57 protein-coding genes (1 of these 57 only partly in view) are annotated in these 57671 nt (G+C 45.2%); 24 read left to right on the plus strand and 33 right to left on the minus strand.

Translation table 11 applies throughout. The annotated features are described in order from the left end of the window. Positions 1–90 precede the first annotated feature (90 nt). Together fadE and NDJ01_RS06050 are read left to right on the plus strand one after the other, a co-directional pair. Positions 91–2535 carry an acyl-CoA dehydrogenase FadE gene (gene fadE / locus NDJ01_RS06045; protein WP_258586435.1) on the plus strand — a complete coding sequence of 815 codons (2445 nt, stop codon included), beginning with the start codon at positions 91–93 and terminating at the stop codon, positions 2533–2535. Between the two features lie 210 nt (positions 2536–2745). Then, positions 2746–4521, plus strand: a complete 1776-nt coding sequence (locus NDJ01_RS06050) for a SulP family inorganic anion transporter (protein WP_164666264.1) — start codon at positions 2746–2748, stop codon at positions 4519–4521. A 73-nt stretch (positions 4522–4594) separates the two neighbouring features. On the opposite strand, the gene NDJ01_RS06055 is transcribed toward NDJ01_RS06050, so the two are convergent. From NDJ01_RS06055 to dnaQ, 5 genes are all read right to left on the minus strand, one after another. After that, positions 4595–5005 carry a GNAT family N-acetyltransferase gene (locus NDJ01_RS06055; protein WP_258586436.1) on the minus strand — a complete coding sequence of 137 codons (411 nt, stop codon included), beginning with the start codon at positions 5003–5005 and terminating at the stop codon, positions 4595–4597. 83 nt (positions 5006–5088) lie between these two features. Next, positions 5089–5481 (minus strand): DUF1353 domain-containing protein, encoded by a 393-nt coding sequence (locus NDJ01_RS06060; protein WP_065645518.1) that lies wholly within the window; start codon positions 5479–5481, stop codon positions 5089–5091. A 51-nt stretch (positions 5482–5532) separates the two neighbouring features. Next, the gene (locus NDJ01_RS06065; protein ID WP_065645517.1) at positions 5533–6090 is read right to left on the minus strand and encodes a hypothetical protein; all 558 of its coding nucleotides are present in this window, start codon (positions 6088–6090) and stop codon (positions 5533–5535) included. 204 nt (positions 6091–6294) lie between these two features. Then, a complete protein-coding gene (locus NDJ01_RS06070; RefSeq protein ID WP_085344101.1) occupies positions 6295–7545 on the minus strand; it encodes a TIGR03503 family protein in 1251 nt (416 codons plus the stop codon). 8 nt (positions 7546–7553) lie between these two features. Next, the gene (gene dnaQ, locus NDJ01_RS06075) at positions 7554–8276 is read right to left on the minus strand and encodes a DNA polymerase III subunit epsilon (protein WP_005380385.1); all 723 of its coding nucleotides are present in this window, start codon (positions 8274–8276) and stop codon (positions 7554–7556) included. A 59-nt stretch (positions 8277–8335) separates the two neighbouring features. Here dnaQ and rnhA point away from each other — a divergent pair, with 59 nt between their 5' ends. Then, positions 8336–8800: a ribonuclease HI gene (rnhA, locus tag NDJ01_RS06080; RefSeq protein ID WP_012841509.1), complete on the plus strand. Its 465-nt coding sequence runs from the start codon at positions 8336–8338 to the stop codon at positions 8798–8800. Here rnhA and NDJ01_RS06085 read toward each other — a convergent pair. Beyond that, complete coding sequence (locus tag NDJ01_RS06085; RefSeq protein WP_012841508.1) at positions 8797–9543, minus strand: class I SAM-dependent methyltransferase; 747 nt, start codon at positions 9541–9543, stop codon at positions 8797–8799. The two genes, rnhA and NDJ01_RS06085, sit on opposite strands and share 4 nt — an antisense overlap. Positions 9544–9580: 37 nt before the next feature. On the opposite strand from NDJ01_RS06085, the gene gloB reads away from it, so the two are divergent. From gloB to NDJ01_RS06100, 3 genes are all read left to right on the plus strand, one after another. Beyond that, positions 9581–10339, plus strand: a complete 759-nt coding sequence (gloB, locus tag NDJ01_RS06090; RefSeq protein WP_006741673.1) for a hydroxyacylglutathione hydrolase — start codon at positions 9581–9583, stop codon at positions 10337–10339. A 255-nt stretch (positions 10340–10594) separates the two neighbouring features. Then, positions 10595–12178: a LysM peptidoglycan-binding domain-containing protein gene (locus NDJ01_RS06095; RefSeq protein ID WP_225462201.1), complete on the plus strand. Its 1584-nt coding sequence runs from the start codon at positions 10595–10597 to the stop codon at positions 12176–12178. Beyond that, positions 12175–12861 carry a YIP1 family protein gene (locus tag NDJ01_RS06100; protein ID WP_046875508.1) on the plus strand — a complete coding sequence of 229 codons (687 nt, stop codon included), beginning with the start codon at positions 12175–12177 and terminating at the stop codon, positions 12859–12861. Before NDJ01_RS06095 ends, NDJ01_RS06100 begins: the two co-directional genes overlap by 4 nt. Position 12862: 1 nt before the next feature. Here the strand turns inward: NDJ01_RS06100 and NDJ01_RS06105 are convergent, their stop codons facing one another. From NDJ01_RS06105 to rpsB, 21 genes are all read right to left on the minus strand, one after another. Next, positions 12863–13708: an endonuclease/exonuclease/phosphatase family protein gene (locus NDJ01_RS06105; protein WP_006741670.1), complete on the minus strand. Its 846-nt coding sequence runs from the start codon at positions 13706–13708 to the stop codon at positions 12863–12865. 139 nt (positions 13709–13847) lie between these two features. After that, entirely contained in the window at positions 13848–14186 is a 339-nt protein-coding gene (gene glnB / locus NDJ01_RS06110) for a nitrogen regulatory protein P-II (protein WP_005436810.1), read from the minus strand. 187 nt (positions 14187–14373) lie between these two features. Further along, entirely contained in the window at positions 14374–14688 is a 315-nt protein-coding gene (locus tag NDJ01_RS06115; protein ID WP_012841507.1) for a cytochrome c, read from the minus strand. Positions 14689–14758: 70 nt separating this feature from the next. Further along, on the minus strand, positions 14759–16069 hold the full coding sequence (gene tilS / locus NDJ01_RS06120) for a tRNA lysidine(34) synthetase TilS (protein ID WP_256964346.1): 1311 nt from the start codon (positions 16067–16069) through the stop codon (positions 14759–14761). A gap of 106 nt (positions 16070–16175) precedes the next feature. Then, positions 16176–17135 carry an acetyl-CoA carboxylase carboxyl transferase subunit alpha gene (gene accA / locus NDJ01_RS06125; protein ID WP_005380365.1) on the minus strand — a complete coding sequence of 320 codons (960 nt, stop codon included), beginning with the start codon at positions 17133–17135 and terminating at the stop codon, positions 16176–16178. 46 nt (positions 17136–17181) lie between these two features. Next, positions 17182–20661: a DNA polymerase III subunit alpha gene (gene dnaE / locus NDJ01_RS06130; protein WP_006741668.1), complete on the minus strand. Its 3480-nt coding sequence runs from the start codon at positions 20659–20661 to the stop codon at positions 17182–17184. 81 nt (positions 20662–20742) lie between these two features. After that, entirely contained in the window at positions 20743–21378 is a 636-nt protein-coding gene (gene rnhB / locus NDJ01_RS06135; protein ID WP_005380361.1) for a ribonuclease HII, read from the minus strand. 9 nt (positions 21379–21387) lie between these two features. Beyond that, positions 21388–22527 (minus strand): lipid-A-disaccharide synthase, encoded by a 1140-nt coding sequence (lpxB, locus tag NDJ01_RS06140; protein ID WP_047008877.1) that lies wholly within the window; start codon positions 22525–22527, stop codon positions 21388–21390. 119 nt (positions 22528–22646) lie between these two features. Continuing rightward, on the minus strand, positions 22647–23435 hold the full coding sequence (lpxA, locus tag NDJ01_RS06145) for an acyl-ACP--UDP-N-acetylglucosamine O-acyltransferase (RefSeq protein ID WP_005380357.1): 789 nt from the start codon (positions 23433–23435) through the stop codon (positions 22647–22649). 1 nt (position 23436) lies between these two features. Continuing rightward, complete coding sequence (fabZ, locus tag NDJ01_RS06150) at positions 23437–23889, minus strand: 3-hydroxyacyl-ACP dehydratase FabZ (RefSeq protein WP_005380349.1); 453 nt, start codon at positions 23887–23889, stop codon at positions 23437–23439. A gap of 232 nt (positions 23890–24121) precedes the next feature. Next, the gene (gene lpxD, locus NDJ01_RS06155; protein ID WP_065645509.1) at positions 24122–25153 is read right to left on the minus strand and encodes a UDP-3-O-(3-hydroxymyristoyl)glucosamine N-acyltransferase; all 1032 of its coding nucleotides are present in this window, start codon (positions 25151–25153) and stop codon (positions 24122–24124) included. A 6-nt stretch (positions 25154–25159) separates the two neighbouring features. Next, complete coding sequence (locus NDJ01_RS06160) at positions 25160–25669, minus strand: OmpH family outer membrane protein (protein ID WP_005391804.1); 510 nt, start codon at positions 25667–25669, stop codon at positions 25160–25162. A 13-nt stretch (positions 25670–25682) separates the two neighbouring features. Next, positions 25683–28097, minus strand: a complete 2415-nt coding sequence (gene bamA / locus NDJ01_RS06165) for an outer membrane protein assembly factor BamA (RefSeq protein WP_047008880.1) — start codon at positions 28095–28097, stop codon at positions 25683–25685. Positions 28098–28141: 44 nt separating this feature from the next. Next, positions 28142–29500, minus strand: coding sequence for a sigma E protease regulator RseP (rseP, locus tag NDJ01_RS06170; protein ID WP_258586437.1), 1359 nt, complete (start codon positions 29498–29500; stop codon positions 28142–28144). Continuing rightward, entirely contained in the window at positions 29500–30705 is a 1206-nt protein-coding gene (ispC, locus tag NDJ01_RS06175; RefSeq protein WP_258586438.1) for a 1-deoxy-D-xylulose-5-phosphate reductoisomerase, read from the minus strand. The genes rseP and ispC overlap by 1 nt, the downstream gene beginning before the upstream one ends. Positions 30706–30755: 50 nt before the next feature. Next, positions 30756–31598, minus strand: coding sequence for a phosphatidate cytidylyltransferase (locus NDJ01_RS06180; protein WP_048625888.1), 843 nt, complete (start codon positions 31596–31598; stop codon positions 30756–30758). 12 nt (positions 31599–31610) lie between these two features. Then, positions 31611–32366 carry an isoprenyl transferase gene (locus NDJ01_RS06185; RefSeq protein WP_258586439.1) on the minus strand — a complete coding sequence of 252 codons (756 nt, stop codon included), beginning with the start codon at positions 32364–32366 and terminating at the stop codon, positions 31611–31613. Positions 32367–32462: 96 nt separating this feature from the next. Beyond that, complete coding sequence (frr, locus tag NDJ01_RS06190; RefSeq protein ID WP_005380330.1) at positions 32463–33020, minus strand: ribosome recycling factor; 558 nt, start codon at positions 33018–33020, stop codon at positions 32463–32465. A gap of 99 nt (positions 33021–33119) precedes the next feature. Then, complete coding sequence (gene pyrH / locus NDJ01_RS06195; protein WP_005380329.1) at positions 33120–33845, minus strand: UMP kinase; 726 nt, start codon at positions 33843–33845, stop codon at positions 33120–33122. 147 nt (positions 33846–33992) lie between these two features. Beyond that, positions 33993–34838, minus strand: coding sequence for a translation elongation factor Ts (gene tsf / locus NDJ01_RS06200; protein ID WP_012841502.1), 846 nt, complete (start codon positions 34836–34838; stop codon positions 33993–33995). Between the two features lie 132 nt (positions 34839–34970). Further along, positions 34971–35699 (minus strand): 30S ribosomal protein S2, encoded by a 729-nt coding sequence (rpsB, locus tag NDJ01_RS06205; protein WP_012841501.1) that lies wholly within the window; start codon positions 35697–35699, stop codon positions 34971–34973. Positions 35700–36083: 384 nt separating this feature from the next. On the opposite strand from rpsB, the gene map reads away from it, so the two are divergent. The 3 genes from map to NDJ01_RS06220 all read left to right on the plus strand — a co-directional run bounded on the left by map (position 36084) and on the right by NDJ01_RS06220 (position 40221). After that, the gene (gene map / locus NDJ01_RS06210; protein WP_258586440.1) at positions 36084–36962 is read left to right on the plus strand and encodes a type I methionyl aminopeptidase; all 879 of its coding nucleotides are present in this window, start codon (positions 36084–36086) and stop codon (positions 36960–36962) included. A gap of 108 nt (positions 36963–37070) precedes the next feature. Then, positions 37071–39695 carry a bifunctional uridylyltransferase/uridylyl-removing protein GlnD gene (glnD, locus tag NDJ01_RS06215; protein WP_258586441.1) on the plus strand — a complete coding sequence of 875 codons (2625 nt, stop codon included), beginning with the start codon at positions 37071–37073 and terminating at the stop codon, positions 39693–39695. A 142-nt stretch (positions 39696–39837) separates the two neighbouring features. Then, on the plus strand, positions 39838–40221 hold the full coding sequence (locus NDJ01_RS06220) for a DUF3461 family protein (RefSeq protein WP_005380322.1): 384 nt from the start codon (positions 39838–39840) through the stop codon (positions 40219–40221). 91 nt (positions 40222–40312) lie between these two features. On the opposite strand, the gene truC is transcribed toward NDJ01_RS06220, so the two are convergent. Both truC and NDJ01_RS06230 read right to left on the minus strand, forming a co-directional pair. Then, positions 40313–41083 carry a tRNA pseudouridine(65) synthase TruC gene (truC, locus tag NDJ01_RS06225; RefSeq protein WP_046874970.1) on the minus strand — a complete coding sequence of 257 codons (771 nt, stop codon included), beginning with the start codon at positions 41081–41083 and terminating at the stop codon, positions 40313–40315. A gap of 4 nt (positions 41084–41087) precedes the next feature. Then, positions 41088–41402 (minus strand): YqcC family protein, encoded by a 315-nt coding sequence (locus NDJ01_RS06230; protein ID WP_005391784.1) that lies wholly within the window; start codon positions 41400–41402, stop codon positions 41088–41090. 76 nt (positions 41403–41478) lie between these two features. Here NDJ01_RS06230 and NDJ01_RS06235 point away from each other — a divergent pair, with 76 nt between their 5' ends. Both NDJ01_RS06235 and NDJ01_RS06240 read left to right on the plus strand, forming a co-directional pair. After that, positions 41479–42516: a DUF3549 family protein gene (locus tag NDJ01_RS06235; RefSeq protein ID WP_258586442.1), complete on the plus strand. Its 1038-nt coding sequence runs from the start codon at positions 41479–41481 to the stop codon at positions 42514–42516. Positions 42517–42529: 13 nt separating this feature from the next. After that, entirely contained in the window at positions 42530–42829 is a 300-nt protein-coding gene (locus NDJ01_RS06240; protein WP_012841498.1) for a DUF3301 domain-containing protein, read from the plus strand. On the opposite strand, the gene NDJ01_RS06245 is transcribed toward NDJ01_RS06240, so the two are convergent. Then, the gene (locus tag NDJ01_RS06245; RefSeq protein WP_080936742.1) at positions 42789–43274 is read right to left on the minus strand and encodes a GNAT family N-acetyltransferase; all 486 of its coding nucleotides are present in this window, start codon (positions 43272–43274) and stop codon (positions 42789–42791) included. The two genes, NDJ01_RS06240 and NDJ01_RS06245, sit on opposite strands and share 41 nt — an antisense overlap. A 934-nt stretch (positions 43275–44208) precedes the next feature. Between NDJ01_RS06245 and NDJ01_RS06250 the strand changes: the two genes are divergently transcribed. From NDJ01_RS06250 to NDJ01_RS06285, 8 genes are all read left to right on the plus strand, one after another. Beyond that, positions 44209–44502, plus strand: a complete 294-nt coding sequence (locus NDJ01_RS06250) for a hypothetical protein (protein ID WP_012841496.1) — start codon at positions 44209–44211, stop codon at positions 44500–44502. Next, positions 44499–44948, plus strand: coding sequence for a YaiI/YqxD family protein (locus NDJ01_RS06255; protein WP_005380310.1), 450 nt, complete (start codon positions 44499–44501; stop codon positions 44946–44948). Before NDJ01_RS06250 ends, NDJ01_RS06255 begins: the two co-directional genes overlap by 4 nt. 194 nt (positions 44949–45142) lie before the next feature. Beyond that, on the plus strand, positions 45143–46132 hold the full coding sequence (locus tag NDJ01_RS06260) for a ketoacyl-ACP synthase III (protein WP_006742535.1): 990 nt from the start codon (positions 45143–45145) through the stop codon (positions 46130–46132). After that, the gene (locus tag NDJ01_RS06265) at positions 46129–47115 is read left to right on the plus strand and encodes an NAD(P)-dependent oxidoreductase (protein WP_193446977.1); all 987 of its coding nucleotides are present in this window, start codon (positions 46129–46131) and stop codon (positions 47113–47115) included. Before NDJ01_RS06260 ends, NDJ01_RS06265 begins: the two co-directional genes overlap by 4 nt. After that, positions 47084–47947 carry an MBL fold metallo-hydrolase gene (locus NDJ01_RS06270; RefSeq protein WP_258586443.1) on the plus strand — a complete coding sequence of 288 codons (864 nt, stop codon included), beginning with the start codon at positions 47084–47086 and terminating at the stop codon, positions 47945–47947. Before NDJ01_RS06265 ends, NDJ01_RS06270 begins: the two co-directional genes overlap by 32 nt. Next, complete coding sequence (locus NDJ01_RS06275) at positions 47935–49203, plus strand: F390 synthetase-related protein (RefSeq protein WP_258586444.1); 1269 nt, start codon at positions 47935–47937, stop codon at positions 49201–49203. Before NDJ01_RS06270 ends, NDJ01_RS06275 begins: the two co-directional genes overlap by 13 nt. Beyond that, positions 49191–50303 (plus strand): ATP-grasp domain-containing protein, encoded by a 1113-nt coding sequence (locus tag NDJ01_RS06280; protein WP_258586445.1) that lies wholly within the window; start codon positions 49191–49193, stop codon positions 50301–50303. The genes NDJ01_RS06275 and NDJ01_RS06280 overlap by 13 nt, the downstream gene beginning before the upstream one ends. Beyond that, positions 50300–51373, plus strand: coding sequence for a hypothetical protein (locus NDJ01_RS06285; protein WP_258586446.1), 1074 nt, complete (start codon positions 50300–50302; stop codon positions 51371–51373). The genes NDJ01_RS06280 and NDJ01_RS06285 overlap by 4 nt, the downstream gene beginning before the upstream one ends. Positions 51374–51479: 106 nt before the next feature. On the opposite strand, the gene NDJ01_RS06290 is transcribed toward NDJ01_RS06285, so the two are convergent. From NDJ01_RS06290 to NDJ01_RS06300, 3 genes are all read right to left on the minus strand, one after another. Continuing rightward, positions 51480–53066 (minus strand): AbgT family transporter, encoded by a 1587-nt coding sequence (locus tag NDJ01_RS06290; protein ID WP_006742541.1) that lies wholly within the window; start codon positions 53064–53066, stop codon positions 51480–51482. Between the two features lie 230 nt (positions 53067–53296). Further along, a complete protein-coding gene (gene ykgO / locus NDJ01_RS06295; RefSeq protein ID WP_074191703.1) occupies positions 53297–53422 on the minus strand; it encodes a type B 50S ribosomal protein L36 in 126 nt (41 codons plus the stop codon). Between the two features lie 3 nt (positions 53423–53425). Further along, entirely contained in the window at positions 53426–53686 is a 261-nt protein-coding gene (locus NDJ01_RS06300; protein WP_012841491.1) for a type B 50S ribosomal protein L31, read from the minus strand. A gap of 123 nt (positions 53687–53809) precedes the next feature. Between NDJ01_RS06300 and tsaA the strand changes: the two genes are divergently transcribed. From tsaA to NDJ01_RS06325, 5 genes are all read left to right on the plus strand, one after another. After that, complete coding sequence (gene tsaA / locus NDJ01_RS06305) at positions 53810–54505, plus strand: tRNA (N6-threonylcarbamoyladenosine(37)-N6)-methyltransferase TrmO (RefSeq protein ID WP_161445137.1); 696 nt, start codon at positions 53810–53812, stop codon at positions 54503–54505. 111 nt (positions 54506–54616) lie between these two features. After that, entirely contained in the window at positions 54617–56332 is a 1716-nt protein-coding gene (locus NDJ01_RS06310) for a proline--tRNA ligase (RefSeq protein WP_046874977.1), read from the plus strand. 176 nt (positions 56333–56508) lie between these two features. Then, a complete protein-coding gene (locus tag NDJ01_RS06315) occupies positions 56509–57177 on the plus strand; it encodes a tellurite resistance TerB family protein (RefSeq protein ID WP_258586447.1) in 669 nt (222 codons plus the stop codon). Between the two features lie 111 nt (positions 57178–57288). Next, positions 57289–57495 (plus strand): YaeP family protein, encoded by a 207-nt coding sequence (locus NDJ01_RS06320; protein WP_005391765.1) that lies wholly within the window; start codon positions 57289–57291, stop codon positions 57493–57495. Continuing rightward, positions 57495–57671, plus strand: the 5' portion of a protein-coding gene (locus NDJ01_RS06325; RefSeq protein ID WP_012841490.1) for a DUF4250 domain-containing protein. 15 nt of this gene lie beyond the right edge of the window; 177 of the gene's 192 nt are visible here — the first part of the coding sequence; it begins with the start codon at positions 57495–57497; the stop codon falls past the right edge of the window. Before NDJ01_RS06320 ends, NDJ01_RS06325 begins: the two co-directional genes overlap by 1 nt.

Genomic DNA, 57671 nt, shown 5'->3' on the forward strand with positions numbered 1-57671 from the left:
ATATTTTGATTACACTTAAACCAACTGGTTAGACCTCTTACCTAACATACAGACGTACAACACTTATAAAGTCTGAAAAGGAAAATACATATGGACATCTTGCTCTCAATCATCACGATGACGGTCGTGCTAGGCATTACGCTCTACCACCGCATGTCTCTCGTGAAATCTATTAGTTTACTCACAGCAGCTATGTTAGCGCTCACAGTAATAGGCGCGGTTGGCGTTACTGGTTGGGCTATTTACGTTCTTGCTGCCGCTGTATTCGCGGTTCCTGGCGTACGTCAGTCTTTGATAAGCCGCAAAGCATTAGCGCTTTTCAAGAAAGTGCTGCCAGCTATGTCTCAAACCGAAAAAGAAGCGTTAGACGCAGGTACCGTCTGGTGGGAAGCCGAGCTATTTAAAGGCAAACCAGAGTGGCAAAAGCTTCACGCAATTCAAGCACCTAAATTAAGTGCAGAAGAACAAGCCTTTTTAGACGGTCCAGTGAATGAAGTGTGTGCCATGGTGAGCGATTTCCAAGTGACTCACGAACTCGCGGACTTACCGCCAGAAGTATGGCAATACCTGAAAGATCACAAATTCTTTGCCATGATCATTAAGAAAAAGTACGGTGGTCTTGAGTTCTCAGCATACGCGCAATCACTAGTACTACAAAAACTAACGGGTGTTTCTGGCGTTCTATCGTCTACCGTTGGTGTTCCTAACTCTTTGGGTCCTGGTGAGCTACTGCAACACTACGGTACTGAAGATCAGAAAAACCATTACTTACCGCGCCTAGCTGAAGGTAAGGAAATCCCTTGTTTCGCCCTAACAAGTCCAGAAGCGGGCTCTGACGCTGGATCTATTCCAGATTACGGTGTGGTCTGTAAAGGCGAATGGGAAGGAAAAGAAGTACTGGGTATGCGCCTGACTTGGAACAAGCGCTACATCACCCTAGCGCCAGTCGCAACGGTACTAGGCTTAGCATTTAAACTTCGCGATCCTGAAGGTTTGCTAGGCGACAAAGAAGATCTTGGCATCACTTGTGCGCTTATCCCAACTGATGTCAAAGGTGTTGAGATTGGTAACCGACACTTCCCGCTCAATGTACCATTCCAAAATGGTCCAACGCGCGGTAAAGACATCTTTGTTCCTATCGATTTCATTATCGGTGGTGAAAAAATGGCGGGCCAAGGTTGGCGTATGCTGGTTGAGTGTTTGTCGGTTGGACGTGGTATCACACTACCTTCAAACTCAACAGGTGGTATCAAAACTGCCGCAATGGCCACAGGTGCTTACTCACGCATTCGTCGCCAGTTCAAACAGCCAATCGGTCACATGGAAGGCGTAGAAGAGCCATTGGCACGTCTAGGTGGTAACGCCTACGTAATGGACGCGGCAAGCAACTTAACCGTGGCAGGTATCGACCTAGGTGAAAAGCCTTCGGTTATCTCAGCTATCGTGAAGTACCACTGTACGCACCGTGGACAACAAAGCATCATCGACGCAATGGACATCGTAGGCGGTAAAGGGATCTGTATGGGACCTTCGAACTTCCTAGCGCGTGGTTACCAAGGTGCGCCAATCGCGGTAACGGTTGAGGGTGCAAACATCCTAACTCGTTCAATGATCATCTTTGGTCAAGGTGCGATTCGCTGTCACCCTTACGTTCTTGAAGAAATGGACGCAGCGTACTCTGATGCCAGTGACTCTGTAGAGAAGTTTGATAAAGCGCTTGCTGGTCACGTGAGCTTTACAATGAGTAACCTCGTGCGCAGTATCTGGTTTGGTTTAAGTGACGGTCTGGGTTCTTCATCACCAACCAAAGATGCGACAAAACGTTACTACCAACAATTGAACCGTTACAGTGCAAACCTTGCTCTGCTATCGGATATCTCAATGGCAGTGCTAGGTGGCTCTTTGAAGCGTAAAGAGCGTCTATCAGCGCGTCTTGGTGACATTCTAAGCCAGCTATATTTGAGCTCTGCGACGTTGAAACGTTTTGAGCAAGATGGCCGCCCAGTCGAAGATTTACCATTAGTACACTGGGGTCTACAAGACAGTTTGAAACAAGCGGAAGTGGCGGTAGACGAATTCTTAGCAAACTTCCCGAACAAAGTGATTGGTCGTGCACTGCGCGTGTTAATCATGCCATTCGGTCGTGTACGCAAAGCGCCAAGTGATAAGCTAGACAGCAAAGTGGCGCGCATTCTACAAACGCCAAGTGCAACGCGTTCACGCATTGGTCGAGGTCAGTACCTAGAGCCAACAGAACACAACGCAGCAGGTAAGATTGAGCTTGCGCTGTCAGTCATTCTTCAAGCAGAGCCAGTGTTCGACAAAGTATGTAAAGCGCAAGGCAAACGTCGTCCATTCCTACGTTTGGATATGATTGCTCAAGAAGGGCTAGAGCAAGGCTTTATCACGCAAGAAGAAGCCGACCTACTAAGAGAAGCTGAACAGCATCGTCTGGATACAATCAACGTTGACGACTTCGAGCCGGAATTGCTCGCCGCAAAGCCGCTATACCCTCAGATGGATAGCGTTGCCTAACTCTCTAATCTGAAACCATAAAACGGGAGTGACAACTCCCGTTTTTTATTGCTACCAGAATAGCGTTCATAACACCTCACACCACGAAGAACCTCTGCGCAAGCGCAATAAAATCCACGCACTCCGACCCTTCCCCCGATTTCCAGTGATAACTAACTCACAGACGTTCCAAGCAAGCGGTGTATACTTTTAAGTAACTCACTCACATATATGGTAAATCCGTTGGCTAAAATATTATTCGCACAGTGGTTCCCTGGGCTTGTTCAGCTTAAGCATTATCAAAAAGAATGGTTTGTTAACGACTTTAGAGCCGCCTTTTCTGTTGTCGCGGTTGCCCTGCCAGTTGCCATAGCTTATGCACAGCTAACCGGTGTATCTGCAATTGTCGGTCTGTACTCGTGTGTACTGCCAATGTTGGTATACGCCATGATGGGCACATCTCGACAACTCATTGTCGGACCTGATGCAGCAACCTGTGCAGTGATTGCCGCCGTTGTTACGCCGCTTGCCGCGGGTGATCCTACAAAACATTGGCAGTTAGTCATGACCATGACAGCGATGACTGGTATTTGGTGTGTACTGGCCAGTCGTTTCAAGTTAGGGGTGTTTGCAGACTTCCTTTCTCGCCCGATTCTTTTGGGTCTACTCAACGGTGTCGCTCTCACAATTATCGTTGGTCAGTTTGCCAAAGTGGTCGGTTTGAAATACGAACAACGTTATTTGCTGGAACGCTTATGGGAGGCTCCACAACGATTAACCGAGCTTCATTGGCCTACCGTAACTCTGAGTATCGTGACGGTTGTCGTTTATTTACTCACCAAACGCTACCGACCAACTTGGCCTGCTGCCATGCTGGCGATACTCGTGACTACAGCGTCAGTTTGGTTTTTCCATTTACAAGAGATGGGCGTATCCGTAGTTGGGCTCACTCAAGGTGGTTTCCCTCAGTTTCAAACGCCGGAGTTTGAGCTAGGTGAAGTTCGTGAGCTAGTGGTCCCGGCGCTCAACCTTGCGATTGTCAGCTTTGTTAGCATGATGCTCACCGCGCGCAGTTTCGCCGCTAAAAACGGTTATGATATTGATGCAAATAAAGAGTTTCAGGCGTTGGGCTTTGCCAACATTGCCTCAGCGTTTTCGCAAGGTTTCGCGATAAGCGGCGCTGACTCACGCACAGCGGTAAATGATGCCAATGGCGGTAAATCTCAATTAGTTTCGATTGTCGCCGCAATCACCATTGCCATTATTGCGGTATTTATTTATGAGCCTTTACAGTTTATTCCCATCGCATCACTTGGTGTCGTGTTGATCATCGCATCCTTGTCTCTGCTCGATCTCAAAGCCATTTGGAAATTAAAATCTCGTGACACAGATGCGTTCTATCTAGCAATCATCACTTTTATTTCTGTTTTGATCGTAGGCGTAATACCGGGGATCACTTTAGCGGTACTGCTAGGGCTGTTTCAATTTTTACGTATTGTCATGCGACCGAGTGATCAGCTACTTGGCTTGGATGAAAAAGGCACCATCCGGACCATCGACGACTCAGGAAAAGCTTCGCCTATTCCTGGAATGGTGATTTACCGCTTTAACTCGCCACTGACTTACTTCAACGCACCTTACTTTAAACGCCGAGTGTTAGAGCAAGTAGAACATCACAAAGACGCAAGTTGCGTTGTCATCGACGCCGTATCGAGCTTTACTCACTTAGATCTCAGTGTGATGGCAACACTGTCAGATATTCACAATACTTTAAAAAAGAGAGGCGTACGCTTAATCCTCGCAGGAAGGAAACGACGCTTACGTCAATGGTGTGAGCTTACTGGTATCAGCACCAGTGAAGGAGGTATCTTACTGCGAGCCGATATGTACCTTGCCATTAAACTTAGTGGCTGTTACATCAGTGCTGTGGGTGAGGGACAAATTCCTACTGTTCAAAAAGAGCCTGATTTAGAGCAGCCACCCAAACCAATTCCAGAAGTGGCTTAAATGGAAATTTAATATAGAAAACAGGAGATTAAACTCCTGTTTTCAAGTGCTTATCTTCACAGCTGAATACGTGTTACCCCTTCGGCTTAAACTTTTTTGTCATCCCTTGGCTTTTAGGAGCCACCAGCCTATAACCAAGCTTTTCGTAAAAGACCGGCTCATCAGCAATCATAGAAACGTAAGAGCCTTCAAGTGCAACAGAAGAAAGATAGCCGTCGGTGTATTCCATGACTTTTCTACCTAAACCGTTACCTTGATAATCAGAATCAACGGCAACGTCGACAATTTCGAAGTTACACGCCCCGTCACCAACAACCCGACCCATTGCAATGAGCTTTCCCTCATCCCGAACAGATACACCATATAACGAATTGGGTAGACCAATTTCAGCAGCTTTCAACGATTTGGGTGATAGCCCGGCTTTGACGCGCATATCACAGTATTCTTTCGGGCTTGGCACGTGTTCTTCATATCTTATTGTCATTATGTACTACTCCTTTGTATCACCTTGGAGCTTACATAACCAAACTGTATAAATAACCAGTTAAAATTGGAAAGATGTTCCCATTAAGCACACAAAGTGTCGGGTCTGGAAAAGAAGCCACCGACAACTCTGACGCCATAATAGATATAAGTCGCTCTGAATCTAGACATTCCTTTTTCTAAACATGTTTCTCTCAGCAACATATCCGCATGCTTTCGAGCACTTTGAGGCAACACCTCTTCCCTCATGAGTTGGTAAAGAGCATCATGCACTAAAGAAGCTTTCATAATGTTTTTTGTGTCTAATGCTGGCCCACTCGCTCCATCCCAAGCATAGCCCTTTTTAATCGTTAACATGCCTTGTTTGGACAAACTAAGAAAAGGGCTGTCATACGCCTGACTCACTGAAATGCGAGTCTCAATCTTTTCTTCAGAATGGAGAGTGTATTTGTACTTCTGACGCTTTTTGTATTTCATAACCTAACCGCCTAACTAACTTGAGTGGGAGGAACGGGGATAACTCTCAAATTAGAGTTTCTCAGAGAGTTTTTTCAAGTAGGACTTAGCAAGATCATGGTTATCTCTGCTCAACCACTTAATGCAATCAAAGAGTTCCCAAATCAGGCCTTGATCACCACTGGTATAAACTGGGAAATCTTCATGCTTTGGCGCAGGTTCATCAGTAACCATGCCAGCAATCACATCAGCTTTATCAAATAAAACCTGAAATGGCTTAGAAAGTTTGAAAGGCTCACAGAGATCTAAACAATGAATCTCTGCACTGGTTAGGTCATTAAAAATGTATTTTTTGAAGCACGTATTTTCGTTGTGCTCTCCCTCAAGTCGATAAAAAATGTCTTTATTAGCTTCAAACTGGGTAAAGCAAGGCTCTGAGGCTTTATGGAAGTTGTTTTGAGTAAAGACAACAACATCAGCGTCCGAAATACGGTCACCTTTTCCTGATGACAATGAACCAAGCAATACCGCAGCAACAACGTCTTTTTCAGAATAAAAGGCATCATAAGCAGACTCAACCAAGGCCTTTTGTCGTGGTAGATGTTCTAGTTCTAACGCTCCAATTGTCATAACTCACTCCGTCGATACGCACTAAAATCAAGTCGAAACGTAAAGAGTATCATGCGAGCTTTATTATGATTAATCAACGTTAAATCATGGTGTTACTTTAAAATAAAATGATTAATGACCATGAGAAACATCAAATTCTGTCTCAAACTTAAACTGAAAAAAAACGGAGCCGATTGGCTCCGTTTCTAGGTTTATGTGTTACTACTATTTCTTTGGCACTTCTAACTGCATCTCTGGCATGGCATCGCGCTTCGCTTTAATTTTGCGCCAGACTATCCATGCAATGATCACAATCAGCAGCATTATCACGTTACCCACCGCGATAATAATCATGCTGCGCTTACGCTCAGCCTCCCGCTCAGCAATAATTTGCTTTTCCATTTCAATACGGCGCTGCTCGGCTAATTCAGCTTCTTTTGCAATTCGAGCGGCTTCTAGATCAACTTCATCAACAACACTGAAGGTTTGCTCTGGAATAGGAAACACTAGTGGACGTTGCGTCGCTAAATCAGTGGCAAAGATCTCGCCGCGCCATGCGTACTTACCAAGCTCAGCGTCGTTATTGAGATTCAGCGTGGTTCTCATTCCATCTTTAGAAACCTGGCCTTGGCTGTAGCTAACAAAGCCATCGGGTGCATCTTGTTCCACCGTGACTGCGATTGAGCCTGGCGCGATCATACCTTGCTCACCACTCACCACCAATTGGTGTGGTTTGTCAGGATTGCGCGCCTGAATAAAAGTACGAGAAATTGGGTTCGGATAAACCAAGATGACTTGCTCTTGCGCTCGTAAGAATACGCCATTACCAGAGGTGATTCGCGCACGGTACTTACCGGGCTCAACGTCTATTGGTAGTTGGACAGTGAACACACCATCCCCTGCTTTTTCATCCAAGCCGCGGCCATCATCAGCAAACTCACCCACAACCATCGGCACTGGACGTGCTTCTTTGATCAACTCATCTTCATTTTCGACAAACTTGGTAAATGTCACGCGTAGATTCACGCGGTCAAGGAAGTCGCGCAGTACAAGAGGTTTGTCGTCGGAGGTTAGGCGAGCTGTAAACTTAAGCGCTTCCCCATTATATAGTCGGTTTGGGAACACATCCGTGCTGAGCTTTAAGTGAGAAATTAAGCGGATGTTATTTTTAGGAGTGACTTTCCCCACAGCCTGCCATGGGCCTGGCATAGGGTTGTCAACGGAGATAATATCGAGTGAGGCTTCTTGGTACCAACGTACATTGTCGTAGGCGTCCCAAGCATAGTACTTTTTACCGTCAGGGCGGACTAAAACAACTGGCTGAGAACTTTGCTCACGATAAACTAAAAAAGTGATCTGCTCGATGGTTGGATCCACTCGAAAGCGATTGTCTAACAAAGACATAGCAGATTCACTCGATGCACTCGAGAGACTACTCCATATCGCTAAAAACGCGACCAACAAAGCCCTCAGCATAGCTTCTCCTATTGATGCCAAATACAGTCGTTCACCAACTCTAATCTTTTTTGGTGAGCTTCTAGTTCATCGGCACTTGCGCGCAAAACCTTTAGCGCTTTTCTTCCTTCAATACGGCGAATTGTTTCTACCCCACCCTCTTGTTTATTCGCGTTAAACTCTAGACTCGTTTGACCACCCGTCATAAAGAGGTAAACGTCGGCTAGAATCTCCGCATCGAGCAAAGCTCCGTGGAGTGTACGGTGCGAGTTATCAATACCGTAACGTTCACATAAGATATCAAGGTTGTTTCGCTTACCTGGGAAGATTTTCTTCGCCATAGCAAGGGTGTCGGTCACCTTGCAGTAGTCGTCCGTTTTGCCGATGTTGGGATCGAGCATGCCAAACTCGTAATCCATAAAGCCGGTATCGAAGGGCGCGTTATGGGCAACAAGTTCTGCACCTTTAATAAACTCAAGAAACTCTTGGTGCACGCTCGCGTATTCCGGTTTATCAACCAAGAATTCATCCGTAATACCGTGAACTTCAACCGCTTCTGGTTGGATTTCACGATCGGGTTTTAAATAGACGTGGAAGTGACGACCAGTCAGCTTACGGTTGATGATCTCCACGGCACCGATTTCAATAATGCGGTGTCCCATGTAGTGAGGACCACCCTCGCGGTTCATACCTGTGGTTTCGGTATCGAGAACGACAATGCGGTTATATTCAGAATTGCTGCTGGTATTCATAAGGTTATGTATGTCAGACTATGCTTTATTAAATGTTTCGGCTAATAGTACCAAAAAATATGACCAAACACGTTGAGATTTTCACTGACGGTTCTTGTTTAGGTAACCCAGGACCAGGTGGTTACGGCATTGTATTGCGTTACAAAGACGTAGAAAAGACGCTTTCCAAAGGCTACACGCTAACCACCAACAACCGCATGGAAATGTTGGCGGCTGTCGTCGCGCTGCAGACGTTAAAACAACCTTGCAAAGTCACTTTAACGACTGACAGTCAATATGTGCGCCAAGGTATTACTCAGTGGATCCATAACTGGAAGAAGCGTGGCTGGAAAACAGCGGATAAAAAACCCGTGAAGAATGCCGATCTATGGCAAGCTCTAGACAAAGAAACCGCACGCCATCAAGTTGAATGGCACTGGGTAAAAGGCCACGCTGGTCATCGTGAGAATGAAATTTGTGATGAGCTAGCCCGTACCGCCGCAGAAAACCCAACCGAGGAAGATACTGGTTACCAACCCTCTTAACGAGATTCTTTCCTCATAGTATTACCCTCTCGATTCATCACCCCTAGTGGTGTGAGCTTTTTCTTCAAACGCCAATGCGGTTTGATAGGCTTGAGAGGGTATGTTCGTTTCCGTGCCACAATGTAATACAAACTCCCTGCAGGTGACGCCCAATCACCGAGACTGTTTTCCAACCATGTCCACATCGTACGGTAGCGCTTCATCGGAAACAGCGCGTAACGGTCGCAATGAATCACTTGATAATTAAGTAACCCTAACCAGTCGTTGATGCGGTTCGACGTAAACATTCGTCCACTCCAAGGCAAATTATGTTTACGCCATGGAAGCAAACTCGCTAATCCAGTCAAACTTAGTGGGTTAAATCCAGTGATTATCAAATAACCATCATCCATCATCACTCTATCGACTTCCCGTAGCAAACGGTGTGGATCGCTTGCATAGTCGAGCTGATGAGCGAGTATCACAACATCAAAGCTTTTTTCCAAAAAGGGCAATTCGTAACCATCTGCAATCACATTATGCAACGGGTTCTGGATATCTACGTTGACTTGGTGTTGAATGTTACAATTACAGCTGGTTAGCTCACAGCTCAACCCGCCCAGTTTGAGCATATGGTAGCCGAAGAGTTTCGGGCACCATTCATCAAGTCGGGTCTGGATTGACTCAAGCACCCACGGACCGTTGTTCATTGCTGACCAAGTCGACGGGTGTGGTATAGTTTTGTTGCTGAGTGCTGGTTTCATTAACCACCTGACTAAAATGGGTGACGGAGAACGAATCGTGTTAGAGATCAAAAGCATACCCGCATTTAATGATAATTACATCTGGCTGATACAAAATAGCGATAAACGTTGCGCAGTCGTTGATCCGGGCGATGCGAAGCCAGTGTTAGAATACTTGCAGGCTAACGAATTAACTTTAGAAGCGATTTTAATTACGCACCACCACAACGATCACATTGGTGGCGTTCCAGACTTAGTGCGTGCCTTTCCTGAAGTCGCCGTTGTGGGCCCGAAATCTGAGCCAATTCCAACCCTAACCACCCCCATGGAAGAAGGCGACAAACTGGAGTTATTTGGCGAAATCTTTTTGGTGCTAGGTTTACCAGGTCATACCTTAGGTCATATCGGTTACGTTGGAGACGGAAAACTGTTTTGCGGTGACGTGTTGTTTTCCGCAGGCTGCGGTCGTATTTTTGAAGGTACGCCAGAGCAAATGTTTGAGTCACTAAACAAGCTAACGTCTCTACCAGAAGAAACTCAAGTCTTCTGCGCGCATGAATACACCGCGAGTAACGTGGCGTTTGCTTTAGCGGTTGAGCCTGATAATGAGCAGCTCCGTCAATATCGCGATGATGTAAACCGACTGCGAGCCCTAAACATTCCGACACTTCCAACAACAATACGCAAAGAAAAGTGGATTAATCCGTTCTTGCGAACCACCAATCCTGACGTGGTTCAATCTGTTGCTAGTCGTATTAAAAATAGCGATCCATGCTCGGTTTTTACTGCTTTGCGTGAGTGGAAGAACGAATTTTAACCATTTTCTGCTTGTAAGTTTGTAAGACCCCAGTATTATCAGGGGCTGATTTTTCGAGAAGCGCCACTGGCGCTTCTCTTACGTTTGGGGTTGATATAAATCTATTTGAATTTCTCCCCATTGCATAATTTAGAAGCTCTTTGCCTCTATTAATTAGTTAGTGTTTAAAAGATGTCTATTATCTTGCGACTGCCACGCACATTGTGTTGCGCGACAGGCAGGTGAAGATAAAAAGGCCCTAAATAGGCTGAATCCATGCGTTTGAAGTATACCTGGGCGTTGGCGTTGTTATTATCTGGCTGTCAATTGACTCAGTCAGACTCAACGTCTTCTACACCAGAAACCAATAAATCTGAGCAGACTGCAAAACAAAATGCAGCGAAGGCTCAACCGGGCAACACATCGTCTTTAGCAAAAAAGTCCGCTAACGACGCGCCTAAAGTTCTTTCCCCTCAGGAACAAGAAGATGTATGGCAACGTATCGCCATGCAACTTGAAATGGATATCCCAAACCATAAGAAAGTGGACTACTACCGTACGTGGTATCTAAAGCACCCGAATCACCTTTACACGGTGTCTAAGCGTGCGACTCCTTTTCTATACATGATCACAAAACGTATCGAAGAGCGTGGACTTCCAATGGAGCTTGCTTTGCTTCCTGTGGTGGAAAGCTCATTCGATGCCTTTGCCTACTCACATGGTAGTGCAGCTGGATTGTGGCAATTTGTCCCTGGCACCGGAAAGATGATGGGACTAGAGCAAAACTACTGGTATGACGGTCGCCGAGATGTGGCAGCAGCAACGGATGCCGCACTGGACTACCTTGTACAACTAAACGAGCGTTTTGATGGTAGCTGGGAGCATGCAATTGCTGCTTACAACAGTGGTGGTGGCCGTGTTTCTAGCGCAATTCGTAAGAACAAAAAGCTCGGTAAACCTATCGATTTCTTCTCATTGGACTTACCAAAAGAGACCAGCAGTTACGTACCTAAGCTGCTAGCCTTGGCTGACGTCATCGCAAACCAAGACAAGTACGGGCTTAATATTCCTGCGATTCCAAACAAGCCTGTTCTAACGCTTGTCGATCCGAAAGAACAGCTTGATCTAGCCATTGCTGCAGATTATGCCGGCATTGGTGTGAAAGAGTTACAAAGTTACAACCCTGCATACAACCAATGGTCAACGGCGCCTGAAGGTCCGCACCAACTTCTGATTCCGGTAGAGAAAAAAGAGACTTTTCTCACTAAGGTGGAGAAAAACCGTGGTAAAGGGATGAAGGTCGCTCGCTACAAGGTGAAGTCTGGTGACTCTTTAAGTGTGCTAGCTAATAAATACGGCACAACCACAAAAGTGATTCGACGTGCAAACGGCCTGTCGAATAACAATATTCGTATTGGCCAATACCTACTGATTCCGACGTCAACAAAAGACGATGCGAAATACGCACTAACGGCACAAAATCGATTAAGCAAGACTCAATCACGTGCTCGTGGACAACTCAAGCTCACTCATGTCGTTCAGTCTGGAGAAAGTTTGTGGTCAATCGCACGTGACAATAAAGTGTCGTATAAATCGTTAGCAAAATGGAATGGCATGGGCCCTAAAGATCCATTGCGCGTTGGTCAAAAGCTCGTGATTTGGAAGGACTCAGACAAAGGTGCTGTGATTCGTACCGTTTTCTACAACGTTCGCTCCGGTGACACCATTAGCGGCATTGCAAGCAAGTTCAAAGTAAAAACAAACGACATCGTAAAATGGAACTCGCTACACAAGAAAAAATACTTACAACCAGGTCAAAAACTTAAGTTGTACGTTGACGTAACGAAGGTAAGTGTATGAACCCATCAAGCAACCCACTTGTGATGCTGTTGGACATTTTTCGTTCTCCAACATCTTGCTTTCTAGCGCTTTACCAACGCGGCGGATGGGGATGGCAACCGTTCATCTTCTTGATGCTTAGTCCGTTTTTATTCTGGGGCGCTTACTTTTCGAATGTCGATTTCACGTGGCTTAGTGACCAACTAGCCGCGCAGTTTCAACAAATCGACCCAAAGCAGATTGAGCTATTAGAGCCAAACACGCTAATGGCAAGTGCGATCATCAATGATGTATTCAACCGCTTTGCCACCTTACTGTTGCTTGCGCTTTGGTTCTTTCTTGCAACGAAGGCAAGCAAGCAACAATATGGTTACTGGAAGTGGTTTGCCGCGTCGTGTGCAATCTTATTCCCAGCAGTATTGGGCGATATCGCAAGCTACGCGAGTCTGTTACTCAAGCATGGTCAGGTGATGACTTACGCAGCAGATTTAAACAGCCTCAATGGTCTATTAAAACTGCCGCTTACCAGCGAGTGGTCGCATTTTGCCAGCTCACTACCACTACTGCTGCCTTGGTATATTGTATTGGGCTACGGTGTTGTGCTTACTTGGACTGAGTTTGAACGTGGGCAAGCCTTGGTGATTGCAAGCCTGCCATGGGTATTCTTCTACGTTATTTGGGCGCTTTATATTGTAGTGACCTAAGCTAGTCATCTAACGTAAATGACAGTAACAATGGGTTATGATCGGAAGCGTCGCTCTGCGGCGCTTTCGCGTATTTGAGGGTCAGCCCTCGGTAAAATACGTGATCCAACGGTAATCCCGTTATAAATTGGACTCGATGATCAGGCGAGAACGTCACTTCTTGCAAGTCCGCGGCTTTTAAGGCCTGTCGCATCGCATTAACGCGAGATTCACTCCAACTATTGAAGTCTCCAGCGAATAGGATCGGCCCTGTATGATGCTTTAAAAGCATTTCAAGAGCCGTTAACTGAGAGACATACTCTTGCGTGCCAACCGTGAAGTTAATTGCATGTACATTCACCACAGCGAGTCTCTCGCCATTGCTTAATTGATATTGGCTGTATAGTGCAGACTTGGGTAAACGCAGCCAAGGCTCTTTAGACGTATAAGCACAGGCTTTTTCTGGTTGCCCTTGAGCGATACTAATCACACCCGCACCGCTGCCCAGCGCCTTAAAGGCACTCACTTGGTTGCTGACCCAGTTGCCATCCACCAACCATTGCTTAAAAGATGGTGTCATGCTGGCTTCTTGCAATAACAGCAGCTGCTTATCAGCAGAGAATTCATTGAGTGCGCTTTGCCAATTATTCCGGTTCTGTTTGTAGATATTCCAGACAAGTACATTGATTTCACCGCCCTGATCCAGAGCTTTTGAGCCGCTAAATTCGATACACCTAATATCCTGCGTCAGCTCTGAACCTGTTTGAGTAATGATTTGCGGCTGATCTGGTACGGTGAAAATAACCTGGAAGCCGACCAATACCGCCATAATAAGAAAAGCTAACGCCAAAAAAAAACGCTTAAACATACGACAAACCTGAATATACGCACCCTAAAACTGGAACAACCAACCTCGGGTTATTTGATTTCACTGAAAGTAAAAAACAAAAAAGGAGCCACTTGGCTCCCTTTTAGCATAATAAATACGAGACAGGTAACAAGAAACCTTAGATCGCGTCTTCGTCTTCTTCACCAGTACGGATACGAACCACACGCTCAACATCAGTAACAAAGATTTTACCATCACCAATTTTGCCGGTTTGCGCGGTTTCAATGATCGTCTCTACGCATTTATCAGCCACATCTTCCGTTACAACGATTTCGAGCTTCACTTTAGGCAGAAAGTCCACCATGTACTCTGCACCACGGTAAAGCTCGGTGTGACCTTTTTGGCGACCAAAGCCTTTCACTTCAGAGACGGTCATCCCTGTAATGCCAACTTCAGCTAGCGCTTCTCGAACATCATCCAATTTAAATGGCTTGATAATCGCTTCAATTTTTTTCATGTTCATCCCTTAAGCTTCAATCGATTGCGCTTATTATCGTTTAGCGTTTCGCAACATTCAATGTTTGTCTCTGATCCACCAGCGAAAATCCAGATTGAGCAAATTAACATGGCGAATATCGTGAGTTGATAAAACCCCAATGAGGACTGCTCAATGCCCAATCATCCAAGCTTTTTCAGACTCGCGTTTACTTCAAACTTGCGTAGTAAGCCGCTAGATTAGCGATGTCTTCATCAGACAACAGTGAAGCTTGAGCTTGCATAACAGCAGCAAGACCACCTGTTCGCTCTTTGTTTTTATAGGCTTTAATTGAACTGATAATGTATTGCTCGTTTTGCCCTTTCAGGTTTGGGTAACCCGGAATGACAGCAATACCGTCGGCGCCATGACACGCAGCGCATACTCCTGCCTTTGCTTGACCTGCTGTGGCATCTCCCGCAGCTAGAGCCTGCCCACTGAGCATGGTTAGCGCCACCATTGCGCCCATGATTGTTTTCTTCATTGCTTCACCTAATCAATTATTATTTAAGGATTTTTATATTTTATAATCGACATTGTGGCATGAATTTTCATTACCTGCGCCAAATAAGTTCACAATCTTGACCATTAAACGCCTGATCAACGAACAGATCTGCCACAGCAACGACTCGGTCTTGATACATCAAAATCGGAATTTGACGACGCAGCCAGCTTGGCACGTTGTATTCTTGGAACAACTTCTTCAGTTTTCGACTGTGATTACGCGTGGTTGGATGCGCTGATAAGCCTTCCGGATTGAAGGTCACGCGAAGCAATTCTGGCTGACTCGGAAGCGCAATCGTTGCGTTGCTAGAACTCGTCGTTAAGGTCAGCTCCCCTAGCCGCTCTGGAAGCGATAAAACGGTATCGACTTGAATCGTACTTTGCCACTCAGTGACGTCAGCGATTTCCGTTACCCAATAGAGACGATTTCGAAAACGGCGCACTTCACCTTGTTTAAGTTGTAGTTTGGGGTTGGCATCTTGCTGAGCTAATGCGACTTCATTCCAGATAAGATTGAGTTGTACCTGAGTCGGCATACTAGTATTAAGCTTAGCCAGCCACATACGAATCAAGCGCGCACGCGCTAATTCACTGTGCTTAGCCAGTTCTTCAATACTCAAACTTAGATCCGTTTGTAAAGCGCGTTCAAACACCGCGCTCAATAGTTCATCCAATAGCGCTTCTTGTTGAGCACATAAGCTTGCACTGCGCTGAACCGCTTGATGGATACTCGGCCAGCGACCAGACAATTCAGGAATAACACAATGACGAAGAAAGTTACGATCATAACGGGTATCTTGGTTGCTTTCGTCTTCCACCCACTCCAAGCCTAATTTAGTAGCCGCGTCTTCGATGGTCTTCCGCTTGATAGTAAGCAATGGTCGAACTAGGGATCCACTAGAAAACGGCATACTCTCCGCCATCGAAGATAACCCTTTTGGCCCGCTGCCTCGTTTAAGAGCAAGGAGAAAAGTCTCTAGTTGATCATCAGCATGTTGGCCGGTCAACAGTATATCGCCTTCTTGAATGTACTTAGTTAAGGCTTGATAGCGAGCTTCACGAGCAAGAAGTTCAATACTTTCACCATTGCTGATGTCTAAGCTCACTCGCTCAATCGAGCATGATATGCCCACTTGTTTTGCCCAAAGTAAGCATTTATCGGCCCAATCATCGGCATTCGAGCTCAAACCATGGTGCACATACACAGCGTGACACTCTATCGAATGCGCTTGTTGATAGCGACTGAGTAATTCGAGTAAAAGACGTGAATCCACTCCTCCGCTAAACGCCAAGACAACCTTAGTGCCTGATTGATAGTAGCGGCCGAGAACTTGAGCAAAATGCGGGTAAAGCGATTCCATAAGCGATCCGATAGGTACAAAAAAGGGCTGGACTCTCATCCAACCCTTTCTATTTTAACTGTTATCACTTGAGATATCAGCTAACGCTTAATAGCAATCACCGAAATTAACAGTAACCGTAGCTCATTAGGCGCTGGTAACGACGTTCACGTAGCGTCTCTTCATCCAATTGCTCTAGATCTTCTAGTTGACGAAGTAGTGTCGCTTTCATATTCGCTGCCATTTGAACATGATCGCGATGAGCGCCGCCTAGTGGCTCTTCAATGATTTCATCGATCAGTTCAAGCTCTTTAAGACGAGGAGCAGTTAGACCCATCGCTTCTGCAGCTTGCGGTGCTTTGTCAGAATCACGCCATAAGATTGAAGCACAACCTTCAGGAGAGATTACTGAGTACGTAGAGTACTGAAGCATGTTCACGTAGTCGCCCACACCAATTGCTAGTGCGCCGCCTGAACCACCTTCACCAACAACGTTACAGATTACTGGCACTTTAAGACCAGACATCACTTTTAGGTTTTTCGCGATAGCTTCAGATTGACCACGTTCTTCTGCGCCCACACCTGGGTACGCGCCAGCCGTATCGATAAATGTGATGATCGGCATATTGAAACGCTCTGCCATTTCCATCAAGCGTAGCGCTTTGCGGTAGCCTTCTGGTTTTGGCATACCAAAGTTACGTTTCACTTTCTCTTTGGTTTCCCGACCTTTTTGATGACCGATGATCATCACAGGACGGCCTTCAAGGCGAGCCATGCCCCCCACAATCGCTTTGTCGTCTGCAAACGCGCGGTCACCCGCTAATTCATCAAACTCCTCAAAAGCGTGTTGGATGTAATCCAGCGTGTAAGGACGTAGTGGGTGACGAGCCAGTTGAGCTGTTTCCCATGCGCCTAGGTCGCTGAAGGTTTTTTTCTTCAGCTCTAAGCTTTTCTTCTCAAGCTGTTCGATTTCTTTATCCAGGTCAATCGCAGAATCACCACCGTGGCGAGAGACATCACGTAGTGCTTCAATTTTCGCTTCTAGTTCTGCAATTGGCTTTTCAAATTCAAGAAAGTTTAGGCTCATCTATGAATCCTTGTTTACTCAGCGTCTAACATATTGCGCTGAATTTTTAGTTAAATTCGAGTTCTACCTGGCTTTTGCCAAGTAACTGTTTTAAATCGTCGAGTAATGTATCACTTGGCGTTACTCGCCACTCGGTGCCCAATGTTAACCGCGCTCTGGCGTCGGCACGCTGGTAGTATACATTGACGGGTACGGTTCCGGCTTTGTGCGGTTCTAAAATACGGCTGAACTGCTCAAAAAACTGATCGTTGATCTGAGTTGCATCTATCGATACCGACAAACCACGAGCGTATTTCTCGCGCGCACTGCCGAGATCCATAACTTCACGCGCCGACATTTTAAGGCCACCGTTGAAGTCATCAAAGCTGACCTGTCCAGAAACGACCAAAATTCTGTCTTTTTCGAGAAGTTCAGCGTATCGATCCAGTGCATCTGAGAACAACATCACTTCCATACGACCACTTCGGTCATCCAGTGTCATAATACCAATTCGTGTACCACGCTTGGTCGTCATTACACGAGCGGCAATAACCAGGCCGGCCACCGTGACAGATTGGTCGCGACGAGTAGGTGTTGCGTCTTTTAGTCGACAACTGGTGTATTTGTTTAGTTCCTTTACGTAGGCGTTAATTGGGTGCCCTGTCAAATATAGACCTAGGGTATCACGCTCGCCCTCTAACCACACTTTTTCTGGCCAAGGCGGAACCTGCGTATACTTATGCTCTACTTCTTCAGGTGCATCCGTTAGCACACCAAACATATCCGTTTGACCAAACGCCTCAGCTTGGTGATGTTGACTTGCTGCTTTTACCGCATCATTGAGTGACGCCATCATCGCCGCGCGGTGTGGGCCTAGTCGATCCAACGCGCCCGCGTAAATCAGCTTCTCTATCACTCGTTTATTGACGCGTTTTAGATCAACTCGAGCACAGAAATCAAATAGGTCTTTAAAGTGACCACCTTTATTTCTCGCCTCAAGAATCGCATCGATAGGACCTTCACCTACCCCTTTTATCGCACCAATACCGTAAACAATTGCGCCATTTTCATCAACATTAAAGCGATATAGGCCAGAGTTGATGTCTGGTGGCAGCACGGTGAGCTTCATACGGAAACACTCATCGACCAAGCCAACGACTTTTTCCGTGTTATCCATATCGGCTGTCATTACCGCAGCCATAAATTCGGCAGGATAATGTGTTTTCAGCCAAAGAGTCTGATAAGAAACCAATGCATAAGCAGCAGAGTGCGATTTGTTAAAACCATAACCGGCGAACTTCTCTACCAAGTCGAAGATTTTCATCGCCAACTCGCCATCGATACCGTTCTTTATCGCACCTTCTTCAAAGATAGCACGTTGTTTCGCCATCTCTTCTGGCTTTTTCTTACCCATTGCACGACGAAGCATGTCCGCACCACCTAGCGTGTAACCTGCTAAGATCTGCGCAATCTGCATTACCTGCTCTTGGTACAGGATGATGCCGTAGGTTGGATCAAGCGTCTCTTTTAGCGACTCGTGTTGCCACTTTTCATCTGGATAAGAGATCGCTTCTCGACCATGTTTACGGTCGATAAAGTTATCTACCATGCCCGATTGCAAAGGACCCGGACGGAAGAGTGCTACCAATGCGATAATGTCTTCGAAACAGTCTGGCTGAAGTCGCTTGATCAGCTCTTTCATGCCTCGAGATTCAAGCTGGAATACTGCTGTCGTTTCAGAGTTTTGCAACAAACGGAAGGAGGCAGGGTCTTCTAACGGTATGGATTCAATTTGAACCGGTTCTTTACCTTCTCGCTCTAGACGTGGATTAATCAGCCCTAACGCCCAGTCAATAATGGTTAAGGTACGTAAACCCAAGAAGTCAAACTTAACTAGGCCAGCGGTCTCAACATCGTTTTTATCAAATTGAGTAACCGGAAAGTGACCTTCAGCGTCTGCATAAATTGGCGCAAAATCGGTAATTGTTGTAGGTGAAATTACAACACCACCAGCGTGTTTACCGGCGTTTCGCGTACAACCTTCCAAAATATGACACATGTCGATGAGTTCTTTAACTTCCTCATCGGCCTCATACAATTCAGGTAGTGCAGGTTCAGCTTTAAACGCCTTATCTAGCGTCATGCCTGGATCGGGCGGGATCAGCTTTGAAATACGATCAACAAAACCAAATGGATGGCCCAATACGCGGCCAACGTCACGGATTACCGCTTTTGCCGCCATGGTACCAAACGTGATGATCTGAGACACCGCGTCACGACCGTACATTTCCGCAACGTGGTCAATAACCTGGTCACGTTTATCCATACAGAAATCGACGTCGAAATCGGGCATCGAAACACGTTCTGGGTTCAAGAAACGTTCGAACAGCAAATCGTATTCCAGTGGATCCAGATCGGTGATTTTTAGTGCGTAAGCCACCAAAGAACCAGCACCGGAACCACGCCCAGGACCGACAGGAATTCCATTATCTTTTGACCACTGGATGAACTCCATTACGATCAAGAAGTAACCAGGAAATCCCATTTGGTTGATAACATCTAGCTCTATCTGAAGACGTTCATCATATTCAGGGCGGCGACGTTTTCTCTCTTCCTCATCTGGAAATAGGAACTCTAAACGCTCTTCCAACCCCTCTCGGGATTTCATGACTAGGAACTCAGTCTCTTTCATCCCTTCGGTTGGGAAGGCTGGTAGGAAGTACTCCCCTAAGCGCACAGTCACGTTACAACGCTTCGCTATCTCGACACTGTTTTCTAACGCTTCAGGAATATCAGCAAACAGCTCGCACATTTCTTCTTCTGTACGAAGATATTGCTGCGGACTGTAGTTTTTTGGCCTGCGCGGATCTTCTAATGTGTAACCATCGTGAATCGCTACGCGTATTTCATGAGCATCAAATAGGTCTGGACTCAGGAATACAACTTCATTGGTCGCCACTACTGGCAAGTCTTGCTGCTCTGCCAATTCAACTGCAAAGTGAAGATAAGTCTCTTCATCTGGACGACCAGTACGAAGTAACTCAAGATAAAAGCGATCTGGAAAATGCTGTTTATAAAAATCAACACACCCTTGCACTATTTGACGGTTGCCTTTCAAAAGGCCGCGACCAATTTCCCCGCTTTTACCGCCGGATAATACAATCAGGCCTTCAGACATTTCAGCCAACCAGGCTTTATCAATCACCGGGTGGTGTTGAACATGTCCACGTAAGTACGCTTTTGATATCAATAACGTCAGGTTCTTATAACCTACATTATCCGCCGCAAGCAAAGTCACTTGTGTCAGCTCTTCACCAAACTCGTCCGACTGCATTTTAAAGTCAGCACCAATGATCGGTTTAACACCACTGCCATGCGCCGTACCGTAAAACTTCACCAAACCACATAGGTTGGTAAAGTCGGTCAACGCCATTGCGGGCATACCGAGCTCAGCAACTTTCTTTACGATTGGCGGAACTTTGTTGAGGCCATCCACCATCGAGAAGTCACTATGAACACGCAGGTGGATGAATTTGGGATCTGACATTAACAGGTACCGTGTAACTCTATTTTGTTGGGGATTCTAACCTAAAGAGGTTGGGTTTATAACACCAATTAGATCGTTTGATTATTCTATGCCTAACGCTTTTTTTACTGGCTTGAAACTCTTGCGGTGTTCACTGATCACTCCGTGTTGCTCAATCGCTTCAAAGTGCGCTTTAGTTGGGTAACCTTTGTGCTTCGCGAAGCCAAATTGTGGATGAAGTTTATCCAACTCTTCCATCTCTTGGTCACGCACGACTTTGGCAATAATTGAAGCCGCACTGATTTCGGCAACACGTAGATCGCCTTTTACTACAGCTTGAGCATCCATTGGCAGCTCCGGACAACGGTTACCATCAATCAACACCAAATCAGGTTGAACCTGTAACCCCGCCACTGCACGCTGCATCGCAACCATAGTCGCCTGCAAAATATTCAGTTGATCGATTTCTTCAGGAGAACAACGCCCGACCGCCCACGCCAATGCTTTTTCTTTGATTTCAGGAAGCAGCGCCATGCGTTTCTTTTCGGTCAATTTTTTCGAATCGTTCAACCCTTCAATAGGATTGTTAGGATCAAGGATAACCGCAGCGGTGACGACGTCTCCCACCAAAGGGCCACGTCCGACCTCGTCGACTCCGGCCACAAGCTGGTAACCTTGCGGATATTCAAACGGAGGGAGTTCAACTTTGGTTTTGGTCGCTTTTGGTTTAACAGCCATGATAAATCTCTATTTTTCAATCAGTTTTAGAACCGCGTTTGCGGCTTGTTGGTCCGCATCTTTACGAATCCAATGATGCATTTCCGTAAACTTATCTAACATCAGTTTATTGTCGCTTTCCAATAAGCGAGAAACCTCAGTAAACAAATTGTCTGGTGTGCACTCATCTTGTAGATATTCTTTGACGAGCTCATCATCCGCTAAGATATTCGGCAATGACACATACTTCGTTTTCAATAGACGTTTAGCTAAGAAAGCAGTAAATGCATTCACACGATAACCCACCACCATTGGACGCTTGAGAAGCATACACTCCAACGCTACGGTACCAGAGGCCAGCATCACGGCATCGGATGCGGTGATGACGTTGCGTGCGGTGTCATCAACTAACTTGAAGTCCAACTCTGGTGCGAGCTCTTTCCATGCTTGTTCAAACTGCTCACGGCGTTTTTGATTAACAAGCGCGACAACAAACCCCAGTTCTGGAAATTTTTTATGGAGTAACTTGCAGGTTTCAATAAATGGCTCAGAGAGCATTTTTAACTCGCTACCACGACTGCCTGGCAGGACAGCAAGCCACTTTTTATCTTGTTCTAAACCAAGCAACTCACGTGCAGGCGCTTGTTCTGATTCTAGTGGGATGGAATCAGCCAAGGTATGACCAATGAACTCGCAAGGTACATTAAATTTGTCGTAGAACGCTTTCTCAAACGGAAGAAATGCTAGCACCAAGTTCGTTGCCGCTTCTATTTTAAAGATGCGCTTCTGACGCCAAGCCCAAACAGACGGACTCACGTAATGAACGGTTTTAATGCCCGCTTGCTTGAGGTCAAGTTCCAGACGTAAGTTGAAGTCAGGAGCATCGATCCCGATGAAAACATCAGGCGGATTCTGAGTAAAATACTGAACGAGCTCAGCTTTCACTTTAAGAAGTCTCGGTAAGCGACCTAAAACCTCGACTAACCCCATCACCGCAAGCTCTTCCATATCAAACAGAGACTCGCAACCTTGGGCTATCATTTTCGGACCGCCAATGCCTACGAACTCTGCGTCTGGATATTGCTGCTTTACTGCTTTGATAAAGCCTTCACCTAGCGTATCGCCAGACAATTCTCCGGCAATGATGCCAATACGTAATGGTCTTTCCATATCTACTTCGCTATTTTTCCTGTGCGCTATGGATAACGGTTTGCCTTATCCATAAAACACAAAAAGATCGTAACCTCAAATTCGGTCACGATCTTTTTATTTATTGCTTCATTCGCCAATTAACGAATAATGCCACGTTCCGTCGTTTCCAGAATATCTGAGAAACGCTTCACAGCCGGCCACTCTTGAGCCATTTCAGCCAGAATAGGCTTCACTTCTTCTAGCGTCTTACCTGAACGATAGATTTCTTTATACGCTTTTTGCAGCGCACGAATCTCTGGTTTCTCAAAGCCGTTACGCTTCAAGCCAACAAGGTTCAAGCCGAAAGGAGTCGCGTGGTTGCCTTGCGCGAGTACGTAAGCAGGGACATCTTGCACCACTGCTGAGCAGCCGCCAATGTACGCGTAAGCGCCCACTGTACAAAACGGGTGAATCGCAGACAGTGCCATCACACCAGCATAATCATCAACAGTAACGTGACCACCAAGAATCGAGTTATTACCGATATGAGTGTGGTTACCAATAACAACATCATGCGCAACGTGTGCATTCACACACAATAAGTTATCATCACCAATGATCGTGGTTGCTTTGTCCTGCACTGTGCCGCGGTGAACTTGGACCGCTTCACGAATGACGTTACGATCACCGATAACCACAGTTGTGTCTTCACCACCGTATTTTTTGTCTTGGTTTTCTTCGCCAATGACAGCATGCGGGAAAATACGGTTATCTTTGCCAATAGTCGTGTGACCTTTGATCACAACGTGAGACATCACTTCTGTGCCTTCACCAATTTCAACCGTAGAGGTGATGTACGTAAAAGGACCTACTGTTACGTTAGCACCAATTTTGGCGCCCTCTTCTACCACCGCTGCCGGGTGGATTTTAGCGGTTTCATGAATCATATTAAAACTCTCGACGAGCACACTTCAGTTCTGCAGAACATACCACTTCGCCGTCAACTTTTGCTACACCGCTAAATGCAGCAATGCCGCGACGTTCTTTCAGAAATTCTACCTCAATAACCAATTGGTCGCCCGGAACCACTGGTTTACGGAATTTCGCGCCGTCTACGCTTGCAAAGTAGTACAGTTCATTTTCTGTTGGTGCACCAAATGATTTAAATGCAAGTAAGCCTGTTGCCTGAGCCATTGCTTCTAAAATCAAAACACCTGGGAATACTGGTAGTTGAGGAAAGTGACCTGTGAACTGAGGTTCGTTAACCGACACGTTTTTAATCGCGTGAAGGTACTTCTCTTCTTGGAAGTCTATCACTCGGTCGATCAATAAGAATGGGTAGCGATGAGGTAGTAGCTCTTGAATTTCAGAGATGTTCATCGTTTTCTTTTCAGTAGTCAAAGTCGTCTTCCTATATCAATTTTTTGCCGCCAAGATGGCAAACGTGGCAACAGGTCGTAAAGCCGAATCGCTTTGCAATATACTAGCAAAATACGCACCATCTTGGAGTTAAATCTACTTAGAGCGCGTCATTATAGAAGAAAAAGACCCGCATTTCGCGAGTCTTCGTACAGAATATGGAACTAGAGCCTGTTAGCTTTCACGTTAAATACAGAGCGAAAGATAACTTGTTCTAAATTTCTTCTTTCTGTTCCAGCTGTTTTTCAACCGCTTTTAGGCGCTTATTCATCTCATCAATACGGTGAACTCGAGTCGCAGTCTTACGCCACTCTCTGTTCGTTTGTAGTGGAATACCTGATGAGTAAAGGCCTTTTTCTTCGATACTGCGCATTACCATGCCCATACCTGTAATCGCCACACCATCTGCGATAGTGATATGGCCATTCAGAACAGACGCGCCGCCAATCTGGCAGTACTTACCAATTTTTGTACTGCCCGCGACAATAGTACCACCAGGCATCACGGTACCATATCCGATCTGCACGTTGTGCGCGATTTGAAGTTGGTTATCCAGAATGACATTGTCTTCAATGATAGTATCTTCGAGTGCACCGCGGTCAATCGTAGTACAAGCACCAATCTCAACGCGGTTACCGATACGCACCGAACCAAGCTGAGGGATTTTGATCCACTCGCCTTTGTCATTCGCATAACCGAAGCCATCAGAGCCAATGACGGTACCCGATTGAACGAGACAGTCATCACCCAATGACACTTCATGGTAGATAGTGACATTAGCCCAAAGCTTGGTGTTATTCCCTAGCTTGGCGTTCTTACCGATAAAACAACCAGCACCAACACTTACGTTGTCGCCGAGTTCCACGCCCGTTTCAATCACGGCATTAGCGCCGATTGTAACGTTCTCACCCATTTTAACGTCAGCGGCAATCACAGCACTTGGTGCAATATCGTCTGCCGGTTTTGGTGTGGTATCCATCGCTTGGACCACACGAGCAAATGCGACATAAGGGTCCGAAACCACTAGCGCATTTCCAACGCATTGCTCTTTATGCTCAGCCTTTACCATAACAACGGTAGCTTGGCACTCAGAAAGGTGTTTTGCGTATTTTGGGTTAGACAAGAAGGTTACATCACCTTCTTGTGCTTTATCCATTGGGGCAACACGGCTTACAACGAGAGACTCGTCACCAAACAGCTCACCCCCGGTAATTGTCGCCAATTCGGCTAATGTTAATGTCTTCATAACTTCTTATTTTAGAGCTTTAATTACGTCTTCAGAGATATTGTATTCTGGCTTGCCGTACTGCAAAGCAGAGATATCAATCACAAGATCGTAACCATTTTTGTCTGCGACTTTCTTAACTGCATCTTGAATCGTTTTGAAAAGCTTCGCTTTTTCTTCAGCTTCACGACGCGCACTTGCTTTTTCAAGTGCTTGTGCTTTCACTTTGTACTCGCTGTCTAGCTTCGCGATATCGATACGTAGCTTTTCAACTTCGTCTTGACCCAAAAGCTCGCCGTCACGTTGTAGCTTCTCAATCTTTGTTTTAGCTTGTGCTTGGATTGACTTCAGTTCATCAGCTTTGCTTTTGAAGTCTTTCTGCATTTTTTGTAGTACAACTTCACGTTGAGGAAGAGCTTGGAAAACTTGAGCTGTATTTACATAAGCAATTTTCTGTGCCGCTTCTGCCGCATTTGCAAACATTGAAGAGCTCAGTACAAGAAGGCCAATCCCAGCCGCTTTGATCATTTTATTCAAAATATTTTCCTCTTTAGAAAGTTCTACCGATAGTGAATGTGAAGAACTCTTCATCATCGCCATCAAATTTCTTAATTGGTTTCGCTAGTGAGAATACTAGTGGCCCCATTGGAGACATCCACTGCAACGCCGCACCGTAAGAAGAGCGGTAGTTGGTTGGATCTGAGTAATCGTAGTAGTAGTTAGCACCCGAAATGTTGCTATTTTCTCGATAATCAAACTCGGTATCCCAAACACTTGCCATATCAAAGAAGATACTGGTACGAATTTGGTTTTGTACTTCCTCTGATGCGAACGGCGTTGGAACGATCAACTCAATACTTGCTAATGCGACTGCGTTACCACCCACTGAATCATCTGTCGCAATATCTGTACCATTGTTAGAGCCGGATGTATCGCGGTAAACCGCTTTAGGGCCAACAGAGTTTGAGCCAAAGCCACGAAGCGATGTAAAGCCACCTGCGTAGTAGTTTTCGTAGAATGGGAACAAGTTATCGTTACCATCCGTTTGACCGTAACCATTACCGTAACCCAAGCGGCCACGGAACAAGAGGGTAAACTCATGCTTTTTAGTTAATGGTACATACTGGCGAACATCGTACTGCAGTTTAAAGTATTGAACGTCAGAGCCAGGTACGGTCATTTTATAGAATGCACGTTGGTGGTTACCTGCCGTTGGGAAGTAACCACGGTTTAAGTTATTACGTGTCCAAGAGATATTGAAGTCGAAGTCGTTCGTATTCAATGCCCCACTTGAATCTATATTATCTTTTTGCGCTTCTAAGAACTGCTCTACCTGCAAGTAAGGCGATAAGTTACCGATCTTGTTGTGCGTATAACCGACACCGAATTCAAAACGGTTCAACTCATCGAATGGGAAGCCCCACGTTAAGCTCGCGCCATAGCTTTCGTTGGTATAGTCAACGATATTGGCTTCTTTAGCTTCAAATTCGTTATAGAAAACCTTACCACCCAAGCTTACACCGTCTAAGTTCCAGTACGGGTCTCGGTAATCTAGACTGATGTTTTTCTGGTAGTCATTCATCATCGCGTTGATACCAACACGGTTACCGCTACCAATAAAGTTATCTTGTTGCAGGCCAACCTGGAAGCTCACACCCGATTCTGTACCGTAGCCAACACCGAAGTTAACGCTACCAGAGTTCGCTTCTTTGACAGAGTAAACTAGGTCAACTTGATCATCACTACCAGGAACTCGAACCGTCTGTACTTCAACATTTTCAAAGTAGCCCAAACGATTTAGACGAGTTTTACCCGTTTCAATCGATTTCGAGTTCAACCAACTGCCTTCCATCTGACGCATTTCACGACGAAGGACTTCATCTTTGGTTGAGTTGTTACCCGTGAAGCGGATATCACGTACGTAAATACGGTTACCTGGATCGACGTTAACGACCAAAGAAACTTCTTGATTCTCGTCGTCAAACTCAGGAATGGTATTCACTTGTGGATAAGCGTAGCCGGACTCACCAAGCACACGTTTAATACCCTCTTCCATTGAAGTGACCAACGAGCCGTTGTATGTCTCATTGTCTTCAAATGGCACAAGTCTTTCGAACGTCGCTTCCTCACCGATCAAGTCACCACGGAACTTCACGTCCTTAACGGTGTAAACCTCGCCCTCTTCTAGACCAAGAGTAATGTATACCCCTTTCTTGTCAGGAGAGATTGCAACTTGTGTCGAATCAACGTTAAATTTTAAGTAACCACGATCCAGGTAGAATGATTTGAGTGCTTCAATATCACCTGCAAGGACTTGCTTTTGATACTTTTCATCAGAAAGGAAATTCCACCACGGCACATCAACATTCAAGTTAAAACGAGAAAGAAGGTCCTCATCGCTGAAAACTTCATTGCCGATAAAATTGATTTGCTGAATTTTTGCCGACACGCCTTCAGTAAAGACAAACTTTAGGTCAGAACGGTTACGTGGCAGTGGAGTCACCACCGCTTTTACTGTGGCGTTGTATTTACCTACGCTGTAATAAAAGTCTTCTAAGCCTTTTTCAATGTTGCTTAGCGTGGTGCGGTCAAGCGCTTCACCTTCACGAACGCCAGATGCGTTCAGGTTTTCTTGTAGCTGCTCGTCCTTGATTGCTTTGTTACCAGAAAATGAGATGCTGGCAATGGTAGGACGTTCTTTGACTTGAACCATCAGAACGCCGCCGTCACGTAACACTTTCACATCTTCAAAGTTACCAGATGCATACAGTGCACGGATAATCTCTGCAACATCGCCTTGGCCAATGGTATCACCGACACGTACAGGCATTTTCAACAACGCAGCACCCAGTGCTACACGCTGCAATCCATCGATTTCAATATCTTGAACTACGAAGTTCTCTGCTCCATTTGCAGATACACTGGTCGCCAGTAAACTTGCAAATAGAATTCGCTTAATCGCCATACTTGTTCTAATTATTCCTTGCTACTGCTTTTGTCTCTGAACTATCACAGACGAGTAAAATCATTAAATAGCGCTAACGCCATGAGCGAGAAGATGATCGCACCACCAATTCTAAAGCCCATTTCCTGCACTCTCTCAGGAACGGGACGTCGAATGACTGCTTCAATTGCAAAAAACAACAAATGACCGCCATCCAACATTGGTAAAGGAACGAGATTAATAATACCTAGGTTAACACTAATTAGAGCGAGAAAACCTAAAAAGTAGACCAAGCCATAATCAGCCGTCGCACCTGCGCCTTTGGCTATTGATATTGGACCACTCAGATTATTCAGACCAACGTCACCAACAATCAGTTTCTTAAGCATGCTGATTGTCAAGCCAATGACTTGGCCGGTTTTGTCTACCGCCTTACCTACTGACTCGAATACACCAAACTGAAGGTCGAAGCGATAACTTTCTGGCCATTCTGCGACTTTAGGTGCAATACCTGCAAAACCAACGACTTCTTTGTTAGCTAGCTCACGGCTACCAGGCGTCAGCGTTAATGTTTGCTCATAGCCCTGACGCAATACCGTTAATTCAATCGGTGTATCAGGATTAGAGCGAACCGCTTCAACAACCTGCTTCCACTCCGTGACGCGTTGTTCACCAATAGCGACAATCTCATCACCTGGAAGCACACCTGCTTTTTCCGCCGCTCCACTTTGCGAAACCTGTTCGATAACGCGATATACCTCCGGTGTATACGGCGCAAAACCTAACGACTGCATCGCAGACTGAGTTTCAGGGTCGAACTCCCATTCGCGCAGATCGAGAGTTTTCGTTACTTCTGAACCAACTTCATTCGCTGACGTCAGTGTTACTGTCATCAAATCATCGCCAATATGAGAAATCAATCCCATATTTACCGATTCCCAATCCGGAGTTTTGATACCAGATATCGATTTAAGTTCCATTCCTGATTCAATTCCGGCTTCTGCGACGATCGAATTGGGCGTAACTTCACCAATTACTGGCTTAACTGCTGGGATACCAATAAGAAATACGAGCCAATAGGCGAAAATTGCGAAAAGGAAGTTAAAGATAGGGCCTGCCGCAACAATAGAGGTTCGCTTCCATAGCGGCTTCTTATCAAACGCTAAGTGCTTCTCATGTTCTGGCACCTCATCAACACGGCTATCAACCATTTTTACATAGCCGCCGAGAGGGATCATTGAGATGCTGTACTCCGTTCCGTCTTTGCCTACCTTACTCCAGATAGACTTACCGAAACCGATTGAAAACTTTTCAACTTTCACGCCGCAACGGCGAGCAACCCAAAAGTGCCCAAACTCGTGCACAGCGACAAGAATGCCCAGTGCGACGATAAAAGAAATGAGATTCCACAATATACCAGTCATCAGATACGCTCGCGTATGGTTTCTAGGGCAATAGTTCGTGCCATTCTATCTAGCTCTAACAAGCTTTCCAAGCTATTCGCATTCTCAGCTTTGCAGCTTGCATTGATTTTATTCAACACAGACTCATTGATGCGAGCGATATCCGTAAAACCTAGGCTGTTATTTAAAAATGCATCAACAGCGACTTCATTCGCTGCATTCAGTGCCGTTGTTGCATGTTGACCTTCATAACAAGCGTCAATTGCTAGTTTTAAACATGGGTAACGAGCAAAATCAGGTTGCAAAAACGTCAATTCGCCAATTTGCGTGAAGTCTAGTGGCTTAACCCCAGCTTCAACTCTTGATGGGTATGACATAGTCAGTGCAATAGGGGTCGCCATATCCGGCTCACCCATTTGTGCCAAAACCGAACCATCGCGGTATTGAACCATTGAATGAATAACAGACTGCGGATGAATAATAACCTTTAGCTGCTCGCGAGCCGCATTAAACAACCATTTAGCTTCGATATACTCTAAGCCTTTGTTCATCATCGTGGCTGAGTCAACGGAAATCTTTGGTCCCATCGACCAGTTTGGATGGGCGATCGCCTGTTTAGGAGTCACCTTTTCCAGTTCTGCGATGTCAGTGTAACGGAAAGGACCACCAGAACCAGTCAGCAAAATATGAGAAATGCCATGTTCTTGTAAATTACAACGACCTAAATTGGTTTGTACTTGCTGTGGTAAGCACTGGAAAATAGCATTGTGTTCACTATCGACGGGAAGTAGCTCCGCACCAAACTCTTCTACGGCATCAATAAATAACTGGCCTGACATGACCAGTGCTTCTTTATTTGCCAACAATACTCGCTTACCAGCTTTCACAGCAGCCATGGTAGGCAGTAGACCAGCCGCTCCGACAATAGCAGCCATCACACTGTCAACTTCGTCCAATGAAGCAATATGGCATAGAGCATCCACACCACCTAATACTTCGGTGTTTGGCGAAACCAAATGTAACTCAGATTGGAGTTGAATCGCTGCGGCTTTGTCCGCCATTACCGCGTATTTAGGTTGCCACTGACGACATAGCCCGATCATCTTTTCAACGTTGGTGCTTGCCGCTAAGGCAACGACAGAAAACAGCTCTGGGTTTTGTTCGACCACTTTAAGCGTGCTTGCACCAATGGATCCAGTAGCACCAAGAATCGTTAACTTTTGCATGTTGTAAGACCGTTAGAAAGCTCAGGAGCGACAATGCCGCTCCTGATAAATTAGAATACGTAGTAAAGAAGAGCAAAAACTGGGAATGCTGCGGTTAGGCTGTCAATACGATCGAGCACACCGCCATGTCCTGGGATAATGTTGCTGCTGTCTTTAATGCCTGAGACACGCTTGAACATACTTTCCACCAGATCGCCGAGCACTGATATAACAACAGTAACCAACGTAATCAACACCATATGGACAGGACTGGAGAACTGAATATCAAACCAATCAGCAAATGCCCACGCCACAATCAATGCCGTGATAATGCCGCCAATAAGCCCTTCAATGGTTTTATTCGGACTGACATGTGGCGCCATTTTACGTTTGCCTAAGCTTTTGCCTGCAAAGTAAGCACCGCTATCTGCAGCCCATACCAAGAAACAAACGTATAACACGAGCTTTGCTCCGTGGTATGGATCTACCGTAATGTCATGAGCTCTAAGAATAACTACACTCCAAAGGAATGGAATTAATGTCAGAAAACCAAACACATGGCGTAAAACAAAATTATTTTGCCAAGATTTCGTCGTTTTGGGATAAGTAATCGCCATTAAGCTAGCAATAATCCACCAAACAAAACCAAGGCCCAGCACAACATAATGAGGCGTTGCTAAATGGTTGAGGCTATGTGCGTCAGGCGAAATATATAGAAAACTAAGTCCGGTAACAATGACTGCCGGAACGAGGGCAGCAAAGCGAGAGTTGCTTCCTGTAAATTGAGTCCACTCCCAAAAACCTAATAGCGTAATTGCAGTTAAAGCGGCAATAAAGCCCATTAGGGGTAATTTAAAAATGCCTAAAATAACCAGGGGAGCTAAAATTAGTGCTGTTATTATTCTCTGTTTCAAACTAACTAGTCCTTATTGAGCTGCCATCAATGCCTTTATTTGTTCACCTGTAAAGCCAAAACGACGTTCTCGATTGATAAACCAAGTTACAGCTTCAACTAAGCTGTCTTCGTCGAATTCCGGCCAATACTCGGGTGTAAAGTACATTTCTGCATAAGCCATTTGCCACAACATAAAGTTGCTGATGCGACACTCTCCACTGGTACGAATCAAAAGATCCACTTCAGGTAAGTCTGCCATGGTCAAATGCTCAGTGATTAGCTGCTCATTGATATCCTCTACACGAATCTCACCGTTACGTGCTTTTAACGCTAACGTTTTGGCCGCTTCTGTGATGTCCCACTTACCGCCATAATTGGCTGCAATGTTGATCACCATCCCCGTGTTACCTGCCGTTAGATTTTCAGCTTCTACAATCTTCTTTTGTAGACGCTCACTAAATCGACTGGTATCACCGATCACGCGCAACCGTAAATTATTTTTGTGTAGTTTTTTTACTTCACTAGACAGGACCGTGATAAACAGTTCCATCAAAAGACCCACTTCTTCCTCCGGACGACGCCAGTTTTCACTACTAAAAGCAAATAGCGTCATGGCTTTAATGCCAAGCTTTGAAGCAGCAGCCACGGTCTTACGAACGGCATTAACGCCTTTTTTGTGACCAAATACGCGAGGTTTTCCTTTGGACTTAGCCCAACGGCCATTACCGTCCATAATGATGGCAATATGCTTAGGAAGGGAATCAGAGAAGGCTTGAGAATTTTGCATAGGGAGTTAATTGAGTTCCATCAGTTGGATAGACTAACATAAAAAAACGCTGAGCTGTGAGCACAGCGTTTTCCAACAGTGATGTGTGTGGGAGTATTAAACTTCCATCAACTCTTTTTCTTTTGCAGCAAGAACTTCATCGATCTTCTTAACTGCAACGTCAGTTAGTTTTTGAATTTCGTCTTGTGCTTTACGATCTTCATCTTCAGAGATTTCTTTATCTTTTAGAAGCGCTTTTAGATCGTTGTTTGCGTCACGACGGATGTTACGAACAGCAACACGACCACCTTCAGCTTCACCACGAACAATCTTAACTAGGTCTTTACGACGCTCTTCCGTTAGTGGTGGAAGTGGAACACGGATGATAGTACCAGCAGACATAGGATTTAGACCAAGATCAGACGTCATGATCGCTTTTTCTACTTTCGGAGTCAGCTCTTTATCGAAAACAGTGATTGCAAGTGTACGTGCATCTTCAGCAATAACGTTTGCTACTTGGTTTAGAGGTGTTGCTGCACCGTAGTATTCTACAGAAATACCAGATAGTAGGCTTGGGTGTGCACGACCTGTACGAATTTTAGAAAGGTTGTTCTTAAGCGCTTCAACGCTTTTATCCATGCGCTCTTGCGCGTCTTTTTTGATTTCGTTAATCACAGTTTCACCTTAAAAATGTCATCTTTCCTGAAGAAAGCCTAAAACGGTTGAGCAAAGCAAACGCCACCCTAACGCTTTGGGTGGCACCTTGGGACAAGCTTATTCGTTGATTAGCGTGCCTTCTGCTTCGCCCATAACCACGCGACGTAGTGCGCCTGGCTTGTTCATGTTAAATACGCGGATTGGCATTTTGTGGTCACGAGCTAGCGTAAACGCCGCCAAGTCCATCACTTTCAGCTCTTTATCCAGAACTTCTGCGTAAGATAGCTTATCATACAGCTCTGCGTCTGGGTTTGCTACAGGGTCAGCAGTAAATACACCATCAACTTTCGTCGCTTTTAGTACAACATCCGCTTCGATTTCAATACCACGTAGGCAAGCAGCAGAATCCGTTGTAAAGAACGGGTTACCCGTACCAGCAGAGAAGATGACAACACGGCCTTGGCGAAGCTCACGGATCGCATCAGCCCAATTATAGTCGTCACATACGCCTTTTAGAGGTATGGCAGACATAACGCGCGCATTCACGTATGCGCGGTGAAGAGCATCGCGCATCGCTAGGCCATTCATTACTGTAGCAAGCATACCCATGTGGTCACCAACTACGCGGTTCATACCAGCTTCAGCAAGGCCTGCACCACGGAACAAGTTACCGCCACCGATAACTACACCAACCTGAACACCCAGTTCAACCAGTTCTTTAACTTCTTGTGCCATGCGATCAAGGACCGCAGGATCAATACCAAAACCGTCTTCACCTTGAAGAGCTTCACCACTCAGTTTTAATAGAATACGTTGATACGCTGGTTTAGGGTTCGTAGTCATGGAGTTTACCTTCCAAAGAGAGTTGTTGATTAACAGTCATGAATAGACACAAATTCAGTTATGGCTATTCATCACGGCTAATCGTTCACTGCTCATAAAAAGACCGCAGCCAAGGCTACGGTCTAATCTTTATACAGTCTCTAAGGATTAACCTTTTTGAGCTGCAGCAACTTCTTCAGCGAAGCTCATTTCTTCTTTCTTCTCGATACCTTCACCTACTTCTAGGCGAACGAATGTAGAAACTGAAGCGCCTTTTTCTTTCAGCATTTCACCTACAGTTTTCTTAGGTTCCATGATGAAAGCTTGACCTGTTAGAGAGATCTCGCCAGTGAATTTCTTCATGCGGCCAACAACCATCTTCTCAGCGATTTCAGCAGGCTTGCCTTCGTTCATTGCGATTTCAACTTGAACCGCTTTCTCTTTTTCTACTACGTCAGCTGGTACGTCTTCTGGGTTAACGAACTCAGGCTTAGAAGCAGCAACGTGCATTGCAACGTGCTTAAGAGTTTCTGCGTCGCCTTCACCAGCAACAACAACACCGATTTTCTCACCGTGACGGTAAGAAGCAATTGCAGTGCCTTGAACGTATTCTACGCGACGGATAGTGATGTTTTCACCGATTTTAGCTACAAGAGCTACACGTGCGTCTTCGAATTGTGCTTGTAGCTCTTCAACAGTCGCTTTTGAAGCTAGAGCTGCAGCTGCAACTTCTTCTGCGAATGCAGTGAAGTTACCGTCTTTAGCAACGAAGTCAGTTTGGCAGTTAACTTCAAGAAGAACAGCAACGCCGTTTTCTTCTTTGATGATGATTGCGCCTTCAGCTGCAACGTTACCAGCTTTCTTAGCTGCTTTCGCTGCGCCAGATTTACGCATGTTTTCAATTGCTAGTTCGATGTCAGCGTTTGCTTCTACAAGCGCTTTCTTACATTCCATCATGCCAGCGCCAGTACGCTCGCGAAGTTCTTTAACTAGAGCAGCAGTTACAGTTGCCATTCTGTATTCCTCGTTTGATTCGAAATAAGGTAAAAAACAGGGGCCTAACATTGTCGGCCCCCATTGCTAACTATAACTTAGTTTATGCTACACAAAGGTTTCACATAGACCAAGTGTGACACAGAGCCGCTATTATTCAGCTTCTACGAAACCGTCTTTTTCAGCAACTGCAGCTACGTCTTTGTTACGACCTTCAGATACTGCTGAAGCAGCAGCGTTCAGGTATAGCTGTACAGCGCGGATCGCGTCGTCGTTACCTGGGATTACGTAGTCAACGCCGTCTGGGTTAGAGTTAGTATCTACCACAGCGTATACTGGAATACCTAGGTTGTTAGCTTCTTTAATTGCAATGTGTTCGTGATCAGCGTCGATTACGAATAGAGCGTCTGGTAGGCCGCCCATGTCTTTGATACCACCAAGAGATTTCTCTAGCTTCTCCATTTCGCGAGTACGCATTAGAGCTTCTTTCTTAGTTAGTTTGTCAAAAGTACCGTCTTGAGATTGAGTCTCTAGATCTTTTAGACGCTTGATAGACTGACGAACTGTTTTGTAGTTTGTAAGCATACCGCCTAACCAGCGGTTGTTTACGTAAAACTGGTTGCTTGCGATTGCAGCTTCTTTAACAGCTTCAGATGCAGCGCGCTTAGTACCTACGAATAGAACTTTACCTTTCTTCTCGCCAACTTTAGCTAGTTCAGCTAGAGCGTCGTTGAACATTGGTACAGTTTTTTCTAGGTTGATGATATGAACTTTGTTACGAGCGCCAAAGATGAATGGCTTCATTTTTGGGTTCCAGTAACGAGTCTGGTGACCGAAGTGAACACCAGCTTTTAGCATATCGCGCATTGATACAGTTGCCATTTTAAATTCCTCTATGGGGTTAGGCCTCCACATTCCCCATAACTCCGACCAAGCTTCTGCTCAGCACCCCGGAATATGTGACGGAATGTGTGTGATTTAAAGATAAAAGGTTATTCGGATGAAGCTTGCTTCGCCGCTTAGCTTTGCTAAACGAAGAGAACAGTCCTCTATTCCGGCGCGCTTTATACCATATTTTAGCTCACTGTGGCTAGTAAAAATTATTTCTTCACCGTGCCACTTTCTCCTATTTATAAGCAAAACTTTAAACATACGATCGAATTAAGAATGATGCATATTCCTATCTAACTTGGGTTAACGCCCCGATGTCTGATAGAATGCGGCCATTCGCACGTTTACGTGCTTAGGAATAAGTAGAGAAAGCCAATGTCAATCAAGATTAAAACTGCTGAAGAAATAGAACGCATGCGCATTGCGGGCAAACTGGCCGCAGAGATTCTAGAAATGATCGAACCACACATCAAAGTTGGTGTGACGACAGAAGAGTTGAACAAAATCTGTCATGAGTACGCTCTAGAAAAAGGCGCATACTCTGCTCCACTTGATTACCATGGTTTCCCTAAGTCGATTTGTACTTCAATCAACCATATCGTATGCCACGGTATTCCAGCAGAAAAAGACGAAACCGGTAGCAACGGCCAAATGAAGCCAGCGGTACTAAAAGATGGCGACATCTTAAACGTTGATATTACCGTAATCGTTCCAAATGATGAGAATGCGGATCTGAGCGTGCGTCCTCAAGGTTACCATGGTGACACTTCTAAGATGTTCCTAGTCGGTGATGTTTCACCTGCAAACAAACGTCTATGCATGGTTGCTCAAGAAGCACTGTATGTTGGTATGCGTACCGTTAAGCCAGGTTCAACAGTTGGTGACATCGGTACAGCTATCGAGAAGTACATCAAAGAGAACAACAAAAACAACCCTCGCAATAAGTTTTCTATTGTGAAAGACTTCTGTGGCCACGGTATCGGCGATGAGTTCCATGAAGAACCACAAGTGGTTCATTACAAGAACAAAGACCGCCGCGTACTAAAAGAAGGCATGTGCTTTACTATTGAGCCGATGATTAACGCAGGTAAATTTGGTTGTTCTGTTGACGCTCAAGACGATTGGACCGTTTACACAGGCGACGGCAAGAACTCTGCGCAATGGGAACATACCATTGTTGTAACAAAAGAAGGTTGTGAAGTACTGACGCTTCGTAGCGACGATACGATTCCTCGCCTAATGAAAAACGCGTAAAGCTTACGACCACTCGTTGTTTACTATATCCCTGCTTCGGCGGGGATATTTTTTATCTGCCACAAATTTGTTAGATTGTAACTAGATTAGCTTGCACGGATGGCAAATATGACACTTCAGTCCCCTCTTACCTTTTCCGATGAACAAATCAATATCGGAGAACTCAAACAAGAGTTAGAGAAATTTAGCTCCGATCAAAACCAAGAGTTTCTCAATCATCATCCGGTAACAAGCTTGGTTTTAGCCAGGGCAGAATACATGGATCTGCTTCTGAATCGTTTGTGGCAACATTTTGGCTTCAAAGATATTTACAACATTTCCCTAGTTGCCGTGGGTGGCTATGGGCGTGGCGAGCTACATCCGCTCTCCGATATCGATATTTTGATTCTGTCGAACAATAAACTGCCGACCGCGTTAGAAGCAAAAATCAGCGAATTCATTACGCTGTTGTGGGATTTAAAACTCGAGGTCGGACACGCTGTTCGCACCGTTACTGAATGTGCTGAAATTGGTAAAGCCGATCTAACGGTCGCGACAAACCTTCAAGAAGCGCGTCTACTGTGTGGCAGCGAGGATACCTTTCAGGCACTGAAGAAAGTCGTATTATCAGACTCCTTTTGGCCAAGTGAAACGTTTTACCGCGCGAAAATTCAAGAGCAGCGCGAACGCCATGCGCGTTACCATGATACGACCTACAACTTAGAACCAGACATTAAGTCGACCCCTGGCGGGCTGCGCGATATTCATACATTAAGCTGGGTCGCCCGACGTCACTTTGGTGCCACGTCATTGCTGGAAATGAGCCGATACGGATTTTTAACTGACGCAGAATACCGAGAATTGGTTGAATGTCAGGACTTCCTTTGGCGAGTGCGTTTTGCTCTGCACATGGAGCTTCGCCGCTATGACAACCGCTTGACCTTTGCCCATCAAGCACAAGTTGCGGAAAATCTAGGCTACGTCGGTGAAGGCAACCGAGGCGTAGAAATGATGATGAAAGAGTTCTATCGCACACTTCGTCGTGTGGCAGAGCTCAATAAAATGTTACTCAAACTTTTTGATCAAGCGATCATTAATGGTGGTGCGACAGAAAGTGCCAAGATTCTCGATGCCGACTTCCAACGTCGTGGCTCTTTGATTGAAGCGCGGAAACCCGCATTGTTTCAAGCTCGCCCAGAAACTATTCTGGATATGTTCTTACATATCGCGAACGACTCAACCATTGAAGGGGTGAGCCCACCAACACTACGTCAGCTGCGCACCGCGCGCCGTCGACTCAACAAATTTTTGCACACCATTCCTGCTGCGCGTGAAAAATTCATGGCGTTATGTCGTCACCCTAATGCTCTGCATAAAGCATTCAGCCTAATGCACAGATTAGGGGTTATGGCGGCCTATTTACCGCAATGGAGCCAAATTGTTGGTCAAATGCAGTTTGACTTATTCCACGCCTACACGGTTGATGAGCACAGTATTCGCTTACTGAAACACATTAATACCTTTAGTGACCCAGACAATCATGCGAAGCACCCTATTTGTTGTGACGTCTACCCACGGATGCAAAAGAAAGAACTGCTGATTATTGCCGCTATTTTCCACGATATCGGTAAAGGACGTGGCGGCGATCACTCTGTTATAGGCGAAGGTGAGGCTTACGACTTCTGTATTGAGCATGGCTTATCGAAGCCCGAGGCCAAACTTGTCGCTTGGTTGGTAAGACATCATCTATTAATGTCTGTCACCGCACAGCGCCGAGATATTTATGATCCCGATGTCATTACCGAATTTGCCAAAAAAGTCAGAGACGAAGAATCTCTCGATTATCTTGTATGCCTGACAGTTGCAGATATTTGTGCAACCAACCCAGAACTTTGGAATGCTTGGAAACGAACTTTACTTGCGGAGCTGTATTACTCCACACAACGTGCTTTACGCAGAGGCCTAGAGAACCCTGTCGATGTGCGTGAGAGAATTCGTCACAATCAACAAATGGCCTCCGCAATGCTACGCAAAGAGGGGTTTGCCGCGCGCGAAATTGAAGTATTGTGGCAGCGCTTTAAAGCTGACTATTTCCTTCGTCATACCCATACGCAAATCGCGTGGCACTGCGAACACTTACTTCGCATGGAAGATCCGACTAAGCCTTTAGTCTTGATCAGTAAAAAAGCCACTCGTGGCGGCACTGAGGTGTTTGTATATACGAAAGACCAGCCAGCTTTATTTGCGACGGTCGTGGCGGAGTTAGATAGGCGTAATTTTAATGTACACGACGCGCAAATCATGACCAGCAAAGATGGGCACGTGATTGATACTTTTATGGTGCTCGATCAACATGGCGAAGCGATTGATGAGTCTCGTCACGCCGCGGTGATTAAGCACCTCACCCATGTACTAGAGGCGGGCCGACCGACCAAGATTAAAACACGCCGTACTCCGAACAAACTTCAGCACTTTAATGTGAAAACCAAAGTCGACTTCTTACCAACCAAAGGTAAAAAGCACACTTTAATGGAGTTTGTCGCGCTAGACACACCAGGGCTGTTGGCCAAAGTAGGCCGTACGTTTGCTGATTTAAATATCAACCTTCATGGTGCAAAAATCACCACCATTGGTGAGCGAGCAGAAGACTTGTTTATTTTAACCAGTGATGCAGGGGGAAGATTAAGTGAAGAACAGCAAGATGAGCTAAGAGAGAGATTGATCGAAAAGTTATCTGATGAGGTCGCTGCTTAGATCAAACCTGCCAATCTTTTCGGTTCAGGGCGAGAGCGATCTTGCCCACAAGTTAAGCATTTTGGCTAAATATCAGCTATCTAGCTCATACATAGGCTGCTACAGTTATATCAATATCAATTCGATGTAATAGAGGTAGCCTATGTATCCCCACCTCACTGGTTTGGGTATTCACGACCCTAAGCAGATTGAACGTTATTCCCTACGCCAAGAAGCACACAAAGACGTGCTCAAGATCTATTTCCACAAGCAAAAAGGCGAGCTGTTCGCCAAAAGCGTTAAATTCAAATACCCGCGCCAAATCAAAAATGTTCTTGTGGACAGTGGCAGTCACAAATATAAAGAAGTAACGGAAATCAACCGTAACCTCACATTGGTCATTGATGAACTGAATAAAATCACTAAGCCAACGAAACAACCTGAGGTTGATGTAAAAGAGAAAATTCTCTCAGACCTTCGTCATTTAGAAAAAGTCGTTTCGAGCAAGATCGCAGAGATCGAAGCAGATCTCGAAAAACTAAAGTAAAACGTTAAGTCTTAAATACTAAAAAAGGGTTAGCATTGATGCTAACCCTTTTTATTTGTACTCAATCATTATCTAGATCTAACTAATCCCATTATCGATTGATCATCGATTCATCCCACTCAAATCGAGTAAACAATTGCTGCCAAGTCTCATCAATATTGGCCGTCATGACAATCTCTTGATCGGTAAATGGATGGACAAACCGTAACTCTGAAGCGTGCAGTAGCAAACGATGAGAATCAAACTCTGTGCGATACAGCTTGTTGTGCTTGCCATCTCCGTGCGTTGTATCACCCACAATAGGATGACGTAGATGCGCCATATGACGACGAAGTTGGTGCTTACGCCCCGTTTTAGGTTTCATCTCAACTAAGCAATAACGCGTTGTAGGAAATTTACCCGTCGAATAGGGAACTTCCACTTTAGCCAACGGTTTATATTCCGTCACCGCTTCTTGCGCTTCTTTTTCTTGTGAAGCGAACTTATCCGCAATCTTGTCTAACTCGACTTTGAGTGCGTAATCCAAGACGCCCTCTTCCTCAATCCAACCGCGTACTATCGCGTGGTATGTCTTTTCCATTTTATGTTCAGCAAACATCGGCATGACTTGTGATGCGACTTCACTCGACAACGCAAACACGAGCACACCAGATGTTGGACGATCCAGACGATGCAATGGGAACACATGCTGACCAATTTGGTCGCGCAAAGTTTGCATGACAAACTGAGTTTCGTGTTTATCTAACCAACTGCGATGCACTAACATGCCTGCAGGCTTGTTGACCGCTACAAAATATTCATCCTGATAAACGATCTCCAGTTCCACTGGTTCTGAAGATCGCGCTATTTCTTGTTCTAACATTTGGTTACTTACATAGTTCATCAATGGTTCGGATTGTAACAAGCAGCTCTGCGAACTGCGGTTCCTGCTTCCACGCTTCTGAAAAATAGGGCTCGAGAGAAAACCCTCTTGGCAATGGTTGGTTGTTTTCCACTAGCACGTGCATTCTGTCTATAAAGATCCACTGCAACCACTCATGAGGATGCAACGTATCAATCGCAAATGGCTCCACGCTTTGTAAGGCTTGCTCTGAAGGCCTAGTGTGTTGCCACAACTTATGTTCTTTAAGCTGCGTTTCAAGTTGGTGAAGTAAGTCGACCAATTGAGTATTTGTTACCATTAATTCTATCTCGAACCTTGAATTAGCCGAGAATGATACCATTTCTTGTGAAAAGAACGTTAGGACGTCGTATTTAATGGAAAACATTCAAACCCTCACTCAACTGTTGAACAACAGCCGCTGTGATTATCAAATCTTCGATCTTGGTCGTCGTATCAAAACCATCGCTAAGAAAGAGTTTGCCGATGTAGAAAAAGGTCAAGCACCGTACCCGTTCCCAATGCAGCGTAGAGCACACCTTGCCATCGCTTATTGGAATGAACAAAAGCAACCTTGGATTTGGTTTCTAAAGTTTGAATTGGACGAGCGCGGTTTGTTAAAGCAAGCGGATATCGGTAATTTCATTAAATACGTAGTGGAAGCCATGGGAACACGCCTCAATGATGATATCTCTGAAGAGCAACAGCAAAAGCTGTCTAATAACCCATACACTTTCAAACCTTCCGAAGATAAAATGGCCGTGTTTCATAGCCAGGTCCGCGCGAACCTCGATCTTCCTACCAGCCAATATTACGAGCACACTCAACATTACTTTTCAGGCGGTTTAGGCTGGGACAATTGGCAAACCGTAGGTCTGCAAGGGATCACCGACATGGCCGCTCGTTTGGACAAAGAGCAAAACGGGGTAATGATACGCAAAGCGTTGAACCACCTACCGAATGAGCCACTTTATGCTCTGTTGGGTGCGCTTGAGCATGTAGAGTTACAAGAGCGTTTAGCAGAACGTATCGCCGAAAAAGCACAACAAGAAATCGCAAGTAGCGAACCGGATCTCTTCCTACTTTCAGCACTTATCCGAGCTTTGGCTGGCGCACCAACAGTCATTGCCTCGCCAGTGTTAGAAGCGATATTAAAAAGCCCTCGTTTAAGCCATCAGGAAGTACTGATTGGCGTGGCTGGCCGAGCTTGGCACTTACTAGCCAATGAAAAGGTAGCAGAACAGTTTTTGCTGCGTTTAGCTCAAACCGGTAATCAAGCTCTATTTAATCAGTTATTTGCCGATTTAGTGATGCTACCTGAGTTAAGAGTGGTGTTATTGCCCCTGTTACATTCAAATCCATCTGAAGAACTAGCAAAGGCGCTAGTAAGCTTACAACAAGCAACAAAGGGATAATAAAGGTTCAGGGATGATTGGTGATCTTTTAGCAATTTTAGGGCTATGCTTTTTCTGTTATCTGTTTTGGCAACAACGTCGTCAAGCCGAACTCGCAAAAGTGGCAATCACGCGTAAATGTGAGCAATTGGATCTCCAATTAATCAGCATCGCCTTTGGTGCCCATAAACTAAAAACGCCAGACGGAGTCTGGCGTTGGCATACGGTGTATCAATTTGAGTTTTCATCGCTTGGTGACGATTGCTACCAAGGAGAGCTAACTATGGTCGGTTTCAGGCCGCAGAACTTTCACCTACCACCGCATCGCTTGTAAATTCCATTTCAAAGTAAGGACCATATAGATCCTTACTTTCTTTTGTTTCAACAAATCCCAGTTTTTTCAGCACCGCCATAGAAGCTTGATGGTTGCTATTCACGTTAGCTTTCACCTTATGTAGCCCCAGCTCACGGCACGCCTTGGGGAAAAACGCTTTTAGAGCTTCTGTCGCTAACCCTTTACCCCAATAAGATTTATCAAAAATAAACCCTAACTCAGGCTCGGAATCGAGATGGGAAATGAACACGTGCCCCATATAGTCACGACTGGTGCTCTCTAGCACCGCCATACTATAAATATTTTCATCATCCAGTATTTTCTCAAACATCTGTTTGGCAGACGCGACAGTATACGGACCGTTCATTTCAGCACGGTTTTTCGCACAGCAATTCAGCATGACGAACTCTAGTTGCAACGACTCATTGTAGGGTAGAAGAAGCATTCTTCTGGTTACTATGGCCACATCTGTTCCTTGATTACAACAAACTTTATTTATCCGCAGATCGCAAACTCGATGAGCTTGAATATGCTCAATAACTGCGGGGCATAACACCTTGTAGAGAAGCCGAAAGTTAAACCAACTGATTGGAAAGGATATTGATCTGGATTGTTTTTTATTAAGTGTTATTAGGAATTTATAAATTTTGTGACACTGATATACCTAAGTCACCTCGAGGTGCTTAATTCAACGAGAACGACTAGGTATCTTTTTATATAAGAAAGACCCCGACACATAAGTATCGGGGTCATGGTCTTACTCGCAGCAGTCCGGCTACTAAAAGTGCTCCATGCATCATCCATAATAGTGGCTGATTCCGTCAGCTTATTCCTTACGTCGCCGTCCTAGCGGTGTCCTTATCATCCTGATAGCTAACATTCCCCGTTAGCACACATCACTTGTTCCTTGAGCGGTGTCCCTTGCATCTTCCTGACGCTGTCCATAACCTCTATCCTAGAGGGGTCCATTGTCTATCCTTAGTCATCAACATCCTATTAATGATAGTGTCCTTACAATGTCCTACGCTCCATGCTTGATTAATCATCCTGACCAACCAAATCGTCTTCCTGACGATAACCAAATCCTTGGTGCTTTCCTGTTCCATGTCTGCTTCCTGCTGACAACTCTCAATTTACGCCTTTCCTAAAAATTGACAATCTATACTAGATAAATATTTATACGCCACATTGGTTAAATAGTTGTTAAATCATTATTTATCAATAACTTGATGTTTGTAATTTCTATTTTTCCGCTCACGAAATCGTTTTCTCTCACAACCCATGTAAGAGATCTCTCACACCACACATTCCAAATTGCTATTCGCCAAATTAGGGGACTCAACGTATGATGATAGATATATCGTTGTTAAGGATTAAAAATGTTAACTCAAGACGTTACTAAAGAATTAGAAGCGGTAATGGAACAACTGCAACAACAAGGAAAAGAACCAACCGTAGCGTTAGTAAAAGCACGCTTGAAAACGCCCGTCCCAATGCCTGCATTAATCACCGCAATAAAAAGTTGGAAAAGTGCTCAGCGTGTTCCCAAGGTTGAAGTCGCAGCGCAAGCGCATACCGATAATGATCGTCTTGCAGCGCTAGAAAGCACGGTGAAAAAACTAGTCGCTCGCATTGAAGAGCTAGAAGCCAAGCTAAGTGAGAAGTCATCATGAAGTTATGGGTAGATGCAGACGCGTGTCCGAAAGTCATCCGCGAAACCATTGTGCGTGCCGCCGAACGCACGGGGATTGAATGTACGTTTGTCGCCAACCACGTTGTCCCGGTGCCCAAAAGAGACAACATCCACTCGCTGCAAGTTCCAGCTGGATTTGACATCGCTGACAACGAAATCGTTAAGCGTGTGGAGGCCAACGATTTGGTGATCACATCAGATATTCCGCTTGCAGATGAAGTCATCTCTAAAGGCGCTCAAGCCCTCAGTTCACGTGGCGAGCTTTATACGAAAGACACCATCAAAGCACGTCTAAATATCCGCGACTTCATGGAAACCATGCGTTCAAGCGGAATTCAGACTGGTGGTCCCGCTGCGCTTTCCCAAACCGATCGCCGCGAATTTGCGAACCATTTAGATCGTATTTTGGCTAAATTTAAGAAGTAATCCTCACTCTATTCATATTGAGCCAGCAAATCAAAGCCTGGCTCATTACTGAAAATTCATTTTCAGTATTGCACCCAAAGCGTGCTCTTACTCCCATTTGTTTTGTTCTGTTTATTTTTCATCTCGCTCGCCATAGCTTCAATATGCAACGTGGTTTATTTTGAACGACGTTTTTAATAAATGTATAGAGAATAATGGGCTTTAACATCGTTTCCAGTGGAAGCTACCTGCCAACGAATCAATGGTCAGATCGAGAGATGGATCGCTTCCTAAAATTGGCGCCTGGGACCTGCCGAAATAAATTCGACGTTGAATATCGTCATGTAGCCAATACAAAAGAGACCGCTATTTATATGGCGGTGCAGGCGATAGAGCAGTGTTTAGGAAACATATATACCTTGGGCTCCATTGATCTCCTTATCTACGCCAGCGGCACTCACCACCAGTCTCTGCCCTACGACGCCTCAGCGGTTCTCGCCGCGTTAGACGCTCCAACATGGCTAGAAAGTTTTGATTTGAACAGCACCTGTTTATCATTTCTTTCTGCGCTTGATCTTGCTCAGAGTCTATTCTTCGCAAAACGATACCGTCGGATTCTCATTGTCACCAGCGAACTCGCTACTGGCATCACACTGAATCGAAATTTTACGCTCAAACCAGAAGTTGCAACCCTATTCGCAGACGGTGCCGCCGCATTTTTGCTCGAAGAACACAACGGTGATGGATTGCTCACCAGTCACTTTGAAACGCATCATACCGGGTATTCATTTTGTCAAATTAAGGGCGGAGGTAGTCATGTCAACCCTCACACCTCAGAGCATCAAGCCTATTTAAAAAGCTGCCAGTTTGAGATGGAGGGCAAAGCACTCTTTAAACATGTGCGTAAAACCTTACCGGCGTTTCTAAAAAAAGGCTTTGACGCCTCTCCGGTAACACTCAGCGATATTGATTATTTTCTTCCGCATCAAGCCAGTGCGCACGGATTAAAAAAACTGCCATCACTCACCGGGTTACCAACCGAGAAAACAGTTAATCACTTTTCGACTTTGGGAAACCAAGTCGCCGCCTCACTCCCGATTAACTTACACTGGCTGCGTAATCAGCCAGAAACAGCAGGAAAACATGTGTTATTAGCTGGTACCGCTGCCGGGTTATCACTAGGGATGGGTGTGTTAAAACTATGAAGATATTAGTCACTGGTGGCAGTGGGATGTTGGGTAGCGCAATTCTAAGAATGTTTCACCAGCAACATGAACTGCATTTTACAGCGCGAAATACAGTCATCGCTAAACAACTCGCTGAGCAATTCGATGTTATCCCACATTTAGTCGATTTGAGAGACCACTCTGCTGTTCATGCGATATGCCAAGACATGGATGCAATCATCCATTGTGCCGCTCTCTCAAGCCCATGGGGCAAGTGGGAAGCGTTTTATCAAGCCAATGTAGATGCCACCAAAAACCTCGTCAATGCGGCTAATACGCATCAAATATCGCGTTTTATTCATATTTCCTCCACCAGCGTCTATTTTGACCACCAAGACCGTTGGAATATTAGAGAAACCGACGCCATTGCTTCACACTGGTGTAATGATTACGCACACACCAAATACCTATCTGAACTTGAAGCCGTAAAAGGCCAAAGCAAAGCGATCATTTTAAGACCGCGTGGCATTTTTGGCCCCAACGATCGCGCGATCATCCCAAGAGTGCTTAAGGCGATCAAAAACAACACTCTGCTTCTGCCATCGGGTAGAAACCCAGTGGTTGATCTGACCTATGTCGACAACGTTGCCCATGCGGCGATGCTCGCTTGCACTCAGGCAGACCAACTTCAGCATGGTGATGTCTTCAATATTTCCAACAACGAACCAATGCCAATTGAGACTGTTCTACAAGCTTTATGTGTGGGGTTGAACCTAAAAGTAACGTTACAATCATTACCATACGGTGTGGTATCACCATTATTAAAGCTCAGTGAGCAAATACGAAGGCGCTTACCACATCAGCCAGAGCCAAGGCTCACTTCATACAGCGCAGGATTGTTTAACTATCATCAAACTCTGGATATCAGCAAGGCGATAAAAAACCTGAATTACCAACCGCTTTTTTCAATTCAAGAAGGAATACAGCAGTATGCAAACTGGTCTAAAAATAAAAATCTTTGAGGCTGGACACTGCGTACACCCAGGCTTTGTTGTCAAACCAGGCTCTGGTATCAAGCCTAGAGCATTTCCTGCAGCCGTTGGGTTAATTCAGCACCCGACACAAGGCAACATCCTGTTTGATACGGGATATCACGAGCATTTTTTTAGCGCGACTCGTCCCTTCCCTGAACGTTTTTATGCTTGGACAACACCTTGCCGCTATCAACAAGAACATGGGATTGTTGCGCAGTTAGCAAAAGAAAATCTCAAACCTCATGATATTGAGCATTTAGTGCTCTCCCATTTTCACGCTGATCACATTGCCGCCGTGTCTGAGTTTTCTCACTCTCAATTGCATTGCCAACAAAAAGGGGTAGATGCGATTACTAAAAGTGGTCGAATTGGAGGCGTAAAAAAAGGCTACCTAAAAGCTCTGCTCCCTCCACAACTAGAATCTAACTTCATCATTCATGGTGATTTTTCTGTGCCAATCAGCCAAATTCTTCCTCAGTGCCAAGGGGTTAACTTGCTCTGTAAAGACATGTTCGACGATGGACTTATTTATATGGTTAGCTTGCCAGGCCATGCAGCTGGCCAAGTGGGCCTATTAGTTAAAAGAGAACGAGGTTGGCTGTTCTTACTCGCCGATGCATGTTGGTTAATTGAGAGCTTGAGTGAAAATATCGATCAGCATTGGCTGGCGAACATGCTTTGCGATGACACAAAGGCCTATAAAAACACCCTCTCCGAATTGAGAAGTTGCTACCAACAAACCCACCACTTTGTTCGCTTCGTGCCTTCACATTGTCAGGAAACTATCCAGCAGCTAATCAAAGAAGGATGGATGAAGTGAGAACGCTTATCTCAGAATTCTGGCGAACCCGCTACCGCCCTTTCGGTTCAAGGGAACAAGTCGAAGCGTGGCAGCAACAACATTTAACGCAACACCTGGATTGGGTATGCTGTCATTCACCGTATTACCGCTCTTTTCAAGGTGCACCACTCAGTGATTTCCCTATCATGAATAAGCAAACCATGATGGAGAACCTTTCAGAGTTAAATACGAAGGGCTTAGATGCTGAACAGTTAATGCAGCAGGCACTCAAAGCAGAGCAGTCACGCAACTTTGCCGCTTCGAAAGTTGGCGATGTTACGGTTGGGCTTTCTTCGGGCACATCAGGCATGCGCGGGTTGTTTCTTGCTGACAAGCAGGAAACACAACTGTGGGCCGGCAATATATTGGCTCGCCTTTTGCCCAACCTATGGCAAAAGCACCGAATTGCACTAGCCTTGCGAGCCAACAGCCCACTGTATAAATCCATCGCGAAAGGGCCTGTCACATTCTTTTATGCCGATTTAACCAAACCTTACCAAGAATGGATAAAAGAGTTGGATGAGTTCCAACCCACGCTTTTGGTTGGTAGTGCGCAAGCTCTTCAGCTCTGCGCCCATTTCAGCGGTCAATTTGGTCAACCCGCAATTCAACCACAACGGATCATTTCTGGGGCAGAGGTTCTAACCGAGAGTGACCGTCACTATATTTCTCAACGGTTCGACAGCGAACTCCATGAAGTCTATCAATGTACTGAAGGTTTTCTTGCATGTACTGATCAGCATGGACAAATGCGCTGGAATCAAGATGTTGTTTACATCCAAAAACATTGGCTGAATACCGAACGTACTCATTACAGCCCAATCATTACCGATTTTCGTCGTAAAACTCAGCCAATTATTCGTTATCAGCTCGACGATATTATTGAGAATAAACAGGATAATGGCGTATTTGAACCTCTTGGCGCAATTGCCGGACGATGTGGTGATCGCCTCACGCTAAACGCAAACCACGTCCCAGTGACGGTGTTACCAGATCTCATCTACCGCGCTATAACACTATCTGCCAAAGGTCGCGTGGATTACCGAGTCACCCAAACAGGGTCACAAACCATTCAAATTGAAGCGGATGTTCACCACCATCGGGTTATACATCAAGCCTTGATAAAGTTGTTTGACCAATTGCGGCTTGATCCTGTCAGATTTAGTTACCGCCCTGCGCCTATTTGGACGCCAATGAATAAACAACGACGTGTGGTGAACATATGCGGGTCTTAATCACCGGAGCCCGGGCACCAGTTGCACTAGAGTGGGCAACCATGTGTATGCATCATGGGCATGAAGTAATTCTCACCGATTCGCTAAAAAAGCCTATGGGATCATTTTTGCGAGGCATCGAGTCTTATATACCCACCGCTTCACCTCGATTTGCGTTTCCCACCTACCAACAGCAGATCCTAAAAATCATTACTCAGATGCGTATTGGTATGGTGATACCCACTTGTGAAGAAGTGTATTACTTGGCTCATGTTGCCAAGCAATGCACAGAAGTAGATTTTTTTCTGCCCAATGTGGGACTACTCAATGCCCTACACAACAAGTTGACCGTCTTTGAACAGCTTCAAGGCTTGCCAGAAATTACACTTCCAAAAACTCGTTTGGTCGCTGATAAAAGTGAGGTTGAAACTAATGAAAGAACCGTTCTAAAACCAGTTTACTCTCGGTTTGGCGGGCAAGTAATAAGAGATGTGACAACTCAGTCTATTTCTGCCGTCACGATATCGCCACTTTATCCTTGGGTTCAGCAACAAAAAATCCATGGGACTCCGGTGTGTAACTATGCGATTTTTGAACATGGTGACCTTAAAGCACACCAAGCTTATGTGCCGAAATACTGTGTAAACGGCTCGGCCGCCAGTGCTTTTCAGCCGATCTCATGCGAACGACTAGATACATTTATCGCCGCTTTTGGTAAACGTCATACTTATCATGGGCAAGTTTCGTTTGACTTCATCCAATCACAAAATGAACTCTACGTGATTGAATGTAACCCAAGAGCCACCAGTGGTTTGCACCTACTCTCGTCTCGATGCAACCAACTGCTTCCTAATATGGAGTTTACCAGTCCTTCCAAGCAGCGATTGCATCATTTAGGTCCAATAACACTCATCGCTGAAGGTGGATTATCCCTATTTAAGGCTCGAACTTGGCAAGATTGGTGGTCTGGAGTGAATGTAATGCAACAGCATAACTTGCCGGTAGGGAGCCAAATCCGGAGTATGTTTGAATTACTCCGGCTAGCTAGGCAGAACAAGGCAAAATGGAGCGCCGCTTCTACCGTTGATATTGAGTGGAATGGAGAAGCGTTGCGATCATGACACTTTCCTCTCAAGAATGGCATCAAATCTTTATCACTCTTATGCAATCGAATCCTATTGATGAATGCACAGCAAGCTTTGGTTGCTACTATATCGATGATGTTGCCATTCCCTACTCCGTAACACCAAAAATACCAAACAACTGTTATGCTGTGTCCCCTATGACACTGCTTAGTGGCTACGCCGAAGAAGAGCTTCACAAAGTCAAAAATGTGGCTGTTCGATGGGTATGTAAGCTACTTATTAATATGACTAAACCAATCTTATCATTGGCTGGATTGGATCAAGTCCAAACGCTCAACAATCAGTGCTTGTCCACCAATATGTATAGCGAACAATGGGAATCCTTAAACCTTGATGAACTGCGTCGCGTGGCACTCGATCAATACCCCACCTTTCCCTTGGTGCTTCGCTCCCTCAACCAACTTCAGCACTCACACTTAATTCAGCGATTAGAACAACAACAATGGCAAAGCTTAGTAACGCGACAAGTGTATTTACTTGAGGATTGGCAAGCATTCAGCTTCAACCGAGATTTAACGAAAGACTTCAAGCTGTTTAATGATAAAGATTGGCAGTTTAAGCCACTGGCTACTGATGAAGAGTTTCAGCGTGCCAAAGCGTTATATGACATGCTTTACCTTGATAAATACAGCCGGAATAACATCCAGTTTTCAACCCAATATTTAAAACAGGCTAGCCAGAATAACTTAGTGCATTTAGTGGGACTGTTTTATCAAGAAGAGATGCTGGCTACGTTAGGCATAGTAGAAATTGATAACGACATGACTTGCCCAATTTTTGGCTACGATACCAATAAGCCGCAGAGTTTTGCGCTGTATAGAAGAATATCTGCTTATACCATCCGCCACGCAATGATATGCCAGCGTCGCTTTAATATGAGCTCAGGGGCTCCAGCTTTTAAACGCAACCGAAAAGCCCAGCCAGAAATTGAATTTAGCTATGTTTATATTGCGCACTTACCTTGGTACAAACGCGTAATTTGGCAAAGCTTGTGCTGGCTCACTCAGCACTTTTATCGCCCTTTGTTGATGCGTTTTCAGCTATAAATCGACATCTATAATCAGGCAAGCCTGCGTGCACAGTCTCAATCGATAAAAAAGCCTGCGACGTTCGCAGGCTTTTTATAATGGAGCTGTGTGAGGTAACCGTTTTTTACGGTGTGTAGTATGTTGCTGCGCCAGGGCCTACTGGTAAACCAAATACGAATACCCATAGGTAGAACAGCACACTCCAACCAACAATGAAGCAGATTGAGTAAGGTAGCATGGTCGCGATCAGCGTACCGATACCTAAGTTCTTCATGTAACGAGTTGCTACCGCAAGAATCAAACCAAAGTAGCTCATCATTGGAGTAATGATGTTTGTCGTCGAGTCACCAATTCGGTAAGCAGCCTGAATCGTTTCCGGTGCATAACCAACAAGCATCAACATAGGAACAAAAATCGGTGCCGTTACTGCCCACTGTGCCGATGCCGAACCAATCATTAGGTTGATAAAGCCACACATCAGAATGAAGGCAAAGAACAACATCGGGCCAGTTAAACCAATTTCTTGCAGGAAGCTGGCACCAGCAACCGCAAATACCTGACCGAAGTTAGTCCATTTAAAGAAAGCAACGAACTGAGCAGCAAAGAAAACCAATACAATGTACATGCCCATAGAAGACATAGATTTCGCCATTGCATCAATCACATCGCGATCCGTCTTCATCGTGCCAACAACTTTACCAAACACAAAGCCTGGGATAGCAAAGAACACAAAGATGAATGCCACGATACTTTTCAGGAATGGAGAGCCTGCAATTGTACCTGCATCAGAACGTAAGATGCCGTCTGCTGGAACAACCGTCCAAGCAAGCAACGCAGAAACAACCAGTACAGCAACACCTGCTAGTTTTAGGCCTTTCTTCTCAATGTCTGTCAAGCCGCCCATTTTGTCGTTCGACAAATCTTCTGAGGCTTCTTCTTCACTGTATTTGCCAAGCTTTGGCTCAACAATTTTTTCAGTAACAAACGCACCAGTGATTGCAATGAAGAACGTCGAAACAAACATGAAGTACCAGTTAACTTCTGGACCAACAGTGTAAGTTGGGTCAATCATTTGCGCTGCTGTTTCAGTAATACCTGACAGTAGCGGGTCAACCGTACCGATAAGTAGGTTTGCTGAATAACCACCGGATACGCCAGCGAATGCCGCAGCGAGGCCTGCAAGTGGGTGACGACCTAGAGAATGGAACAGCATTGCTGCCAGTGGAATAAGTACCACATACCCCAGCTCTGAGGCCGTGTTTGAAATGATACCAGCGAAAACAACAGTCACTGTTACCATGCGTTGAGATGCGCCCATGACCAAGCCACGCATAGCTGCAGATAGCAAACCAGAATACTCAGCAATAGCAACACCCAACATCGCAACCAAAACCGTGCCTAAAGGCGCAAAGCCAACAAAGTTTTTCACTAAATTGGTAACGATAAGTTCGAGTCCATCAGCGTTAAGTAAGCTGACGACATGAATCATGCCATCTGCGGCACGACCTTTTGCGCCCTCAGGACGAGGGTCTACAACGGAAACTTCGAAGTATCCTGCAATGCCCGACATCACCAGAATGGCTAAACAGAAAATGGCAAATAGTGTGATCGGGTGAGGTAATAAGTTCCCCAAATATTCGACAGTATCCAAAAAGCGCGTAAACAGCGGCTTCTTAGGCGAGTTTTGTTTAATTGAATCAGATGAACTCATCTGTTCCCTCCTTGTTTTTATTCCTGTGCAAATGTGACAAAAATGTCAAAAAAGCGAGCGAAGGGTACTTGAGTAGAAGGTTAAAGAAAAGCCCTAAATGTTACAAACTGTGACCATTAGAGAGTTTTATAACCAATAATAAACAAAAACGTAGACATTTCATCCATGTAAAACAGTTAAGTCAAAATTATCAATTAAACAAAACCATAAGCCAGAAATATGCAGAACGATTACTTCTGCACTGCTTTAAACCTCGGATTCGCCTTACAAATGACATATAGACGCCCTCTTCGTTTTACGACCTGGCAATCCGGATGACGACTTTTTGCACTTTTTAATGATTTTACTACCTTCATGATTTATTCCTTTTCGCTCTTAAATTGACCAAAACGACGGTTGAAGTTCGCAATACGACCTTCTGTTTGAACCACTCGCTGTTTACCGGTGTAGTACGGATGGGATGCTGACGACACATCTAACGTAAAGTAAGGGTAGGTTTTGCCATCTTTCCATTCGATGGTTCTCTCTGTTTTCAACGTAGAACCAACAACGAAGTATTCATCTACGCTGGTATCGTGGAACACCACTGGACGATATTCAGGGTGGATTCCTGGTTTCATAATACTTTTCCTCTCAATTAAAATGTTATGTTATAACGTTTTAATTAGTAATCATTATCAACAAGAAAAGCAAGAGAAATTTGTGATACTTTTCATCTCAATGAATTCTTAAAGATGTCCACCATGTATTCCATTGAACCCATCGGTGTCATTGAGACACCGTACAAAGAAAAGTTTGCAGTACCGCGCCAGCCTCGCTTAGTACCAACAGCGAAAGCACGCGTAAAACTGTTAGGCGCAGCGAATAGCCCTGAAGCAGTGCGTGGGCTAGAACAGTTCTCTCACGTTTGGCTGTTATTTTTGTTTGATCAAAATCTGGAAGCAGGTTGGAAGCCAACCGTCCGTCCACCACGACTAGGCGGCAATGAACGAATAGGTGTCTTTGCCTCACGCTCGACTTTCCGCCCAAACGGAATCGGAATGTCAGCCGTTGAAGTGAAAGGAGTCACTAAGCAAGGCGATCAAATCTATCTTGATTTAGGCAGCGTTGATCTCGTTGATGGGACACCGATTGTAGATATTAAGCCTTATATCCCCTATTCGGATTCTATTTCGGAAGCACAAGGCGGATACGCAGACCAAGAACCAGAAAAGTCACAAGTCACCTTTTCTGCTCAAGCATTAGCAACGATAGAAAATCGATCCGATACTGACTATGTAAGATCAGTCATTGAACAAGTTCTGGCCCAAGATCCTCGTCCTGCATACAAGAAAAACAAGCCGGACGACAAAGAATATGCGGTAAATTTGTTCGACTTGAACGTAAAGTTCACAGCAACAAGCAACTTAATAACGGTTACCGCTATTGAAAGCTTTTGACAAACGCAATTGGCTGATATTATAGACGGCTAATAAATTTCCCTTTCGGGAACTCCCATACTCCAGCTTATTCAAGCTTGAGTATCTAACTTAAATAAACGGATAAATTTAATGCGTACCAGTAATTATCTTCTTTCTACTCTGAAGGAGACTCCAAACGACGCAGAAGTAGTGAGCCACCAGCTCATGCTACGTGCAGGTATGATCCGTAAGCTGGCTTCAGGTCTATACACCTGGCTACCTACTGGTCTACGTGTACTGCGTAAAGTCGAAAACATCGTTCGTCAAGAAATCGACAATGCAGGTGCAGTCGAAACTTTGATGCCCGTTGTTCAGCCGTTTGAACTATGGGAAGAGACAGGCCGCAGCGAAAAGATGGGTCCTGAGCTACTTCGCTTTACTGACCGTCATGTTCGTCCGTTTGTACTTAGCCCAACCGCTGAAGAAGTGATCACTAGCCTTGTTCGCAATGAAGTGAGCTCTTACAAACAGCTTCCGCTAAACCTGTACCAAATCCAAACCAAATTCCGTGATGAACGTCGTCCACGCTTCGGTGTAATGCGTTCACGTGAATTCTCAATGATGGATGCGTACAGCTTTGACATTGATAAAGACGGCCTACAAAAGTCATACGACGCAATGCACGATGCTTACTGCAAAGCATTCGATCGCATGGGTCTGGATTACCGTCCTGTACTAGCAGATAGCGGTGCTATCGGTGGTAGCGGCTCTCAAGAGTTCCACGTACTGGCTGAAAGTGGCGAAGACATCATCGCATTCTCTACCGAGTCAGATTACGCGGCAAACATCGAAAAAGCAGAAGCACTAGCTCCAGCCTCTGAAGCAGCGGCACCAACGCAAGAAATGACGTTGGTAGATACGCCAAACGCAAAAACAATCGCTGAATTGGTTGAACAGTTCGAGCTGCCAATTGAAAAAACAGTGAAAACCTTGTTTGTGAAAGCGTCTGACGAAGTTGATGCACCAATCATCGCGCTTATCATTCGTGGCGATCATGAACTGAACGAAGTGAAAGCAGAGAACCTTCCTCAGGTTGCAGCTCCACTGGAAATGGCATCTGAAGAAGAAATTCGTGAGCTTATCGGTGCTGGTCCTGGTTCTCTAGGCCCTGTTGGCCTTAAACTGCCGTTCATCGTTGACCGCAGCGTAGCGGTAATGAGTGATTTCGGTGCGGGTGCGAACATCGATGGCAAACACTACTTCGGCATTAACTGGGGTCGTGACGCAGAGCTAGGTCAAGTTGAAGACCTACGCAACGTGGTTGAAGGCGATCCAAGCCCATGTGGTAAAGGCACTATCCAGCTTAAGCGTGGTATCGAAGTTGGCCATATCTTCCAACTTGGCAACGCTTACTCGGCAGCGATGAACTGTGGTGTACTTGGTCCTGATGGTAAGAACGTCATCCTAGAAATGGGCTGTTACGGCATCGGTATCACTCGCGTCGTAGCGGCTGCTATTGAGCAAAACCATGACAAATACGGCATCATCTGGCCAGATGCAATCGCACCATTCCAGGTTGCGATCGTTCCAATGAACATGCACAAGTCAGAAGAAGTAAAAGAAGCCGCTGAGAAGTTGTACGCTGAGCTAACGGCAATGGGCATCGAAGTCCTATTTGACGACCGTAAAGAACGCCCAGGCGTAATGTTCTCTGACATGGAGCTTATTGGTGTACCGCATACCATTATTATCGGTGACCGCTCAATGAAAGAAGGCAACTTCGAATACAAGAACCGTGCTACTGGTGAGAAAACGCCAGTCGCAATGACTGATATTATCGAGCACGTAAAGGCTCAACTAAAGTAAGCGCTCGACGGTTCTCATTTGAAGTAATTTCAAAATAATTAGTAAGGGTTGACTTCGGTCAGCCCTTTTTTATTACTGGGCAACATTACTACTCCCCTTTAGATCTATTCACTTTGTTAATCTTTGGTTCAGCTTCTTGCTATTAAACTGATTTCATCATCTAAAGGAGGTCAGTTATGGATTTAAAAAGTCTTCTAAACCAAGCACTCAAATCAGACTTACTCAAGCAAGGGGCTGATGCGTTAGGTAAACAAACTAACAACATCAAATCCTCATCAAACTCAAGTAGCCTGAAAACGCTAGGAGCAGGTGCCGTTGGCGGAGGCCTTATCGGCATGCTGATGGGCTCGAAGAAAAGTAAAAAAATGACCAAGAAAATAGGGTCAAGCGCATTAAAAGTCGGTGGCGCTGCTGCGCTTGGAGCATTAGCCTACAAAGTTTATAACGACTGGCAAGCCAAACAGTCCGGTCAAGGTGTTCATGAGACCTTTGACCCCGATGACAGCAAACACAGTGTACTAATTTTAAAAGCAATGATTGGAGCCGCAAAAGCCGATGGCCATGTCGATGAAGAGGAAATGGCCCGCATCGAGCAAGCCCTCGCGGATATGGGCGCAGATGAGCACGTACGTCAACTCGTTCAGCAAGAACTAAACAAACCGCTCGATCCTGCTGAAATTGCTAATCAGGCGACCTCTCCTCAACAAGCGTCAGAAATTTATCTCGCGTCTTTGATTGTTGCTGATGAGCAAAACTTCATGGAAAAAGCGTATTTGCAAGAACTGGCAAAACAGCTTCAGCTTTCACCAGAAGTCACTCAGCAGTTAGAAGTACAAGTGCAGTGATTAAATCTCGCTCAAGCAACTCCTCAACTTGAGCCAAAACAACTCTGCACTTTGAGTTTCAAATCTGCTGTGTGTATATTGAGATAAGTTATCATTTAGTGGAAAGAAAACATGCAAGTATACGGCTGTTGTGAACTGGTTCGTGAGCTTTATGCTCAAATTGGTAGTGGCGATCAAGCTTACATTCCTCAGGCAATTTCATGTGCTGTTAAAGCGCTGAACGATGTTGCGGCGGATGAGTCTCTGCCTAAAGAAGTGCGTGAAAAAGCGGCATTTGCTGCGGCAAACCTACTGATTTCAGATTTTGAGGATAAGTAATGAATCTAGCGAACTTTGAATCCATGGATCCTGTCATGCTCATGAGCATTGTAAATATGAAGCTACGCGACGACTTCGGTGGTGACTTAGATAAACTGGTGGCTTTCTTCGATATCGATCGCACAGCACTAGAAGCAAAACTGGCTTCTGCTGGTTTTGACTTTCTTCCAGAAGCA

Source organism: Vibrio sp. HS-50-1 (genome assembly GCF_024747315.1).
Taxonomy (GTDB): domain Bacteria; phylum Pseudomonadota; class Gammaproteobacteria; order Enterobacterales; family Vibrionaceae; genus Vibrio; species Vibrio diabolicus.

Bases quoted from the DNA above. Each gene is read 5' to 3' on its own strand.
- fadE (WP_258586435.1), top strand. From the start codon at position 91: ATGGACATCTTGCTCTCAATCATCACGATGACGGTCGTGCTAGGCATT.
- NDJ01_RS06050 (WP_164666264.1), top strand. From the start codon at position 2,746: ATGGTAAATCCGTTGGCTAAAATATTATTCGCACAGTGGTTCCCTGGG.
- NDJ01_RS06055 (WP_258586436.1), bottom strand. From the start codon at position 5,005: ATGACAATAAGATATGAAGAACACGTGCCAAGCCCGAAAGAATACTGT.
- NDJ01_RS06060 (WP_065645518.1), bottom strand. From the start codon at position 5,481: ATGAAATACAAAAAGCGTCAGAAGTACAAATACACTCTCCATTCTGAA.
- NDJ01_RS06065 (WP_065645517.1), bottom strand. From the start codon at position 6,090: ATGACAATTGGAGCGTTAGAACTAGAACATCTACCACGACAAAAGGCC.
- NDJ01_RS06070 (WP_085344101.1), bottom strand. From the start codon at position 7,545: ATGCTGAGGGCTTTGTTGGTCGCGTTTTTAGCGATATGGAGTAGTCTC.
- dnaQ (WP_005380385.1), bottom strand. From the start codon at position 8,276: ATGAATACCAGCAGCAATTCTGAATATAACCGCATTGTCGTTCTCGAT.
- rnhA (WP_012841509.1), top strand. From the start codon at position 8,336: ATGACCAAACACGTTGAGATTTTCACTGACGGTTCTTGTTTAGGTAAC.
- NDJ01_RS06085 (WP_012841508.1), bottom strand. From the start codon at position 9,543: ATGAAACCAGCACTCAGCAACAAAACTATACCACACCCGTCGACTTGG.
- NDJ01_RS06095 (WP_225462201.1), top strand. From the start codon at position 10,595: ATGCGTTTGAAGTATACCTGGGCGTTGGCGTTGTTATTATCTGGCTGT.
- NDJ01_RS06100 (WP_046875508.1), top strand. From the start codon at position 12,175: ATGAACCCATCAAGCAACCCACTTGTGATGCTGTTGGACATTTTTCGT.
- NDJ01_RS06105 (WP_006741670.1), bottom strand. From the start codon at position 13,708: ATGTTTAAGCGTTTTTTTTTGGCGTTAGCTTTTCTTATTATGGCGGTA.
- glnB (WP_005436810.1), bottom strand. From the start codon at position 14,186: ATGAAAAAAATTGAAGCGATTATCAAGCCATTTAAATTGGATGATGTT.
- NDJ01_RS06115 (WP_012841507.1), bottom strand. From the start codon at position 14,688: ATGAAGAAAACAATCATGGGCGCAATGGTGGCGCTAACCATGCTCAGT.
- tilS (WP_256964346.1), bottom strand. From the start codon at position 16,069: ATGGAATCGCTTTACCCGCATTTTGCTCAAGTTCTCGGCCGCTACTAT.
- accA (WP_005380365.1), bottom strand. From the start codon at position 17,135: ATGAGCCTAAACTTTCTTGAATTTGAAAAGCCAATTGCAGAACTAGAA.
- dnaE (WP_006741668.1), bottom strand. From the start codon at position 20,661: ATGTCAGATCCCAAATTCATCCACCTGCGTGTTCATAGTGACTTCTCG.
- rnhB (WP_005380361.1), bottom strand. From the start codon at position 21,378: ATGGCTGTTAAACCAAAAGCGACCAAAACCAAAGTTGAACTCCCTCCG.
- lpxB (WP_047008877.1), bottom strand. From the start codon at position 22,527: ATGGAAAGACCATTACGTATTGGCATCATTGCCGGAGAATTGTCTGGC.
- lpxA (WP_005380357.1), bottom strand. From the start codon at position 23,435: ATGATTCATGAAACCGCTAAAATCCACCCGGCAGCGGTGGTAGAAGAG.
- lpxD (WP_065645509.1), bottom strand. From the start codon at position 25,153: ATGAAGACATTAACATTAGCCGAATTGGCGACAATTACCGGGGGTGAG.
- bamA (WP_047008880.1), bottom strand. From the start codon at position 28,097: ATGGCGATTAAGCGAATTCTATTTGCAAGTTTACTGGCGACCAGTGTA.
- rseP (WP_258586437.1), bottom strand. From the start codon at position 29,500: ATGACTGGTATATTGTGGAATCTCATTTCTTTTATCGTCGCACTGGGC.
- ispC (WP_258586438.1), bottom strand. From the start codon at position 30,705: ATGCAAAAGTTAACGATTCTTGGTGCTACTGGATCCATTGGTGCAAGC.
- NDJ01_RS06185 (WP_258586439.1), bottom strand. From the start codon at position 32,366: ATGCAAAATTCTCAAGCCTTCTCTGATTCCCTTCCTAAGCATATTGCC.
- pyrH (WP_005380329.1), bottom strand. From the start codon at position 33,845: ATGACTACGAACCCTAAACCAGCGTATCAACGTATTCTATTAAAACTG.
- tsf (WP_012841502.1), bottom strand. From the start codon at position 34,838: ATGGCAACTGTAACTGCTGCTCTAGTTAAAGAACTTCGCGAGCGTACT.
- rpsB (WP_012841501.1), bottom strand. From the start codon at position 35,699: ATGGCAACTGTATCAATGCGCGATATGCTAAAAGCTGGTGTTCACTTC.
- map (WP_258586440.1), top strand. From the start codon at position 36,084: ATGTCAATCAAGATTAAAACTGCTGAAGAAATAGAACGCATGCGCATT.
- glnD (WP_258586441.1), top strand. From the start codon at position 37,071: ATGACACTTCAGTCCCCTCTTACCTTTTCCGATGAACAAATCAATATC.
- NDJ01_RS06220 (WP_005380322.1), top strand. From the start codon at position 39,838: ATGTATCCCCACCTCACTGGTTTGGGTATTCACGACCCTAAGCAGATT.
- truC (WP_046874970.1), bottom strand. From the start codon at position 41,083: ATGTTAGAACAAGAAATAGCGCGATCTTCAGAACCAGTGGAACTGGAG.
- NDJ01_RS06230 (WP_005391784.1), bottom strand. From the start codon at position 41,402: ATGGTAACAAATACTCAATTGGTCGACTTACTTCACCAACTTGAAACG.
- NDJ01_RS06235 (WP_258586442.1), top strand. From the start codon at position 41,479: ATGGAAAACATTCAAACCCTCACTCAACTGTTGAACAACAGCCGCTGT.
- NDJ01_RS06240 (WP_012841498.1), top strand. From the start codon at position 42,530: ATGATTGGTGATCTTTTAGCAATTTTAGGGCTATGCTTTTTCTGTTAT.
- NDJ01_RS06245 (WP_080936742.1), bottom strand. From the start codon at position 43,274: ATGCTTCTTCTACCCTACAATGAGTCGTTGCAACTAGAGTTCGTCATG.
- NDJ01_RS06250 (WP_012841496.1), top strand. From the start codon at position 44,209: ATGTTAACTCAAGACGTTACTAAAGAATTAGAAGCGGTAATGGAACAA.
- NDJ01_RS06255 (WP_005380310.1), top strand. From the start codon at position 44,499: ATGAAGTTATGGGTAGATGCAGACGCGTGTCCGAAAGTCATCCGCGAA.
- NDJ01_RS06260 (WP_006742535.1), top strand. From the start codon at position 45,143: ATGGGCTTTAACATCGTTTCCAGTGGAAGCTACCTGCCAACGAATCAA.
- NDJ01_RS06265 (WP_193446977.1), top strand. From the start codon at position 46,129: ATGAAGATATTAGTCACTGGTGGCAGTGGGATGTTGGGTAGCGCAATT.
- NDJ01_RS06270 (WP_258586443.1), top strand. From the start codon at position 47,084: ATGCAAACTGGTCTAAAAATAAAAATCTTTGAGGCTGGACACTGCGTA.
- NDJ01_RS06275 (WP_258586444.1), top strand. From the start codon at position 47,935: ATGGATGAAGTGAGAACGCTTATCTCAGAATTCTGGCGAACCCGCTAC.
- NDJ01_RS06280 (WP_258586445.1), top strand. From the start codon at position 49,191: ATGCGGGTCTTAATCACCGGAGCCCGGGCACCAGTTGCACTAGAGTGG.
- NDJ01_RS06285 (WP_258586446.1), top strand. From the start codon at position 50,300: ATGACACTTTCCTCTCAAGAATGGCATCAAATCTTTATCACTCTTATG.
- NDJ01_RS06290 (WP_006742541.1), bottom strand. From the start codon at position 53,066: ATGAGTTCATCTGATTCAATTAAACAAAACTCGCCTAAGAAGCCGCTG.
- ykgO (WP_074191703.1), bottom strand. From the start codon at position 53,422: ATGAAGGTAGTAAAATCATTAAAAAGTGCAAAAAGTCGTCATCCGGAT.
- NDJ01_RS06300 (WP_012841491.1), bottom strand. From the start codon at position 53,686: ATGAAACCAGGAATCCACCCTGAATATCGTCCAGTGGTGTTCCACGAT.
- tsaA (WP_161445137.1), top strand. From the start codon at position 53,810: ATGTATTCCATTGAACCCATCGGTGTCATTGAGACACCGTACAAAGAA.
- NDJ01_RS06310 (WP_046874977.1), top strand. From the start codon at position 54,617: ATGCGTACCAGTAATTATCTTCTTTCTACTCTGAAGGAGACTCCAAAC.
- NDJ01_RS06315 (WP_258586447.1), top strand. From the start codon at position 56,509: ATGGATTTAAAAAGTCTTCTAAACCAAGCACTCAAATCAGACTTACTC.
- NDJ01_RS06320 (WP_005391765.1), top strand. From the start codon at position 57,289: ATGCAAGTATACGGCTGTTGTGAACTGGTTCGTGAGCTTTATGCTCAA.